This is a genomic window from Paenibacillus sp. BC26, from assembly GCF_900116125.1.
In the GTDB taxonomy this organism is placed as follows: domain Bacteria; phylum Bacillota; class Bacilli; order Paenibacillales; family Paenibacillaceae; genus Paenibacillus_Z; species Paenibacillus_Z lignilyticus.
Genome location: NZ_FPAD01000001.1, coordinates 3,287,083 through 3,344,753, shown reverse-complemented (window position 1 = coordinate 3,344,753; position 57,671 = coordinate 3,287,083). Strand labels below are relative to the sequence as shown.

Below are 57,671 nucleotides of genomic sequence, written 5' to 3'. Positions count from 1 at the left end.
CGAGGCTGAACCTTTCCTTACGATTCAGAAGGCAGCCGATGTTCTTCTGCCCGGCGAAACCGTAATCATTCATGAGGGCGTGTATGAGGAATCCGTACGTCCGAAGTACAATGGCACGGCTGATCACCCTATTACTTATAAAACTGTAGATGGCGAGAACGTGGTTATCTCCGGCGCGAACCTGATTACCGAGCCATGGCAGACGGCGTCAAACCCGGGCGCAGTGCAATATAACGCAAATGACGCCAACCTCTGGAAAGTAGACGTTAGCTTGCCGATGGGCAATTATCGCAATCAAATTTTTGTGGACGGCGAAGCCATGCTGCCTTCACGATATCCGAACGTTGCGAAGGAAGACGCATACTATCGTCCGAACTGGCTGACTTATGTATTCGACGGCGAGAATGGCAGCACCGGCGGATGGTCTACCCCGACGGGCAAGCTGCGTGACCCCGAGATGAACCAACCCGCCGGTACATGGGACGGTGCGGCCATCGTGGGTATGGACAACCGCGGATGGAACTTATCCGGCGCGGAAGTCGTCTCATCCACGCCCGGCTGGCTTAATCTTGCAAACATGAATTTCTACGAGCTGGGACCAACTGGCTACGCATCAGGAAACGATTTCCATTACTATATTCAAAACGCGATGGCCGCTCTGGACGCGCCATATGAGTGGTACTATAACCAGAATAGCGAAACCTTGTATTTACAGCTCCCGAACGGCATGAATCCTAACGATCTGGATGTTCGTTACAAAGCACGTGAATGGGGCTTGGATCTGTCCAGCCGTAAGTACATCCATATCGAAGGCATCGACCTGAACGGCTGCAGCCTGACCATGCGTAACGGCGTGAGCAATGTAGTCGATAACATGACGGCCAAGTATGTCACTGAATTCTTGTCCCCGGACAATGAGCGGGGCGGCATCATCGTGGGCGGAAAGAACAACACCCTGATCAACAGCGAGATCGCCTATTCTGCCGGTGCATTGGTCACCGTCGAGGGCGAGGGCAACAAAATCGTCAATAGCAAGCTGCATGACGCTACTACCGGTCCTACCTTGTTTACCTTCTCGATCACCATTTCGGGAATCAACCACTTGATCAGCCACAACCAGATCTATAACGCCAGCGGCACTCTGATCGGCGGCAGCTTCTATGCCAGCGAAATCTCTTACAACGATATTCATGACGGTAACTGGCACAGCACCGACGCAGGGCTGATGTATTTCGCTTATAACGATTTTGGCAACAGCCAAATTCACCACAACAAAATCCATGATTCCCACAGCGAATTTTCCAATGGCGTGTACTTTGATCTGGGCTGCAAAAACGCCCTGGTATACGGCAATGTATTCTGGAATTTGCCATGGGCGGCTGTTTTCATTAACTCCAGCTCCGAGTTTATATCCGTGGTCAACAATACGGTATACAAAGGAGCAGCCAGCCACTCGAACCCTGAAATTTACACGAACTCGCCAGGCGACGCGTACATGGACGTCTTTATGAACAACATCGTGGATTCCCGCGGCGTGGGTACGGACAACGTCAATGTCGGCGCGGTTGTGCTGGACAACTACAGCAGACCAAATGACGACCTCGATGGAACCGCAACCTTTAACAACCCATCGGCGTTAGACTTTACCCTGAAATCCGGTTCAGGTGCGGTCGGTATGGGCGCCTATCAGCCGGGAGATACCTGGACTGCCGGTCTGAAGGGCACTCCGGTAACGGCCGAAGAAGTTAGCAGCGGCCCGCAATTCCTGCCTTATGCGAACCGTAACCTGCTGTTCAACAGCGGTTTTGAGTGGCCGCGCGTGGACTTCCCGAGCATGGGCTCGATGCCTTATTGGGAAAAGACAGGCACAGGAAGCGCATCTATCGTCAAAGCCGGCTCATCTGCCGATAATGCTCATGCCCGCGATCAGAACTCCGTGGAGCTGACCGGTCAGAATATCGGACTCGAGCAGGAAATTACCGGTCTTGAGCCTGGAGTGGAATACGTGCTGCGCGGCTTTGCACGGATGGGCAACGGCAGCAGCGCCGAAGGGCAAAAGGTGGAAATTGGCGTGAACGTCGGTGCAACTACCCTTAATGATGAATTGGACCGGCCCGCATGGCGATCGGTATCGATCAAATTTACTGCAGATGAGACTGGAGCAGCCACGGTATATGCCAAAAAAACAACATCCGGATCACGAGCGCTGGTAGACGACTTCTCGGTTGTGCGTGCCGACGTTACGCCGGATGAGGGACCCGTCAGCGACGATCTGTACCCGATGCTCAATTCCCCTGTGGCATTGCTGGACGATATGCTGTATGAGGATTCCGAGTGGACGGCAGCCAACCAATCGTCGTTTGTAAAGGACGAAACGTCCGGACTTACCTTGGCAGCTCAGTCCGGTCAATCTGCCATCGCGTTCTACACTCAGGAAAAGTACAGCAACAAAGACTTCTATTTGAAACTGGACGAGAATGAAGATCTTGACGCGCTCGACCTGAACATCATACTCCGGGCAACCGCGGCTAACCGTACTGCCAATAGGTATGAGATCGATATTCAAGGCACGACAGCCACACTGACCCGTTATTACAACGGCTCGGGTCTCCAATTGGGACAGTGGACGGTAGACATTAACGACCAGCTCTTGAAGGCCGGCGCAGTATGGGATGACGTCAACGAAAGCGGCTACGGCGGCGTGACCGTGACGCTCAAGAGCGGAAACGAAACGCTGTTCTCCGTTCGGGATGAAAATAACTTAAACGTCTCCGCCCCCGGCTATTTCGGCTTGGCGACTGAATCCTCCATTAAACTCGGACGCGTGACCGAATACGTGGATATGGGCTCGGTCATCGCAGATAAGGACAACTGGCAATCCGGAGGGACTTCCATCGACTGGGCGAATAACGATACCGAGTTGACCCCCGTCGGGGCAGGAACTGCAGGTTACACAGGCAGAAAATTCGGCGACGCAGAGTTCGTGGTGGGCTTTGAGTCCGGCATGAACACCGGGGCGTTCCCCAACTTTACCCTGCGGGCTCCAACCGACGTAGATCTTCTAAACAACCCTTGGAGCGGCACGAAATACAGCGTTATCTTCAAGGAAGGTTCCTTTGAGATTCAGCACTGGCCGGAACTGTGGAAGCCCGGCTCAAGCATTCTGTCGGATGACGGCAGATCGGCCCTGGCGGACAACAAAGGCTTTGTACCGGCGTATACAAACACGCTCGTCAAAATTAGTATCGTGAACACCGACTATGGCGTGTGGATCCGCGTTAAGGCGGGCGACACGATCGTCGCAAGTTGGATTGACGAGAACAATTATCTTCCGAACGAAGGGTATCTGGGCATCTGCGGCTACACCGAGCCAATGACGATCTCAGCACCAAGCGTGACTGCTTTTGTTCCTGTCATAGGTAATCCGGACGATAAGCCAGGCAACGTTTCGGTGGATATATCCGCTCTGCAACAGCTAATTGCTGAAGGAGAAGCGCTTGTTGAAGCCGAGTATACAGAGGCAAGCTGGGCAGCCCTAGAAACAGCTTTGGACAATGCAAAGGCTGTTGTGACAAACAATGCCGCGACCCAAGCGCAGATTGATGCAGCGGCGACGGCACTTCAAGCGGCGATTACCGATCTGGTGGAGGCGGAAACCCCAGCAGATATAGCGGTTACCGCTATCATTGTAACGGGTGCATCGTTGATCGACGCTCTGGGAGAAACGGCGCAAATGACCGCAGCCGTAACGCCTGACAACGCGACCGATAAATCCGTCTCCTGGACGGTCGTCGGCACGGATGGCAACGCAACGAACAAAGCGACGATCGACGGGAACGGCCTGCTGACGGCGGTTGCTGAGGGAGTAGTCAAAGTCGTAGCTACGGCGAACGACGGATCGGGCGTGTATGGAGAGTTATCGGTGACAATAGACGTTCCGGTGTCAACGATTGCGTTGACAGGTCCGGATTCAGTTTACCAAGGAGACAACTTCATTCTCCAATATGGCTTGGAGAACGCCGAAGACATTACTGCGCAGGACATTACGATTTCTTATGACAAAGACAAGTTCGACTTTGTCGAAGCGACGTCGATCCAAGGCGATACTAGTATTCTGGAAACTTCCAATAACGCTGAAGTAGGTGAGGTAAGGCTAATCGTCGCCAGCCTTGGCCATCCGATTAGCGGTCCGATCGGCGTGTTGGATATCAAGTTCAGGTCCAAAACGACAGGGACAGGATTAATCGAAGTGACAACCGCCAAGCTGAGCAACGGAGATGGCGACGTTGCGATCGCCTCTGAAGTGAGCCTGACGGTTACAAGCGTGGTTGGAAAAGCGGCGCTAGAACATGGAATCGAAGGCGCGCAAACCCTGCACGACAGCGCGGTGGAAGGACCTGAGGACAATCAGTACCCGTATGGAACGAAGGCTTGGCTGCAGGTGGCGATCGATGTCGCATCGACCGTTTTGATCGATGAGGATGCTTCGGCACAAGAGATTTCGGATGCGATTACGGCCTTGACTTCCAAAGTCGCGTTGTTCCAATCTCTCCGCATTACGCCGACGACCGGCGATATTAACCGGTTGCCGGGAATCGACATCGGCGACCTCGGGTTTATTGCGGGACATTATGGGCTAACCTCGGCGGACGCGAACTGGGATTCACGCGGCGACCTTAACGGCGACGGCGAGATCGGGATATACGAATTGGCATTCATTAGCAAAAGGTTGATTCAACATTAAAGAATTGCATCTTAGCGCGGGAAGATACGCCAGTCGTATCTTCCCGTTGACTCTTTGGAGCAGGAGGGAACGCGCTTGAAATTCAGATGGACGACCTTTATGCTAATCGTTTCGATCGTAACAGGCTTATTTTCAATTTCGTCATCCGCGCTAGCCGCCGCGCCGACGGCCTTCGCGATCGCTGCCGGTGACACTGCGGTATCGGAGAATGAGACAGTCACCTTCACGATAAGCGGTCAAAATATTCCCGAGATGTTCGCGTACGAGGTACAACTGACCTATGATTCCGGCAAGCTGGAATATAAGAGTTCTGCACCTGCGTTGACGGGAAATCTCGCTGTTAAAGCAAGCGGCGATCAGGTGAAAATCGGCTTTTCAAAGCAAGGCTCTGCGGCACCTTCGCAGGGCAGCTTTGACCTGTTAACGATAACCTTCAAAGCAAAATCGACTGCAGGCAGCGCCGGTGTAACGCTGCAATCCGTCAAAGTACTCAACAATCAGCTCGCGGCGACCGATTATTCCGTCGATAAAAGCGCTGCGGTTACCATTTCGTCTTCTCAGTCGACACCAACACCAATACCAACACCGACGCCGACGCCAACGCCAAAGACGGCTATCTTGAACGTAAACGCGGTCCTGGACGATCATCAAATCGCCCAAGTTGTCGTAAACGAAGACGATTTGGCTGCGGCTTTTAATGAAGCCAAAAACAACAAAGTGACGATTAAAGTGGCAGGAACCGATTCCGCCAAGGAAGTTCACGTCAGTCTTCCGGCCGCGGTTCTCAAAAACGCAGGACATGCCAATGTCGAAGTGGATACCGGATTAGCTATACTCGAGATTTCGCCGGACAAACTTAGTGAAATATCTTCGACTGCCGGTAAAGTAGAGTTATCTGTCATTAAAGTCGATACTTCAACGTTGTCGAATGAAGCGAAGAGCCTGATTGGCGATAATTCGGTATACGATTTCAACTTGAGCGTAGATGGAGTCAAGATCGAAACCTTCAAAAAACAGGCGGTAACCGTTAAGTTGAAATACGCCTTGAAGCCGGGCGAAAATCCAGATCATGTGGTCATCTACTATATCGATGATAAAGGGAAGCTATCGGTCGTAGAGAACGGAAAATACGATCCGGCAACCGGACAGGTTGTGTTCAAACCCAAGCATTTCAGTAAGTACACAACGGCCGATCGCAATGTTAGCTTCAATGATATTGCGAACCTAACGTGGGCGGTGGATAGCATCCGCGCCTTATTGTCCAGAGACATCTTGACGGGAAGCGGCGACGGCAGCTTCAATCCGGGAGATCAAGTTACGCGCGCAGAATTTATCGTCATGCTGATGCGGAGCCTGGAACTCGTCGAACCCGGCGCTGCAAGTACGTTCAAAGACGTAATCGCAGGCCAATGGTACACGGACGCCATCGGTTCCGCGCAGAAGCTCGGAATTGTTAAAGGCTATTCAAACGGTACTTTTGGCGTGAAAGAAAACATTTCCAGACAAGAAATGGCCGCCATGCTGTATAAGGCTGCGCAGCTGGCCGAGATAAGCTTGCCGAATAACGGCGCGGCAGTCTCCTTTAGCGACCAGGCGACCATTGCGCCTTATGCGGTAGATGCCGTCGAAGCGCTGACCCTAGCGGGCGTGGTCAACGGAGTAGGCGAAGATCGCTTCGCTCCTGCGAAACAGACGACAAGGGCCGAAGCGGCTGTTATCATCTGGCGGGTTTTCGAAATGCAGTAAACTTCAGTTGGAAAATCAAATCAAAACGGCCTGCTGTGGGATGACCCCGGCAGGTCGTTTTTAAGTATTGCCATATCCCATCTACCGGAAATATAATTTACTTTAATGAAAGCTTGTATGAATTCCCCAAACAACAGCGAGGTGAAACAAGTGCAACTGCTTCGAACCATCACAGACAGTGACTTCGATGGGGGTAACCCAGAGTTTATGCAGCGAGTGTCCAGGCACGCTTCCAGAGGTGTGCTGGTTAATGACCACTTACAAGTCGCGATGATGTATATGACGAAGCTGAAGCTCTATAAGCTGCCGGGCGGCGGAGTAGAAGCGGGAGAGGACGTCGCGGATGCATTTTTGCGTGAAATAAGAGAAGAAACGGGCTGCATGGCATCCATTCTTCATGAGCTGGGGTATATCGATGAACATAAGAACAGGAATCAGTTTTTCCAGCGATCGTATAGCTACATAGCGAAAGTGGTAGACCTGCCCGGTGTTACATCTCTTACTGACAATGAGATCATGCTCGGCATGCAAGTGAAGTGGGTTCATATTAAGCAAGCCATCATGTTCATGAACAGCACCGTCAGCGATTATTCAACGCGGTTCATGTTACTCCGAGATCGAATCATTCTGGAAGAGGCGACTCAGTGGTTGATGACAAATAAAAACCTCCATCGCGGTATCTGATTGAATCAGGTACTTGTGACGGAGGTTTTTTATTTAGCCGGTTTTATGAGTGCGTTACTGTGAATGTCGAGCAGCGAGAAGGCCCGTCCGATCATATCTTTATCTTTATCATAGAGATGCGTTGCTTTATCGAAGATGCCGCTCGTCTTGGCCACATGATTTAATTGTTGGACCATAAACTCCGAATTGCACAGGGCAACCACGCGATTGCTATACTTGGTTAATTCCTGTTGGAAGATAGTTGCTTGTTCTGCGATATCGGGTGAATAGACAACGGCTTCACCGTCTGACGCTTTCATCTCCCGATGATCGACCAATATATCAAGCTCATTGGGTCCATAAGCCGAACAGATGCCTAAAATGACCGAAGTCAAATAATCCACATCTTGTTTACCTGAGAATAACCCGCTAACCGAGAAGGCCAGCACTTTTTTTTCCGGATCCAGGTTGTACTTAAATCGCTCTTTAAAGGGGATTTTGAAGTCTTTGGCAAGGTATGTAGGCGTTAAGGAGAATCGTTCACCGGAGAACATATAGGACATGGTGACTTGAAGTGCGGCGGTAATCTTCTGAATATTTACCAGACTAATATTTCGTTCTCCTCGTTCTACTCCGCTTATATACGTACGGTCTAGTCCAGATCGATATGCCAGCTGTTCTTGCGACATGCCGCTTCTGGCTCGGAGTTCTTTCACTCTTTGTCCAAACTCCAGACATATATCCATTGCTGCCTATTAACCCCCTATTATTTCCCATATATACATTATGAGAATAAGGGCAATGTGACTTAAAGTCAACAGACGGGCCGCTTGAATCTCGTTATTATTTTATTGTATCTAGTGAGAAATGGTATAAAAATAATTAAAGGAGTTATGAACAGTGAGAAGTAGATTTGCTGGCAGAAGTTTTTTGAGGCTCTCTATATTTTTACTGGTCTTCATCGTTGGACTGGTTACATGGCTGTTCTGGGGAAATCAATTATACATCAAGCTAAGCCCCTTATGGTGCGTGGTGTTGCCTATTCTATATAACACCATGGAGAACCTGAAGAGACAGAGATGTGAGCGGCTAATTCGAAAAGAATACAAGGAAACGCCCATCATGTCGGTTGAGGCATGGGGAGATGCAGGTTATGGATTTTTATCGGTAACGAAAGAATCGATTTATTTTGTCCCTCAGAAGGGGTCTGTATTTTATTTGCCTCATCATGAGACCAGCAGTTACGGATACGACTTTATCTGCACGGCTGAGGCCAAAGCAACAACCCCAAGCGATGGTGCTTCACGTTCGAGAAAGCCGAAAGTTCCTGTTTTTTATGTGGATTTCACAGATCACAGGTTTTACTTTCAATCGAATAAAAACAAACAATTTTATCATGAGGTCGAACTGGTGAATCGTGCGGCAGTTCAACATTTTTAATATGCGGTGAATAAAGCGGGCACATTTGGTGCATGATAATTTTTGACGGTGTGAAGAGAGGTGTGGTTCCGTTGGACCTTATGGTGCTAGGGCTACTGGAGGAATTTATTTAATCACTTCACGATATATGGAAGCGAGGGGTTGTGTCGCAGAGCAGATCTGAACACACGCGCTCATAACGATCCGCTAAAACCGGAGAGTAATAAGCGGTGCCCAAGTTTTTCAGACGAAGTTTAGTGTGAGAATGGAAGAATTCAACGATCGATCACCGTCGGGAAGGAGCCTGCAAAGGCTCCTTTTTCCATTCTTAAGCATGCAGAACTTTTTGTAATCATCCCCGCAATATGCTAAAATAACTGTAATCGTATTACAACAGACAACCTCCTTTGCACCACTTCTGACTGAACTCAGAATGACGGCAGAGGAGTTTTTTATTTCAACCTATGGGGGACAACATGACATTCGTACTTAGCAATGATTGGGCAGAAGTGTTGAGCGGGGAGCTGGAAAAGCCCTATTTTCACGATTTAAACAGGCAATTAGCAGCGCAGTATGAGACAGAACAGGTTTACCCGGATCAAGGAGCGGTCTTTAATGCACTGCATTACACCTCGTTTCAAGGGACGCGTGTAGTCATTATCGGGCAAGACCCTTATCACGGACCTGGGCAGGCGCATGGGTTAAGCTTCTCCGTGCTGCCGGGCGTGAAGACGCCGCCATCCTTGCAAAATATATATAAAGAAATGCAGAAGGACCTTGGCCTCCCCATCCCGGATCACGGATTTCTGGAAGCTTGGGCGAAACAAGGCGTTCTGCTGCTTAACAATGTGCTGACGGTAAAAGCCGGATTGCCGGCATCCCATAAAGGCTTAGGCTGGGAACGCTTCACGGATGCGGTGATTGCAGCGTTAAACGATCGCGAGCAGCCTGTGGTATTTGTACTATGGGGAAAACATGCGCAGGAGAAAGCGGCATCCATTAATCAGGAACGCCATTTCATCATCTCCTCCGCGCATCCCAGTCCGTTTGCGGCGCGCCGCGGCTTCTTCGGCAGTCGCCCGTTCTCGCGCGCGAATCAATATTTGCGGGAGCTTGGCCGAAGTGAAATCGAATGGCGCATCCCCATGCTTGCGGAGCTGCAGGGTGCGGCCAATTAAAGGTGGAAGCGATATGAATGCATCCGCATCTGAACCTGCAAAGAAGAAGCCGGCGGTCGTGCGCTTCCTCAATCCGGCTTCCGGTTATTTAACGGGATATGCCTATACGCTCAATCCGTATGTGGGCTGCTCGTTTGGCTGCTCCTATTGTTATGTTAGACGGATGCCAATCGCGATGTTTCGCAGTGAACCATGGGGAGAATGGGTGGAGCCGAAACGGTTTGAGGCGGATGCTTTCCGCAAGGAATGGCGCAAGGCGCTCGCCAAAGGCGAGGTGACGGTATTTATGTCGTCAGCTACCGATCCCTATCAGCCGGCCGAATACAAGGAAGGTGTAACGAGGAAGCTGCTCGAAATCATGGCCGAAGAGCAGCCGCAGTTTCTGCTCGTTCAAACTCGAAGTCCGCTGGTGCTAAGGGATATCGAGTTGTTTGAACGCCTCGGCGATCGAGTCAGAATCAGCGTGACGCTCGAGACGGATCTGGAGACGATTCGGAAGAAGCTGACTCCGGACGCGCCGCCTCTGGCTGCGAGGCTGCGGGCGATCCGTGAGCTTCGGGAAGCGGGCATCCCGGTGCAGGCAGCCGTATCTCCGCTGCTTCCATGCAGCGACCGGTTTGCCGGAATCATCGCAGCTAACGTGGAGAGAGTCGTTGTCGATGATTTCTTCCGCGGGGATGGCAGCGGAGGCAAACGGACGGCGCAGTTAAAGATGGCTGATCGCTATCAGGAGTTGGGTCACGAAGCGCTATATACGCCGCAGACAGCGGATATTTTCCTGCAGCAGCTAAGCGAATTGATGCCGCAGGGGAAGGTCTATTTTGGCCAACAAGGATTTCTGCCCTAAACCATGAGAAACCCCTCAAAGCATCACTGCTTTGAGGGGTTTCTCGTTTCATTTGGTTCAATGCGAATTATTGGCCAACTGCCATATCAGGCGCCGGGGAGCTGGAAGACGTGCCGTTACCGCCAATGATGCCGGTAGAACCGCCAACCGATGCTCCGACCTCGCCTAGAACCGGTTTGAAGCCGGAAGCGATATAGGTGACGGCTTTGACATTCGTAATCACCTGTGCGTAAAATTTGTCTTTATCCGGATAGATCGGCTCGACATGGATAATCGCTTGATCGCCTTCGAACGAAATCGACGAAATACGCAGGCCGTAACCCGGATTTGGCGCTTGAGCGGATACCGTCACCTCGGAGATATCACTGTTAACAGCCTTCGAGGAAAGCTGCAAATCGTAGAGCGGGAATGGGACCGGTTCTTCAATCGGCGGAACAGGCGGCGTATTCTTCACGAATTGAATGGCGCCATGCAACCAGCCTGCCGCATCGCTGCGCGTCACAGCTGTTTTAGGCGAGAACTTTTGCTCTTTGTCCAGTTGGGCGATTTTGAGAATCAGAAGCTTCTGAATGCTGTCCATATAGGTTTGCTCGACATCGGCTTCATCCTTCATGACGACATACAGATCAATGAAGGCGAAGTCGCCTTGACGGAGGATCCCCTTCATCAGATGGTGCGCAAATTGCTCTCGCGTCATTAAAGCGGAGGGATCGGTGTCTCTTGGGATATCAAGTCCGTTCAAGGAAGCGATGATAAACGTATTGGCATACCAAGCATCATCCTTCATTTTCGGGAAACTATCCGTTACTTTCGGTTCCTTAATAAACCGGATGTTGTCAATATTCAGTCCGAGTCCTTTCACAATCATGGTAATGCCTGCCGCATAAGTGAGCTTGCCCTTCGGCTGGAACACATCGTTCTTACCGCTTCCGGATAGAATGCCCATCTTCTGAAGTTCCGCGATCTTCGCTTCATTAGGGTCGTTCTTAATATCCGAGAATGCCCAAACCGATTGTGAGGCCGACAGAAATAACAGCAGCATCATCGTAAACAGTGCAAACCGTTTCAACATAAGTGGATTCACCTCTTAAAGGATGGATTGTCTTAATTATGTAGACGCACCTTCTTTCACTAAAGTTGCAACGGAAGGTGCAAATCATGCGGAATTATGGCCGAATCGTAACCCGGGTATTAATTGGGACAAGCGCGGATAAAGCAAGCACGTCATTATTATACATGCGAATACAGCCATGAGAGACTTCTCTTCCTATGGAGCCGGGGTCATTGGTGCCGTGAATGCCATAATGCGGCTTCGATAATCCCATCCACAACACGCCGAAAGGACCTCCCGGATTCTCCTGCTTATTGATAATTGTAAATTCTCCGGTCGGAGTCCGAGTGAGCATTTTGCCAATGCCAACAGGGAAACCTCGTACGACGATATTATCGTCAAGCAGGTAGAGATGTCGATCCGATAAATCCACGATAATTCTGTAATTTGGCATGCTTGAATCCCTCCTCTTCGTCTCAGCATATGAGACCCAATAAGCGGAGGAGTCTAATCCGTAAATTGTTTATTTTCGGCTAAGCGCTATAATGGTACTATTCTGCTTTGGAGGACCTGATGTGATTGTTACTTTGTGGAAAACGTTTCGCGGCTACATCGCCAGCAAGCTTCGCAATCAATTGATTATGCTGTTTTCAGCCATTGCGGCATGTATCGTTATTCTTCTGTCTTACTTGTCCTACCTGCAATCGGCGGGTATGAATCGGGATCATTTTATTGAGAGCAATCGTAAAATTCTTAAGCTGGTCAATCAGAATCTGGACGGTTATTTGGACCGTATCGATGAGCTCTCGATCTCGCTTCGCAAAGATTCGCAGTTCATGGATGCGATTATTTCGAAAGAATACGGCGGTCAGTTGTATATCCAGAATCAGTTGAAGAACTTATACTACTCCAGTGATGATATTGAAGCGCTGTCGATCTATACGCCGAAGACCGGCTTGCAGTATACCATGTCTAAAGCCTTCATCAACCTTCGCCAGGAAGCGACGGTAGCGCCTGAGGGGGAACGTTGGTATAGGGAAGCGGCGCAAAGTCATAAATTTCGAAGCATTGAGTCAGGCTACGGCCTCAATGAAACGGACCACGGCAACTTTCTGATCTTTCATCGCATCTTGATCAATATTGCGGACAAGAAGCCGCTTGCGGCGATATCCATCACCCATAACTTGAAAGAAATCAAACGGATCCTGCAGGACATCACCGGCGAGTCCGGTGAATATATCGGGATTTTCAATGAAGCCAATGAACTGTTCTATGCGGAGGGGCCTAATCTTACGGTCGATTCAACTGCGCAGCTATTGCGTTCCATTCCGGTAGATGCCGTAGATACCGAGCAGCGAAGCTGGACGATCCATGATACGCGCTACTTGGCGATTTATAATGTGTCCCCTCATAACGGCTGGAAGCTGGTTACATTGACGCCGTATAGCGTGCTCAATAAGGAAGCCGCGAATGCGCGCCGGATTAATCTCATTGCAGGCTCGGCGGCTGTTGTGCTGCTGATCTCGGTTATTGTCATAGCGGCTAACGCCATAACGAGAAGGCTTATGCAGCTCTCCCGTCAAATTGTGATGCTCGGAGATGGGATTTTCGAGGTGCAAGGGGAAATTAAGGGGAGCGACGAGATTGCTCATCTGTCGCGCAAGTACAATCAAATGATTGTCAAAATCAATGATCTCATTGGCGAACGGTACGAAATGCAGTTAAATGAGCGCAATGCGCGGCTGATTGCCCTGGAGGCGCAAATTAATCCTCATTTTCTATACAATTCGCTTCAAGCGATTTCTACCGAGGCGATCATCAGCGGGATGGATCGCATTCAGGATATGGTGGATGCGCTTGCATCGTCGCTGCGCTATTCCATTAAGGAAGCAGAAACGGTACGGGTCAAAGAGGAGCTTGCCCACATCGGCAACTATATGCTGCTACAGCAAGCTCGCTTCGGAACGAGGCTGAGGCTCCATGTTGAGGTTGAAGAAGCGGTGAAAGAAGCATGGATTCCGAAGATGATCGTCCAAATCTTAGTGGAAAACACGATTAAACACGGACTCGAGCAGATGACAGGTGATATGGATGTAAACGTGAGAGCGACAAGCCGGGAAGGTCTGTTAGTGTTAACCGTGTCTGACAATGGCCCGGGCATATCCGCCGAACGATTAACCGAAATTCGTGCTTTTCTGGACAGCCATCTGCTCGAATATCGAGAAGGTATCGGACTTAACAATGTGAATGCGAGAATCAAGCTGTTGTTTGGTCCGGAGTACGGACTGAATATTGACAGCCAGCACGGCACTGGAACGGAAGTCATCGTAACACTGCCCTTAAAGGAGGAGAGACCCTATGTACAAGGCTATCATCATTGACGACGAGCAGCCGGCCCGCCTTGCGATTCGGGCTCTTGGGGAATGGGACAACCATAAGATCGAAATTGTCGCGGAAGCGGGCAACGGGCAGGAAGGGATTCGACTGCTGGCGGAACATAAACCGGATATCGTATTTGTCGATATGAAAATGCCGCTGATGGGCGGAGAAGAGTTTCTGCAGCAAGCCCGCACTGCACATCCGGATGCGTGCTACATTGTCATCAGCGGATTCGATGATTTTGCATATGCCCGCAGCGCCATGCAGGCCGGTTCCATCGACTACTTGCTGAAGCCGATTCGCAAAGCGGAGCTCAATGATGTGATTGAACGTGCCGTCACCTTGATTAACAAACGGCGCGAGCAGCTGCTCGTGGACAGCAGCTCGCGGATCTACCGAAACTTGTCGGCACCTCTTGTCAAAGAGAAGATCTATTCATCGATCATCGACGGTAACGGCCGGTTCCATCATATTCAGGAGCTGGAAGCGGTTCTGGGTACCGATGCAGGTGAGGCGCTTTGCCGAGTTGTCGTCTTCAAGCTGCTGAATGCAGCGGAAGTTATTGAACGCAAATTCTACGGCGATTCCCATACGTTCTATTTTGCCTTAACGAACGCCGTGGATGAGCTTCTCGGGCGTTTCGGGAAGTCGTTCAGCTTCAAAAACAATCGAGACGCAATGGAGATCGTTGCCGTTGTGAATTTATCGGACGCAGGAGCTAACCAGAGTATTGGGATCCGGGGGATGATCGACAAGCTGACAGCATTGTTTACGATCAAGCTTGTCGCTTCAGAAGGACAGCTGGTCGGCATCGATGCGCTCGGAGAATCGTACGCTGCGGCATTACGATCGCTGATGGCGCTCAATATGATCGATCTGCGGCCGACCTTGAAAGATGCGGAAGGGGAGCGCCCGTCGCTCCTGGAGCGAGCGAGTTTATTCGAACAAACGATTGAATCGGGCAGCGAGCGGCAAGCGATGCAGGAGCTGCGCAAATGGCTGGAGGAGATTGAGTCTTCAGGTGTCGTCACGATGAGCGGCATGCTGGCGATGGAAGATGAATTGCGAATGTTCGCGGAAATGCTACTTGCGCAGCTTAAGGCTGACGATCCGTCTGAATCTGCATCGGCAATGGAACAGTTTGATCGTACGCTCCGTGGCAGAGTGTTTGAATTTACAGCCTTTAAGGCCGCAGTGCTGGCGTATTTTCATCCGCTCTTTACGGCACTTGCGGAATTACGGCGATCTGAGAGCGGATCATTGTCCGTGCAGGAGCGCATTAAAAGCTATATTGAGCTGCATTATTATGAGGAATTGCCCGTTTCGTTCTTTGCCGAACGGTTTCATATGAGCAAGGAGCATCTCACCCGAATTTATAAGCAGAAATACGGGATTGGCATTCATGAATACCAGCTGCACATTCGGATGGCGAAGGCGAAGGAATGGCTGAGCGACAAATCGCTCAAAATCCAAACGGTCAGCGAGAAGGTCGGCTTTCGCGATCAGAATTATTTTAGCAAAGCGTTCAAAAAATATACGGGTCTGACCCCTCAAGAGTTCAGGGTGAAGATGGAATGAGAAGAGCGAGTGGACATCAATTGTCCACTCGTCATTTTTTTACCCATAAGGCGCTTGTTTTTTACATTGTTCGCAAAGGCAATTCAGACGAAAATAAGGAAGCACCAAGGAAAACATACTAGTTTGTAAGCGTTAAACAACCAGGGGAGGCTTACGATAATGGCAGCAAAAAGATGGGTAACACTGGCGGCGACCGCAGCGCTCGTGCCAGCATTATTAACGGCATGCGGAAGCAATGCGAACAGTAACAATACAAGCAACAACACAAGCGCGAATGAAAACAGCGGCAACAGCACGGAGCCGGTCGAGATCAACATTCTCCAGTATGCGCCGGAGATGACGGAAGCGATCAATAAACTGGCTGCCGATTACAAGAAAGAACATCCGAACGTAACGATTACCGCTACGATTCATCAGGATGACTATCCGACATTGTTGAAATCCCGCATTAACTCAGGCGACATTCCTGATATCTTCATGACGGGTGCTTATAACGAGAACAAAACCTATCAAGATTATGTATACGACCTGACCAACGAGCCGTTCATGAAGAACATCGTTCCTACGGCACTTCCGGGCGTTACGCTCGATAACAAAGTGCTCGGTTTCCCGCTCGTCCTACAAGCGCATTCTTTCGTTTATAACAAGAAGCTATTCGCGGAGGCGGGCATTACCGAATTGCCGAAAACATTCGCGGAGCTTGAAGATGCGGCTAAGAAATTGCAAGCCAAAGGCATTATCCCGTTCTCTAACGGCTACAAAGAGTGGTGGGTATTGGAGCAAACGTTCACGCAAGTGCTCGCATCCATGGGCGGCGATTACGCGAAGACGTTTGACGAATTGAATGCGGGCGACAAGAAGCTGTTTGACATTCCGGCAGCCTCGAATATTTTCAAACTGATCGATCTGACTACGAAATACGGCAATCCGAAGCCGCTTGAAACCGATTTGAACTCGCAGGTTGCCCTGTTCGCAGAAGGCAAAGCCGCGATGATGCATCAAGGTACTTGGGTTGAGGATTCCGTTCGTAAGCTGAACCCGAGCATCGATATGGGCTTTATGCCAGGACCGGTCGGCGATGACGGCTCCAAAGCGGGACTTATGGTAGACTCCAACATCGTTTGGCGCGTGAACAAGGATTCCGAGAACTTGAAAGAAGTGCTGAAATTCCTCGATTGGATGACAACATCCGAAGCGGGTAAAGCGTTCATTCCGGTAGGTACAAAACAGATCTCGACAGTAGCTGCCGCACCGTTCCCGGATGCTCAGCTGTCCAAAGAAACGCAAACGATCCTCAAAGATGGCGTAACTTACCCTTGGGTAAAAGGTTACTGGCCGGATGGCTTCGAACAGAAAGCCGGCGAAATTCTGCAGAAGTACATTGCAGGCGGAGCGAATGTAGACGACGCGAAAGAAGAAATGAACAAAACGTACCGTACATTGGCGGAAGCTGCGGAATAACATTCGTTTGACAGCAGGCAAACAGCTAGTAGGCAGTCCGGCCGGAAGCGATCCTTCCGGCTAAGGCTGTCATTACAGCATTCGGGTGGAGTGAGATGATGAATACACGAAATAAATGGGGAAACAGAATCGAGTTTGGCGTTTTCGTAATACCGGCCATGGTATGCATTTTAATATCGGCAATCATCCCTTTTATGATGTCTATGTACTATTCGTTAACCAAATGGAATGGCGTAGGAAAACATATTAAGTTTATAGGGCTTAAGAACTTCAAGGAACTTCTAACTTCGGACACAAACGCGCTGAAGGCGCTCGTCTTCACGCTAGAATACACATTGCTGGCGGTTGTGCTGACGAATGTCATTGCAATCCTGCTTGCGATTGTCCTGACGAAAGCGCTCAAATTACGCGGCTTATATCGGACAGCGTTCTTCGTGCCTTACATCATCAGCTTGATTATTATCGGCTTTATCTGGCGGTTTATGTTCACGAAAGGCTTCGACGTGTTGTACTCGGCAACAGGCTGGGAAGTGTTTCAGTGGAGCTGGCTGGGGAACGCGCATTTGGCGTTCTGGTCGATCTTGTTTGTGGGTATTTGGCAGTCGGTCGGCTTTTACATGATGATCTATATTACAGGTTTGCAATCCGTACCCGGCGATTTGCTGGAAGCGGCGTCCATTGACGGGTGTGTCGGTATCAGTCGTTTTTTCAAAATCACGCTGCCGCTGCTTATGCCTTCGATCACCGTCGCGTTGTTCCTGTCCTTGGCTAACTCGTTGAAAGTATTTGATATCATCTATACGTTAACCTTTGGCGGACCGGGCGGAGCTACGAACAGCATCACGATTGATATTTACAACGAAGCTTTCGTCAATAATCGGTTTGGTTACGCAACTGCGAAATCGCTTGTGTTCGTCGTGCTTATCCTGCTAATTACGATCATTCAAGTCCGCTTTACGAAAAGCAGGGAGGTGGAGGCATGACACACCGCAGTCAAAAGAGAGTTACCTTTATTCTGGAGATTGGTATTGCGATCTTGGCTCTATTGTTCTTGTATCCGCTCTTTCTCGTCGTGTTCAACTCGTTTAAGACCTATGAGCAGGTTCTGACGAATATTTTGGCGCTGCCGAAGACGTTGATGGTCGACAATTATCAGGCCGTATGGGGCCTTATGGGGTATCCGAAGCTGTTCGTTAATACCTTCTTGCTTACCTTGTTAAGCGTTACCGGCATCGTAATCTTTGGCTCAACGGCCGGCTATAAGCTGTCACGGACCAAATCAAGATTGAGCACGGTTCTGTTCTTCCTGGCGATCTCGCCAATGATGATTCCGTTCCAATCCTTCATGATTACGTTGACGAAGCTGGCCAAGACGTTCCATCTTATCAATTCGCTTGGCGGATTGGGCGTTATCTACTGGGGGCTTGGCGCTCCGCTAGCCGTATTCATGTTCCACGGGTTCGTGAAGTCGCTGCCGATCGAGCTGGAAGAAAGCGGCGCTATCGATGGTGCATCGCGGTACGGGGTATTCGTTCGCATTGTCTTCCCGGTTATGGTGCCGGTTATCAGCACGGTCATCATCTTGAATGTCATGTGGATTTGGAATGACTTCCTGCTGCCGCTGCTTATGCTCAATGGCCAGCAGTCAACGCTGCAATTGGCATCCTATAAGTTCTTTGGTCAGTATAAGAGTGAGTGGCAATACGCCTTGACGGCGGTCGTGTACACCTCGATTCCACCGATTGCGGTCTTCTTGTTCCTGCAGAAGTACATCATCAAAGGGATGGTTGCCGGAGCGGTTAAAGGTTAAGTGAATTTGAAAATGGATAAAGCCCGTCTCTACCGGAAATACGGTGGAAGCGGGCTTTTTGTATGGAGAGAGCTGAACAAAAAACTGCTTCAAAAGGCATTGGATGCACGTTTGAAGCAGCTCGATAGTTGCTGAATTAAGCTAATTCGATAACCAATTTGGATGCTCCGGACAATGGGATGATCCGAGCGCCTTCCGAACCGGCATCCGTTTGTCCACCTTGAACGGAAGCTACTGCATGTTCGCCGTGGAGGATGATACTCCAGCCTTCGGACTTGCCTTCCGTATCGATCGTGATCGTGGAACCTTTGCGGCTTGCTGTAGCCGTAAAGGCAGTTTCACCGGTAACGGTCGTCACTACAGAAGCAGCAGTTGCGCCATCTTGAAGCGCGTACAACGAAAGGGTAACGCCTGTCGCATAATCGTAATCCGGACGGCTGTCTTCCGCGCCTACCGCGATCAGCGAGTTCTCGCGGACAAACAGCGGCATGCTGAAGTAATCGAATGATTCCTTGCGCCAAACGCCGCCTTCGACTTGCTCACCGCTCAAGTAGTGCGTCCAGGTCCCTTTCGGTAAGTAGTACGTGGATTCACCGTCAGCGTTGAAGATCGGAGCAACAAGAATGGAATCGCCAAGCATATATTGACGGTCAATGTAATCGCAGGTTGGATCGTCGCCAAATTCAAGCACCATCGCGCGCATGACCGGCAGTCCGATCTTCACGGATTGGACGGACTGGCCAAACAAATACGGCATTAAGCGCAGCTTAAGCTTCGTATAGTGGCGCAGCACATCGACTGCCTCTTCGTCATACAGCCAAGGCACACGGTACGATGTGCTCCCGTGCAGACGGCTGTGGCTGGAGAGAAGGCCGAATGCGACCCAACGTTTGTACAGATCCGGCGGAGAGCTTTGTTCGAAGCCGCCGATATCATGGCTCCAGAAGCTGAAGCCGGACAAACCGAGCGACAGACCGCCGCGCAAGCTCTCCGCCATCGATTCGTACGTCGCTTCGCAGTCGCCGCCCCAGTGTACGGGGAACTGCTGGCCGCCGGCCGTTGCGGAACGGGCGAACAATGCGGCTTCACCTTTGCCGCGTTTCTCTTCCAGCAGTTCGAAGACGACTTTGTTATACAGCTGCGTATAGTAGTTATGCATTTGCTGTGGATCGGATCCGTCGAAGTAGACGACATCCGTTGGGATCCGTTCGCCGAAATCGGTTTTGAAGCTGTCCACACCCATGTCGAGCAGAACGGCCAGTTTGCTCTTGAACCAGTCGCAAGCGGCCGGGTTTGTGAAGTCTACAATGCCCATGCCGTATTGCCACATATCGGTTTGCCATACGCTGCCATCCGGTCGTTTCAACAGGTAACCGAGCTCTGCAGCTTCATCGAACAATGGAGAACGCTGAGCGATGTAGCTGTTGATCCAGACACAGATATGAAGTCCTTTCGCTTTCAGCCGCTCCAGCATACCCTTCGGATCCGGGAAAACACGTTCGTCCCACTCGAAGTTACACCACTCGTATTCTTTCATCCAGAAGCAGTCGAAGTGGAATACAGCAAGCGGAAGATCGCGCTCAGCCATGCCGTCTACGAAGCTTGTAACCGTGGCTTCATCATAGTTGGTCGTGAACGATGTAGTGAGCCATAAGCCGAATGACCAAGCAGGCGGAAGAGCAGGCTTGCCGGTCAGCGATGTATAATTGGACAGCACATCCTTCAGCGTATCGCCGCCGATTACATAATATTCGAGCGATTCTCCGGCCACGCTGAATTGAGCCTTGGATACTTTCTCCGAAGCAACTTCATAGGAAACGAGCTCGGGATGGTTAACGAAAACACCATAGCCGCGGTTTGTCACATAGAAAGGAATGTTTTTGTAGGATTGCTCGGTAGCCGTGCCGCCATCTTGATTCCAGATGTCAACGACTTGACCATTCTTCACGAATGGGGTGAACCGTTCGCCTAATCCGTACACCGTTTCGCCGATGCCAAGGTCAAGCTGCTCGCGGAAATGATGGTTGCCGTTGCTTGCTTTCACATAGCCGGTCGAACGGAAGCCGCTGCCGGTGAGCTTTTTCCCTTTGTAGGTATAGGTAATGGAAAGCGGATGCGCTTTCGTAATGGTTACTGCGGAATCGCCGCTCTTGAGTGTGACGGCCTCTGCTGTATCTTCAATCTCAACAGGTGCTTGGCTCGCTTCGAGCAGTGGGAACGAAGATGGGCCGAGGCGGCGGGCACCCCTGTGATGATAAAATTTCGTACGGATGATATCTTTCATCGGCGAAGAGAACTCCATCGTCATTAGTGGCGCATTTAGCGTATTGCCGCGATGCTCCAAATGACTGTGTGTTGCGTATACGGTAATGCTATTGCTTGAAACCTCAACGTTATGCACTTCGTAAGGGGTAAGGACTTGGTAGCCTTCGCGCGTCATCCAATAACCGTCGCTGAATTTCATGTTTGCGGACCATCCTCTCAATCGTTCTTGAATTGTTATAACCTACTAACAGTATACTGATTGAAAAATATATTATCTTGCATTATTATGCTTAATATTAGCACGATACTGATATTTGAGGTGGGTTCAATGGATATCCATCATTTGCGCGAGAATCGGCGGCATGGCAGCCCGGGACTTCCGGTAGGAATCTACCGGATGGAGCAAGCGGCAGGAGAGCCGATCCTCGATAATCATTGGCATGAAGAAGCGGAATTTCTGCTTGTGGAGAGCGGGGAAGCCGTATTTCAAATCGGGTTATCGACGTATACCGTTGGGGCAGGGGAAGTATTGTTCATCCCGGGCGGCGAGCTCCATGGCGGATATTCGCCTACCGGGGGGGCTTGTTCCTATTCGGCATTAGTGTTCGATCCGGATTGGTTAATGAGTCCAGGGGACAGCTTGACGATTCAATATTTAGAGCCGATCAAACGCGGTCGGCTTGTGCCTGAGCCGCATGCTGTCGCCGAATCAGAGCTGGCTGCGGCGCTGCGCCGAGGGCTGACGCCACTCCTTGAATTGGAGACATCGGAAGAGCCGGCAAAGGCATTTCGACTGAAGGCAGGACTGTATCAGCTGTTCGCGGAATATGTGTCCCGCGAAGCATTCGTTCACAGAGTGCCAAGGTCATCCCTCGACATGCATACCCAGGAGCGGCTTAAGACGGTGCTGACTTATATTGATGTTCATTATGCGCGCAAGCTGACCATTAGAGAACTGGCGGCTGAGGCTGGCATGAGCGAGGGACATTTTACACGCGTATTCAAGTCATTCATGCGCAAAACCCCGGTCGAGTACATCAATCTCCTGCGCATTCGGATTGCAGCAGCTCTGCTTGCAGACAGCAACACCTCCGTTGGAGAAGCAGCGCTGGAATCGGGCTTCGACAACTTTAGTTATTTTTGCAAAATGTTTCGCACGGTATACCAGTGCACGCCATCGGATTATCGGCATCAAAAAAAGCCTTGATTATCAAGGCTTTTTGCTTTCTTCGCGAACGTTTATCCTCGTATGTCCAGATTGCCGCCTAAGTTTGGCTGCACGCTTCGTTCCATCATTTGAATCATTTGCTGTGATTGTTCCGAAGATTGATCTTTGGCTATTCTTAGAACACTGATTCCGACAGCTTGGGATAAATTGATTTGGGATAAGGACATTGATAAAGCTGCGATATCCATAGGGCTCCTCCTTACTGCATGATCGTCTGACATTCTTGTTATCGGGTGATCTGTCCGTAATCGTTAATTGGATCACCGGCATGGAGAGCATATAACGACATCGGTGAGCGTAGTTTAGTGATGAAAGCTAAAGAAAGGAGTACTTGTCTAGATGACTACGCTATCCCTAATTAAGGCCTTGGCGTTACTAGTCGGTTTGATGAACAACACTCCCACTGGCGTTTCCGAATATACCATTATTGAATGCCCCCACGAGCATTGCTATGATGCAACCAATGACTTGGGAGATCATTGTTTGTTCACCGAATCTAATTTCCGTAAAGAAACACCATTATATGAAGGCGACAAGGTATATGCTATCTTTCTTCTAAATGAAGAACATAGATTGGTTCGAGTTGTCAAAGCGGAGTAGTGAACCACCCTGTCCAAATTACCTTCGAAGTCGCTCGGCCACCGTGCCGTCGACTTTTTTTGCATTTCAGGCAAAATGCGAGCTTCTTTTATGTATTTGGCGTATATATGCAATTGACGTATATACACTTTTTTCGTACGATGTAAAATATAGGAACAAAGTAGTAGGTAGGTGATCATTTGAACATATCAATTGAGAAATGCACCGATCTGGCGCATGAAGTGGGAGGGACAATAGGAGATTGCATCCTGGAATTAGTAAGTGAAATCCAAGACTTGAGGGAACAGGTTGCCAATAAACGTTATTGTTATCCTAAACTAATCGGGAGTTCCGAGGTAGCGGAATTACTCGGGATAGATCGAAGAAACTTACATCATAAGCGAAAAACCAAAGGTTTCCCGGAGCCGATCATGGAACTAAAGAGTGGACCTTTATGGAATGAAGAAACAATCAGAGCATATAGAGATGAATCTGACGATCTTCGCAGGAAAGTCGACAGCTAAATAAAGGGAGCATCAGGGTCATGAAATATCTGCTATTTCTTATCGGTTCAATTTTTGAGTACTCGGGGATGTTCATTTTACTTTTCACACTATTTCGATTCAGCATTTATCGAAGATTACTAGTTAACGTGCTTCTCGTAGCTACATTGATGAGTCAAGTCTCGTATTTCACTCGACTAGACTCAGCTGTAGGTGATCTTTCTACTTACATACAGTTTGGATTGTTCGTCATCGTCTTATGGGTTTTGTTTAATGTTCCCATCTTTCATTCCGCCATTATGAATTTAGCGGGGATGCTGGCGGTCGGTTTACAAGGAATACTTATTGTTTTGGTAAGCGTTATCAGTAATGTTTCCTTCGGGACAGTAGCTGGCAATGACGTTTCGGCAGCAGGGATACAAGTTATTACTTGTCTTGCTCATTTAGCCCTAGCAAAACTGGTGTACGACAAAAATTGGGGTTTTGATTTTGTTCCTACATCACGCCGATCTAATGTTGAAATTAAAGGGACAAATGCAATTCTACTGGCCATAATATCATTTTGCATTGTTGCAGCTATGATTACCGCGATCATTTTCCGTAACAACTACGATGATTACGTTCTTTTTGCGAGTATTATTTTTCTGTTTACCGTACCTGTCTTCCTGTATTTTACTTTGAGAAAGGATACTGAAGATGCTTCGAAAAGTAGCGGTTACACTAAACGCACGCATGACAGCCAATAATGTTGCTAACGCTCCTTCTGTTGATGTGATTGTTTATGCGTTAAGCATTATTTGGAACACAACTTCAATTACTGTTTTTTCCTTGATACTTGGCTGGTTGACCGGGGAGTTACTAAGAACTTTTCTTTTCATCATCATATTTGCGACGATAAGATTTCTGACCGGCGGTTATCATCTTAAATCGGGGACGTTTTGTATTATTGTCTCCACAGCAGCAATGTCATCGTTACCACACATACACTTGGACAATCATATGCTTTGGGTGTATGGAGGTACTGTCTTTTCCCTCATCATGGTTCTTCTATTTGCTCCTGCGAACTACGACAAATATGCTAGGATTTCTCCAAAGCACTACCCCATCCTTAAAGTCATTTCTGCATGCATAGTAGCATCAAATTTCTTGTTCGTTTCTGATTTACTGGCAGTTGCTTTTACTGTACAAGCAGTCCTACTTCCGTTTAAAGAGAGGGGGTGAACACACAGATGAAGAATTTACTATATCGCGGATTGGCAGCTGTATTGGTTGGAGTAGCAGGGGTATTCGTGCTCATGGGATCCTACGTATTTATTAACAAACCTGAGATCCCTGCAGAGCTGAGAAAGTAAACTGAAGGGATGTTGAAGGAATGCGTCGCCCATTTCATGTAGTAAATCGTCGAAAAAAAGATTTCGATATTGTGGAGATTGATTTAGACGACGTACTCTTTGTAGGTTCATACAATGGCGAAAAGTATCTCCAGACACCCCAAGGCGCATTCTATTACATTAAAAGTCCGGAGGAACAAGAGCGATTTTTCGAGATGCAAGGTTTTATCAAGCTCGATCGCTGTTTCATGGCACAAGAAAGTAAAATCGAGTTCTACGACGAAGAGATGCATCATGTTTTCTTCGAGCCGGAACCGATCTCTAGAAACGCTTTACGCGCACCGGTCTCACGAGCACATTATCATGCTGTAAAGCAGATTAGGCGCGGAAAAAGCTTGGAATCTACTTCTAATGAATGGACTGCGATACATAGAAGAGACCTAGCAACTGAATAATTATCTAACTGTATCTCATTTATGAGATACAGTTTTTTTTGGACAAGCTTGGCTCAACAAGCTATATAACCCGACAAAAGTCCCTATTATTATTGCTTTCAAGTCATTGAACATGTGAATAGCTCGTCAATTATTCCAACAAATAGACAACATAGAGTGACATTTTCATCACCTAATAAATGGTAATATATGAGTAGCTTCTCAAACCATTCGAATGGAGCGCTATAGATGACCCAAGACAATCAGCAGCAACTTCATGATTTTGTTAAACTTATCCAGAGTTTTTCCGAATTGACCACCACGATTAGCTTGGAATGGTCGAATTTGAACAATGCTAATTGGGTTGCCGTTAATTTGCGTGAGTATCCGTTCCAGTATTCGATCGATGTCATGAAAGTGAAAATCAACCATTGGGCAGAAACGCTCTCCAATCAAGCCGAATCACGAGCAGTCGTAGTGGATAACTGGCTGCATCCAGCCCAGGTAGAATCAAGCTACTAGGCAAAGCAGAACAAGGCTAAACGTTATCATTACATAATCAAATCATAACCGCCCCTTATTAAGGGCGGTTTTCTTATGTTAAAGATCAAAAAAATGGAAAGTAACTATATTAATTCTAAAATTTGGACGTTGTTATCGTCACCCCCCATGCTCGTCCTCGTATACTAATAGATAAGCTGATTCTTTTCCAAGGAGGGAAATGAAGAAGAGATGAAGTTTAATAGTAGTCCTCTGCACCGCTGCATGAGTCACATGAATCCGGAGTGGAGGGAGAACTAGTCATTTTGAGGAGGCGAATGAGGCAATGGGAACCATCATGGTCAAATTGACTGAAACGCCGGAAGCATTCAATAATCCGATCATGGGCTTTAGACCATCACGTGGCATTAACGATTCTTCTTTCCCGAATCGGGAATATGCAGATATTTATAAACACTACATCAAGTACACCGATCTGGAAATGAATGCAACGGACTCCGTTCAGAAGATCAAAGATTGGAGCAACAAGGCTTGGGTCGGCATTGAAAAGAAGAATATTAAGGTTGTTCCGCGAGTCGTCATTGTTTACCCTAATGTCGGGGAGTATTGGCCGAATGGGGTCCCTCATGGCGATCCCGTTAATCAGTGGTTGACAGATACACTGAAATCCCGGCTCGTGGCGTTTATCGCCAAGCTTGGTCAAGCTTGGGACAATGATCCACGAGTTGCTTTTGTAGAGCTCGGTTTGTACGGCAAATGGGCTGAACACCATATTTATCCCAATAAGTTTCCTGACGGGACCCATATTATCCCGCTCAGTTTCCAAAAGGCGCTAGGTGATGCGTCTAACGCAGCATTCCATAACAAAAAAATGCTTGTCCGCTATACAGATACGTTCACGGCTTATAATTTCGGGATTTATTGGGATTCCTTCGCATTACCGGATGATGCCGTCACCGGAAATGGGGAGATTTCGCGGAATAATTGGCGGACGCAGATTAACAGCGGAGAAGTCGCGTATAACTGGGGAAACCAGTCTAATCTGGGCGGAAGTCCGAACGGAACGCTGAGCAGTGTTTCGAACACCAACTATGTCATTGACTGGATTATGAAGACGCATACTTCGAGCTTAGGGTGGATTTCGGATTATACGGCTAGTAATCCCGCCGTAGAAGTCGGGGCAACCGCCATGCAGAAGGTGCTTGGCTATCGTTTCGTGTTGAATCAAGCAACGTTTACCGGTAATGTGTCGCCTGGAGGGACGCTGAGCGTGTCGTTCCAGGTTACGAATAAAGGCTCGTCGCCATTCTATTACAGCTGGCCGGTAGAGGCGAATTTGCTTAAGAGTGACGGCACTGTAGCATGGAAAGGCGTATTCCAAGCCGATATTCGGTCTTGGCTGCCCGGTTCAGACTGGAATAGCGCGACTCGCGCATACAATCAAGCGCCGACTGTCAACACCGTGAACGGTGCATTTAAACTTCCGACAACGTTACCGAATGGAACCTATACACTGGCGTTGTCCATTCTGGATCCGGCCGGCTGGCAGCCCGGCGCGCGATTTGCCAATACCAACTATTACACCGGCGGCAGAACGCCGATCGGTAAGGTAGGCATCGGCATGGAACCTACCAATCAAACGCTCGGTTCGTTTGCTAGCTTGAAATCAGATACGACGCTTGGATACAGCCTGCAAAGCAGTGCATACAACGGATCAATCGGAAGCACAGACATACAAGCGCCGACCGCTCCTGCGAGCCTAACTTCGACAGCTAAGACGACAAGCAGCATCAGCCTCAGCTGGTCGGCATCGACGGATAATGTTGGCGTTGCTGGTTACGATGTCTATCGGAACAGCAGTTTTGTCGGTAGCACAACAAGCACATCTTACACCGATACCGGACTTAAAGCATCGACGAGCTATAGCTATATGGTAAGTGCGAAAGATGCGATAGGTAATGTTTCGGGTAACAGCAACGCTATTAGCGTAACGACGAATGCTGCCAGTACCGGCACGACTATTACGATTGAAGCAGAATCTTCTGCCAATACGCTTGCGGGCGGCGCAGTCGTAGTGGCGTGCGGCTCCTGTTCAGGAGGCTCAAAAGTCGGTTATGTCGGCAACAACCGCGGTACGCTTCAGTTCAACCGAATTAACGCGGCAACCGCCGGAACCTACACGTTGATCATATCTTATGTAAACGGCGATGCGGCAGCAAGAGCGGCTCGAATAAGTGTAAATAGTGCAATTGCAAACTTAAGCTTTCCATCCACAGGCAGTTGGTCTACAGTCGGCACTTATCAAGCTACCGTTCAGTTGAAAGCAGGGGACAATACGATCAAGTTTTCAAATGCCAGCGGATGGGCACCGGACTTCGACCGGATCCAGCTTATTCGAAGATAAGCTGGTTTCACAGCAATGTTTATATGAAGAATGATCAACCGAAATATAACTTACAAAACCTCTAGGACCGGTTTAACCGAGTCTTCGAGGTTTTTTTGTTTTATTAGTCCAATTAACCTCTCTATTTGCAAATTTCGACATAACCAGTCATTCCCATAATGATGAATTTATGAGAATATATTAAATGGAAAATAATAGAATGGTTCTATTTTGCTAGTAGTAGACTTTAAGACACTGTGGGAGGTTTAGGAATGCAGGGTGACAGACGTTTTAGAATAAAAACGCTTTCTGCGAGTTTAGTATTGTCCATACTGTCTACGGTTGCATTCGGCGGATTAACTTCTGCTAGTGGCGCTGAGGCAGGTGATGCCTTGACAATGCACGGTAATTTGGCAACGGTGACTGCGGCATCCGATCAAGAGGTTTCGAATTATTTATCTTCCAACAAAGCGAAGCTTGGTCTTAAAGGCGTCAATCAGCAATTTATGCTGAAAAGCAAAACATCGGATGAACAAGGTCAGTCGCATTTGTTGTATCAAGTGAAGTATAACGGGATACCGGTGTACGGCCAGTATACGCGTGTACACTTAAGTAAAACGAAGCAGATCTCATCCGTCCAGAACGAAATTGAGCCATCCTCTCTGACAGCAATGCCCAAAGCTACGACGCCTAAATTGACCGGTTCTGAAGCGATCCAAGCGCTACAGACTGATTTGGAAGCACAGCTCGGACGTGCCATTGTCAGAGACGACGACATGGCGGATCCCGCCGCATCGCTTATTATTTACCCTTACAAAGGAACGAATCGTCTTGCCTATGAGACAACCTTCCATTTCCTATACCCCGAGCCCGGCAATTGGGTAGGGTATGTCGATGCCATTTCCGGGCAAGTTCTCGATAAATATAATAAAATCGCACATGCGGAAACGTCTGCTGAGCAAAGCGGTACAGGGGAGTACGAAACACGTACTCTAAATGTCCTTTATGAAGATGAATCGCAGAAGTACTATATGGTGGATATGACAAAACCGATGTTTGACAATGCGACCTTCACTGGTTTCATCGGAACATATAACGCGGCGTCTGCTGACGAAGTTTCTTCGCCAATATCGTCTTCCGCTGCATTTACCGATGCGGATGCCGTTGACGCGCACTTCTATAGCGGTGTCGTCTATGATTATTACTTAGACAAATACGGACGAAACAGTATTGACGATAAGGGCATGTCTATGTATTCAGCTGTTCATTATACTCCCGATGGTTTACCGTACGACAATGCTTTCTGGAACGGCCAGGGGATGGTGTATGGGGATGGAAGCGGCGTAAGCAATGGCGGTTTCGACTGTTTCTCATGCAGCCTTGATGTTGTCGGGCACGAGATCACGCATGGCGTGACGGAACGAACGGCAGGTCTGGAATACCGCCATCAATCCGGAGCGCTTAATGAAGCGATCTCGGATATAGTGGGAGCCTTAATTGAGATGGACTTTAGAGGACAAACCAATTGGGAGCTTGGTGAGGACACCGGATATCCCATTCGGGATATGGAAGATCCGAAAAAATATGATCAACCGGAAATTATGAACGAATTTCAGTACACAACGAATACAGAACAAGGTGATTATGGCGGCGTTCATATAAACAGCGGTATTGTTAATCATGCTGCGTTCTTAATCGCAACGGGGATTGATGCTCTAGGCGGCTTGGATGGCAAACAAGTTCTAGGGGAACTGACCTACAACGTTTTACTCCACCGATTGACGCCGGTTTCTAATTTCGAAGATGCGCGGGATGCATTTGTGGCGGCAGCGACGGAGTTGTACGGGGCGAATCCTGCTGTTGTGCAGGTGGTGAAGGATGCATGGACAAGCGTTGGATTGCCATACGGTCAACATTTCGACGTGACCTCCATTTCCTCTAATATCGAGGGAGCAAGCCCCGCTAATATCGATGAAAATTCATCGGAAATCTATATAGACGTACCAGTAGGCACGGATTTAAGCACTTTTAGCCCGACAATCACGGTTTCGCAGGGGGCGACGCTAGAGCCACTAGACGAGGATTACAGCGACGGGTTCGGATTATACGACGTTAAAGCGCAAGGGACTTCAGTTGAGTGGGCAGTCTTTATTAGCGAGAACGAATTGGCGTCGTTGAACTATACAGGAAACGGCTTCATGGAAGCGAATGAAGATGATGGCAGTGTGGGTTCAATGACAGGCAGCAGTGAAGGCCTGGAGATCTCGTTAAGTCACGACGTATTTAATGGAGAAGTCGGCGATGATTTCATTGCATCGGGCAAAGCGGTAGTAACCAATATTCCTTCTGGCCTGAAACCGCATGTTATGGTGGTCGATGAGCAAACGGTCGTTTTCTGGTTAGAAGGGAATGCGGCTTCTCATACCAATCGCGACGATATCGGCTATTTATCGCTGCATTTTATGGACCTTGCATTTTACAATAGTTACCTCTATATGGTCATTAACAACCATAAAGATGACTTTATCGTTGACTTTAAGCATTCCTTGCACTTTGCAGATTCAACGGATTCGACCGTTACCCTGACTTGGCCGGCGGCGAGCCAAGCGACTGCCATTCAAATCCTGCAGTCGGAGGATGGAGGCGTGACGTGGGATAATGCCAATACTTCAGCAGACATTGGCGTAAATGATGCTTCAGCAACCGTAACGGGATTGCTGCCAAACAAACAGTATGGGTACAAGCTTGTCATCTCCGGCGGTGAGGATGAGGGAGAATCTGTACAAGCAGCCGGTTATACGTTAAGCGAGAACCAAGCGCCAATAGTAGCAAACCGTATACAAGAAAAGAACGTGTTCATTGACGGTCCGGATGTCACGGTACCTTTAGCCGGCGTATTCACGGATGAAGACAGCGACGTACTTTCATATACCGCCGTTTCAAGTGAGGAAGATACCGCAACGGTCGGTGTGAGCGGCGACAGTCTGGTACTGCACGCTGTAGGTGCTGGCATTGCGACGGTCACAGTCACGGCTAATGATGGTCATGGCCATCAAGTCGACGACCATTTCAGTGTTGTGGTAGATGTAGCCAATCACGCACCAACTATTGCTGCAGTTATCGCGGATCAGACCGCGACAGTTGGCGCATCGGACGTTACGGTACAGCTGGCAGGCGTATTCGCAGATCAGGATGGCGATACGCTAAGTTATACGGCGGTTTCGGATACGGCAGCCGTCGCAACGGTGAGCGTAAGCGGCAGCGCCGTCACGCTGCATCCGGTTTCAGCCGGAACAGCGACGATTACGGTTACGGCCGATGATGGACATCATCATACCGTTACGGATGTTTTCCAAATCACCGTATCCAGTGCTAACAATGGAGGTTCAGGCGGTGGTGGTCTGTTTTTTGCAACTGAACCGGAAGTGACGATAAACGATGATGGGATCGCGATAGGCAAGAGTGCGATAGACGGCCATATTGAAACGAATGCGGATGGCACTCAAAGAACCGTTTATTCTATCAATGCGGCTGCATGGAACAAAGCAGTTGGACTATTGGCGAAAAGCGAAGATAAGAAGATCCATATCGACCTTGGTCAAACGAAAGGGAAGGTTGATGTTGAGCTGCCGGTAAATTCGGTTGCCGATGCACAAGAGCAATCGGCGGATACGGTCATCTCGATTTCCACGGATACGGTAAGCTATGACCTGCCGCTCAGCGTGCTGAAGCTGGATGAATTGTTAAAGAGTTTCGGGGCTGCCGAAAGCCAGGCGAACGTTATCATTACGATGCAGCCTGTGTCGGACGACATGGCAGAGCAGCTTCAACTAGCTGCCGAGCAGGGCGGGGGTTCCCTGGTTGGAACGCCGGTTGAATTCGAGGTGACAGTCTCCTTCGGTGAGAAGGAAGTTGAGATTCATAACTTCGGAAACCAATATGTATCCAGATCGATTACGCTCTTATCCGCCAATTCGAAGGGCAGCTTAACCGCGGTGTTGTTTGATCCGCAGACAGGCGCGATGACCTTTATACCGGCCACGTTCGAGGTCGAGAATGGTAAAACGATCGTGACGATCAAACGGAACGGCAACAGTATTTACGCCATTATACAAAACAAGAAGTCATTCGCAGATGTTCCTGCCGGCCACTGGGCGAAAGAGGATATCGAATTACTCGCGTCCAAGTTGGTCATCAAAGGGGCTTCGGATACTTCGTTCAAACCAAATGGCAGCATTACTCGAGCTGAGTTTACCAGCTTGCTCGTGCGTTCTCTCGGGTTAACACCGGATAAAGGAGCCGCTGCTGTATTTAGCGATGTGCACGCTAACGCCTGGTTCTCCGGAGAAGTTGGAGCTGCCGTCAAAGCGGGGATCGTGAAAGGGAATAACGATGCAACCTTCCAGCCGCAAGCGACGATTACTAGAGAACAAATGGCGGTTATGGTTGCGAATGCGTTGCATTTCGTAGGCAAAGACAAACAGCTGTCGCAGGAGAAACAAGCTGAGATTCTATCGAGCTTCGATGACGGCGTGACTGTCGCGGTTTATGCTCAAACAGCTGTAGCGGAACTAGTCGACGCAGGAATCGTGAATGGTATCACGGCCGAACTGTATGCACCGGACGTCATCGTCAACCGTGCCCAAGCGGCTGTTATCTTGAAGAGATTATTGCAATATATGGATTTCTTGGAGTAATGAACTTACAAAAGCCGCGTGATGGATGCTCATCACGCGGCTTTTTACTTTAGCTATAACAACAAAAAAACCAGCGTTTCCGCGAATTTCGGCGTTTAAATTATGGTGATCTGGACAGGGTTCGAACCTGTGACCCCTACCCTGTCAAGATAGGAGAATAAAATTCCTCCAGTATCCGAATGTGGTAAATCAATAACAATGGTTTGTAAAAACTTTTTTTATATCTTTGTTTGTGACCTCTAATGACCCTTAATAAGTTCTGGTATGTGACCAAAATTGTGACCGGATATTTGGATTATGTATTGTAAGCGAGACCTAGTAACAATAATTGATGAAGATTGGAAATCCTATTCAAATAACTGGGTTTTTATGGTACGCTATTTTGTATGTATTATGGGGGACAAAGGTGCTAGAAGAACTACCCCAATGTGAGGTTATATCTTGTTCTCTATCTTTCTAACAAATGATCGGAGGGTTTTATGACAAAAGATTTTTTAATGCGTAGTCTTGCTGAGAACGGGTACAACGTGTCCTTCGGTGCAAGAAAACATTTTGCTACTTACGATATTGTCGAAAAAATTCCTGGTTTTATTGCTCTTATTAGTTTGCTTATTGGAGTTTGGCAAGTTTACCTGCCAAAGTACCAGTATAGTACCGAGGTCTCGCTTGGTTTAATATTCCTTAGCATAATTGCATTATCAATTACACTTTACAATTCCGAAAAAGATAAATATAAGGATGTTGGAAGTCAACTTGTTAATTTACATAATCGTTTAAAAAACCTTTATTATAATGTTCAAGGGTCGAACGGCACTGATTTCACTTCAGAAGAAGCTGAGATGGAACAGATAATGAATTCATATTATAGTTTGAGTATCTCAAAGCAAATTCTCATGAGTGATTGGTATGCACACTATAAGTTCTTTTTCCAAGTACAACATGAATGGATTAACGAGCAAAAGAGCTTTACGTGGCGAGATAAGATACCTCTATCTTTTAGATTTGCAATAATTTTAGTAGTAATCCTATTAATTGTTTGTGTCGTGTGGGGGGCATAGTATGCTGGCAAATGCATTTGAAGATTTTATCGAAAAATTGGATATAGACAATATTGAGGATATACATAAAAAATTCAAAAGAATCACCAAGCGACTTAATGAGGCATACTGGGGAATTGAAAATGATGAAGAACATGGGTATATCGTTGGTTCATTAGGCCGTCAAACTGCAATAAAAGGTGTTAGTGATTTAGACATGTTATTCGTACTACCTGACCACATAAAACAACAATATGACCAACATGAGGGAAATGGACAATCAAAGTTATTGCAAAATGTCAAGAAGGAAATAAAAGAGACTTATCCACGTACTACTGTTAGAGGTGATGGACAGGTAGTCGTTATTAATCTAGACAGTATTAATTATCAAATTGAAGTTTGTCCTGTGTTTGTTCGGTCAGATGGAGCATTCAATTACCCAGATTCTAATAACGGTGGTTCGTGGAAAAAGACAGATCCACTTCCAGAAATGGACCGAAGTCTGATTACAGCAGATGAAACAAACGGCCATTATCGAAATTTATGTAACATTATTAGGGCTTGGAAGAATAGTGTTGGATTTAAGTTTGGTGGTCTTTTAATCGATACACTCATTTACAATTTCATTGAAGAGAATACCAAATACAAAAATACAAATTTTACTGAGTATTTGCAATTATTAAAGGATCTGTTTAACTATCTTAAAACTCGTAATAAAGAGCAAAAGTATTGGTTTGCCCTAGGAAGTAACCAAAAGGTCTATAATAAAAAGGGGACCTTTGTCACCAAAGCGGAAAGTGCATATGATAAATTAAAGGATTTAACCGAAGAAAGTGATGATCTATATTTAGTACTACAAGAGGTGCTTGGTTCGGACTTTCCAGTTCCTGAACAACTTCAACAAACAGCCTTACAGAAAAGTGCAACATTTAGTCTTTCCGCTAATATTCGTATGACGGAAGAGTTTGTTGAGAAAAAGTTTCCAGTTGATATTCGATATTACTTAAAAATAGATTGTGAAGTTAATCAAAATGGTTTTAGAGAGTATTTATTAAGAGCACTAATAAGAGCTCGGTTACCTCTTTTGTCGAATAAAAAATTACGTTTTTTTATCGAAAAAAATGAGTTAGAGGATATCTCGATGGCAAGCGAGGAGCCAATTTCTTACGATATCTATTGGAAGGTGCTTAATAAAGGACCTGAGGCAATTAAAAGGGACTGTATTCGTGGTCAAATTGTTGCTGATCTTGGAAGGCATCAAAGATTAGAGGAAACTTCATTTAGAGGCGAACATATTGTTGAATGCTATATTGTTCTAAACGGAACAGTTGTAGCAAAGGATCGTATTCTTGTGCCCATCTCAACAAATGTAGCTTAAAGCAATAAGCAGATGAACAGAGTCTTTGATAAGTATAACAAGATATGTGATGTGAACAAGCGGACAGGCTGCCTATAGGCAGCCTGTTTTCTATTTATATATTAAAGTTCTGTAGTGACTGCTTTCACTTTTGCTGCTATTTTGATCGAAGCAGCTTGGAGTTCGATAGGTTTATAACTTAAATTCTCACTAATTAATATTACTCTGTCACCAGCTTTAACCATTCTCCTTACAACAAAATGATCATTATCAATTATTGCAATGATTATATCGCCATCATTAAATTCATTGGGGTCAGTTAGATGTAAGTGTGAACCAGTCGGAATTTTTGGACTCATAGAATCATCAGGCATCTTTATTCCCAAAAGTGGATTGATAAGAAAGCTAACAGCTTCATTGTTTACATCTTTAGTAATATAGGATTCCCCTTGTAAATTTGGAACTTCAAGAAATTGGCTCGACATTTTTATAAAATCTAAGTCTGATAATTCATCAAGCTTTGCCTCAGCTAAAGATACTAACTGCTGAGGCATTTGTGTTTTCATGATTGACTTAGTCATTTCTTTCATCATAGTTGTTATTTTATATATGAAATCTTTAATGAATTGAGGAGCTTTTTCTATATATCCCTCAAAAATAAATGATTCAACATCACTATCGTTTAACCCACATGCGCGAGCCAAAGCCTTGTTTACATCCTCAGACGCAGGTGGCTGTGTTTCTTTTTGCAGCTTACTTATATAAGAAGGTGTAATCTTTACACCGAAATCACCGCACTTATCTGATATTTCTTTAAGCGTAAGGCCGCTATTGTTCACCATCTGGCTGAGCATCTTATAGTAATTCATTATTTATCAACCCCTTTCTATTTAGATTATTTTCTAATGAATAGTTTGTCAATTAAAATGAATTTCCTATTCAATCAACATTATTGACAAAAAAATCAATTGATAGTACTATGATTACGTTGACTAAAAATTCATTTTTATTGATTTTTAATTCCTGAAAGGAGTGGTTATTTGAAGAAGATTGATTTACTACTGGAGCTTGAGAGTGTATTAAGAAAAAATATTAAGAACAGAGCTATTACTATTAATTTGGAAACTAAGCTGGTATCACACATAAAAGAGCTTCGGCGTAGCTTGCAAAGCGAAGCCGATACCAGTAAGGAACGATAGTGACGCACTGGCTTGGCCTTTATATGGAGGGGCAAGATGTGCGAGGCTGGCTTGCCGGTCAGGCCTCTGTGAGCCTGACCGCAATGCCGGACTTGCACATCTTGCAGAGGCTCCATGTAAAGGCTGAGGCGGGTAGCACGTATCGCCCAGCAACTATATAACATGCTGGGTGCAATTTACATCATGAGGGGGCGCAAAGCCTTGATATTAAAGGCAGTTGATACTTTAGAGTTTGGTTTATTAATTGAAGATTATTATCTTTCAATGAGTCCTCATTTAGAGCAGTTTAAGTACTTAAAAGATAAAGCGCAAAAGGAGGGAAAGGAACAATCCATCAAAATTGGAGAAATTGAATTGACAGTTCACGCTACTGGTCAAAAGTTTTATGCCTATAGACTTTCTTGTAATGATTTTTTGATATCTTTCATGGAAAAAGAAATGAGTTTTAATTCACCTGTAATGGTTCGTTTATTATCATCATTTTTGTGGTCTTATGGAGTTGTCGAAGCACAAGCTATTTTTATGAAGTGGTTTAGTACTTTTTCTGTAAATGTTTTAGCAACTAGCTTGTCTAGAATTGATCCTTCTTTCGATACAGATGAAATGATTTTTACTCAAAAAGATGTTAAAGGTGTGGTAACAAGAGCCAAAGGTAAGACTGAGCATTTTGTGAATGAAGAATATACATATGGTAGAAAGTTTAGCGGTTTTACCATTGGTCGTGGAAAGCCGATGCTTGCGAGGATTTATAACAAAACATTAGAGGTGAAGAAATCCGGAAAGACATGGTTTCATCAAATTTGGCGAGATAATAATTGGGACGAAACCAAAGATGTATGGAGAGTAGAATATCAAATTCGTAGAGAAGCTTTAAAAGAGTTAGGGATTGCTACGTTCGAATCATTTATAGAGAAGCAAAATGAACTATGGGCTTATCTGACAAAAGAATGGTTAACTTTGAGAAATCCAAGTAAGGATAACATTTCTCGTTGGAAATTAAAGAGGAAATGGAAATTAATACAAGAGGCGAAAAACGATTATGTTGCAGAACCTTTAATTCGAGAGACGATTAAACAAGGTAACCTAATGCGCTTACTAGATCAAGCTGCAGGACTCTTAATGTCGGTTGCTGCAATTAGTAATCATGAATCAACAGGCGAGACAACAAAGGTATTACAGTCTTGGTGTGATTCAAAACTCGCACATAAAAAGAAATCATTTGAATCTGAAAAAACATATAGACAAAGTAAGTTCTTAAACTTGAACTAAAAGGAGAAAATCAGAATGGCAGAAGACAATTATCCGCAAGTCCTTGATGTAGTACATATTCAAACTATTTTAGGTATCGGGAGAAGACAGGCATATGAACTAGCGAATTCGGGGCAATTTCATGTTGTGCGTGCTGGCAAAAGAATTAAAGTGGCAAGAGAAGTATTTATCTCTTGGCTGAAAGGATCAAATACTACTATCTTAAACTCTACTATATAACTCATAAGGAGATACATTAATATGAACAAAGTTACGATTAGAACGAGAAATGAAGTGTTAATTGGAGTAATTGTAGAACCAGATATGAGTTCAATATTTGGTTCAATTAACAATGGTATCTGGATAAGGAGAGAAAAGAAAATTTCATTCATAGCTCATTCTGAAATTATAGAGATTAAACCAACTACAATATTCGATAAAGAAATAGATAATCGCTAAGGAGAACATTATGGCAGGTTCGGTTAGGAAAGATGGAACAACATGGTATTATATTCTAGAACGCACGGAGAATGGGAAAAGAAAACAAAGTAAGAAGAGAGGTTTCTCTACAAAGAAAGAAGCTCAGAGAGCTCTTGTGGAGGCCCAGAGCGCTCTGAATAGTGGTACCTACGTTAATCCGTCAAAGCTTACGGTAGCGGAGTACTTATTGGAATGGATGAATGATAAGCAACATACTATTGGACGGGAAACTGCGAGTAATAATTTAATCTATATTAGAAACCACATAACTCCAATGATCGGAAATATTGCTTTATCTAAATTATCTGCACTGGATATTCAACGGGTTACCACAAGGATGTTTGAAAAAGGACTAGCCTCATCAACCATCAAACGAACTTTTAACATTATTAATACGGCATTAAACAAAGCTGAAAAAATGCAATTGATAACGAGAAACGTAGCTTCATTTGTGGACAAGCCTAAAGTGAAAAAGAAGGAATTAGAGGTTTGGGATATACATGAAATACAACAATTTCTGGAGACAGCAACAACAAGCAGGTATTACATTGCATTTCATTTAGCTATTATGACAGGGATGCGTCAAGGAGAAATTCTCGGTCTTCGATGGCAGGATGTGGATTTCGAACATTGTAAAATATATATTCGTCAAACTTTAAGTCACGATGGTAAAGATTTCAAGGCTGGAGCCAAGACCGTTTCTGGAATCCGTTCAGTTTCGGTTGATCCAACTACAATTGAATATTTGAAAAAACATAACCGAATTATGGAGAATGAAAAGCGCTTAGCTAAGGGAGTATTTTTTGACAAGGGACTAGTGATTCATACGAGTACAGGCAATCAACTTATACCGAGAAATCTGATGAGGGAATTCAAGCAACTGCTGATAATGGCTGATATGAGGAAAATAACATTTCACGACTTACGACATACTCATGCTTCGCTATTATTAAGGCAAAATGTGCATCCCAAAATTGTCTCTGAACGTTTAGGGCATTCATCAATAAAATTAACATTAGATATTTACTCGCATTTATTGCCGAACATGCAAAAGGAGGCAGCGGATAATTTAGCGCAATTAGTGTTCAATTAGAATGTGAAGTGACCAGCTTGTGACCACAATAATATAACAGCGCTAAAAGAAAGTTTAGAAACTATATTTGTAATCAAAAAAAACCCTTGAATATCAAGGGTTTTTGCGTTTAAATTATGGTGATCTGGACAGGGTTCGAACCTGTGACCCCTACCCTGTCAAGATAGTGCTCTCCCAGCTGAGCTACCAGATCATATAGTGTTGCTTCATTAGTGACAAGAATTAATATATCAAACGGCAAATAAGATGTCAACAAGTATTCGAAAAAAATAGTCTAATTTACTGTAAACCCGCATAAGGTGTACTCAAGCTTAATCTTTGGAGAGGCGGGTTGTCTAGTGGCGGAAGCTGCCCATTTGGCGGTGTGGTTGGTAGGCTTGTTCGGTATCGTCATTACGGTTTGCGTGTGCGTGGCAAAGATGGTGATCCATGATACAGTCGCTTATGATGAAGCGTTCGTGTGGAGAAGAAAGCTGCCGCCGGAGCTGAAATCCAAACGTTAAGTTTGCTTTGGTGACAGCACGGGTATACTATTCCCAAAATGGTAAAGTCAGCCATAGGGAGTGGTATAGTTGAGGAAAGCAATTGGAGCTGCTCTATGTTTATTGATTTGTTCCGGGTGCTTACAGCAACATGCTTCAGACACGGTCCCGACCGTAAAGGTCGTCAACCAGGAAAACGTGCTGGATACGGTTTATCCCACAACACGATCCGTGTTTGGTGAAGTATATGATTCACCTAACAAACCAAAGGATATGACACCGGCTTTACCGGGTGCGGCGAATTCGCGCCAGCAGAAGCCCCCGCTACGTGAAGAGAACAATCCTTAAATCCGGCTGTGCCTGCTTGGGCACACCGGATTTTTGTTTTCACTGTTTCTCGCAGCTGCATAATATTAGGGTATATGAGCCATCCTACTTGAGCGCAATGCAAGCGCAGAGGAGGAAGAATATAACCATGAATAGTCCCGATAACGAGAGTGTACAAACGAGCGGTGCTGCTGCTGAGAGGTTCGTTGCGGCGCAGAAGAATGGCGACGGAGATTTAATGGCATTTAAGACTTCCTCGGGTCGCGTGCTTAATTACGAGCAGGCGCTGGCAGAGGCGAATAACGGCACAATTGCCGGAGTCAACGTATTTAAAGGAAAAGACGGCGAGCATTACATTCGAGGCGATGCAGATGGAGATCCGACGAACAATCTGGATCAACTGCCTAACTTCTAGCAGTCATGCCAGTCTGAGATAGCGCAAGGAAAGCCCGCTGCAGCGCAGCGGGCTTATTATCGTTCTGACCTTCTTAGAAGGTGTATCGCTTATGCTGCTGGGCAAACCGCATGACGCCTTCTTTATTGAGGTCTTTCGGCTTACTGTCATCATAGTGCATGAGCCATATGCGCTCTTGAATATATGCAGGCAGCGATTGGAGTTCTTGGAGTGTTGTATGAACGACCCCCGGAGGCTTCAGCTGACAGTCATGAAAGATCGTTTGAACCCCTTGCTGGACCAGTTGCTCCAACAATTCAGGATTAAACCTCATATCCGCCGAGTAGAAGAAGTTCTCATTAATGAGGAAAGAGTAGCTAAGCTTATTCGGAATATGCTCGGTATGTATCGCTTGGACGACGAAACCGGGCAGAAGTTCTGTATTGACTCCGGTTTGAAGCGGGATGACTTCAAAATAATCCTCAAGCGCTGCGCACTCATCCTGCAGCAGTCCGCCTTTGAGAGAGCTTTCCCATAAAGAGTTGACCAAGGATTCGTGAATGAACAGCTTCGGCTTGCGGTTATATACAAACTTCATTTGAAAGGCGAACTCTTCTAAGCCGCCGATGTGATCGGCATGAATATGGCTGATGAGTACAGCATCGATCTCGTTAACGGACTTTCCAAGCTGATGCATAGAGAGCAGCGCTGTTGTGCCGCAATCAAGCAATAGGGTGTGGCGATCTGTATAAAATAGTGCATTCGTATTGAAGTAGGTCTTGGCAAATGCACTACCCGTTCCGAGCATTTGAATATCCAATCGGGACATCCTCCCTAAGCTGTACGTTACTATTCAATTTATCATTTCTGCCAACAAATGAAAAGGAAAACCTTGCTAATCCGTAATCGGAAACGAGCGCTCTTCTGCCATGCACACAGGTGCCTATTCATTCATACGATAGCTATGAACGGAATGCGAAAATAGGCAGGTGCGGATCGATATGGCTCCTAAAGGTAAAGTTGTCAAGAAGAAGAAAAGCCCTTCTGATCGGAAGCAGGCAGTGCTGAAGCTTGTGCTGTCGGACACATGTGCTGTATGTAAAACCCCTTGTGCGAGAGGGATGCGTTATTATGAGAGCATGAAGCAGCCGGGAGCCGTAGGGAAGGGCGTACCGTGTATTTTGACGCGTACCTACGTGTAAAATCGTCTCTGATTTCCCGTTAGTATTTCCCAGGCAAGCGCAGGTTTCTACATTATATGACAGGTTTTGGTAAGGAAAAATTTTTGCGAACTGGCGCAACTTTGGACGACTTGGTGAGTATAACCATACATCCAGATTAGGGACGGAGGTTTGCTACCATGAAGTTCAGAAAACTTCTCTTGTTGACGTTGGTATTGTCACTGTGGGGCGGTACAATGCTCTTTGCGGATTCCGCTTCTCAACGGGTGCGGGTTATCGTGAACGGAAACGAGCTGGACGACGCGGGGATTTTTACTGACGGCAAAACATACTTATCAGTTCGCCAAGTAGCCAATACGCTGCAATCCATTGTGTATTGGGATGAGGCGTCGAAGAAGGTCACTTTGTATAAGCCGAATGTACACATGTTCTTATTCAAGGATAATACGATCTTCGGTAACGTTCTTAAAGGGAATAAGTTTGCGTTCAAAGTGTTTGCCCAGATTGATAACCTTCAGACCGACATTTCTGCCGTAAAGGTATCGATTGAAGATCCGAAGAATAATGTCACGTTGATTCAATCCGAGAATATCACGATTCAGAAGGATAACTTCTGGTATCGTACGGATGACATCAACTATTCCTTCGACGATGCAGGCAAATACACGATTAGATTTTACATGAAAGTGGCCGGCAGCGATGATTGGAAATTAGTTTCCGAGAAAACGATTACGGCGAAAGCGCAATAGGATTCACCTTAAGCGCCGCATTCCCACAGGATGCGGCGCTTTCGTTTGACCCTGAGATTGTTCCATGTTACGATACGAAGGAAATGAATCATTAATGGAAATGAGGGTATACAATGAGCGATCACGTGCACGACGAGAATTGCAACCACGATCATGATCACGAAGAACACGTATTCCTTGTCACGGACGAGGAAGGCATTGAACGTGAAATGGTCATGGTATTTACGTTTGAATCCGAAGAGCAAGTTTATTCCGTATTGCTGGACCGCAACGATCCGGAAGCTGACGGCGTTATTTTCCGTATTGAAGAAGAGGACGGCGAAGCATTCCTGGTTGGTATCGAAGATGATGCAGAGTGGGAACGCGTAACGAAGATCTATGAAGAAATCGCGAAGAGCGAGAACGAAGCATAAGATCGCATATAGCCCAAATAGAGAAAACTCCGATGCCGCCTAGGCTTCGGAGTTTTTTTGTTATTTCCGCGGATTATAGTAAATGGTTCTGCCGTTAAACATCGTGAGCTCAGCCTTCAGGTGCTTGGCAAAATATTTGCAAAGCTCGTTGGCTTTGGATTTGTCGCCGTGTGTTGCGGTATCCGGGAGCACAACCTGCACATGCGAGATGCTCTGATCACCGGATTCCTGGGTGCCGACTCCGAATAAGATGTAGTTGTACTGCGGCGAAGTGCCTTTCAAGTAGAACCAACGATTCTCTTCTCCCGGCTTCGTTTCAACCGTATAGGGAAAAGCGGATTCGGTGTAGTCCCACCCAAGCTGACGGCCGGTTAACGAGGTCTGTTCCCGGTAACGGCCAAGCCTTTCCTTCACCTCATCGAGGCTGAGACGTTCAACTGCTGAACCTTGCACGAATTTAATGTAAGCGCTTTGACCCAAATTGCCCACCCCCTTCCACATCATAGCATTATGAAAAAGGATTGACAATAACCGCCAATAACGAGGCTTCAGAGAAACGAAAAGTCCCCAGTCTGCTCCTCGATAGAAGGGCATTGAGCTGGAGACTTGCCGTTATTCTTACATATAAGAAGAAGGAACTAGCGGACTAAGAGATCGCTTCTTCTTCGAAAATAACTTTAACGAATTGAATGCTGCGATCCTCGGGACCTTTCACCGGCAGGCCGACTTCCACATGATCGGTGATGTAATCGATATTCGTCTGGGAGATGACTTCACCCGGCAGAAGTATGGGAATACCCGGCGGATACACATAAATAAATTCGGCTATGATCCGGCCTGCAGATTCTTTGAACGGGACAACTTCCGTCTGGCCGTAGAAGGCTTCACGCGGCGTAAGAGAGAGATGCGGGATTTCCGGAATCTTCACAACCAGCTCATTGGCTTCGTTTCCTTGATGCTGCTCGGCCAGGTCGCGCAGCGCCGAAAGCAGCGTGCCAACGGAGTCGGAAGTATCGCCCGGTGTAACTAGCGCGAGAATATTGTACATATCGCTGAGCTCAACTTCAATGTTGTAATGCTCGCGCAGCCAGTTCTCGGTCTCGTATCCGGTAATGCCGAGGTGGCGGACATGAATAGCCAGCTTCGTCGGATCGTAGTCATAGGTCGCTTCGTCACCCAGAATCTCTTCGCCGATGCAATAGAGGCCGGGCATCTTGTTAATCTCAGTGCGCGCGAATTGCGCAAGGGAGATTGCCTTCTCAGCGATATCATGGCCGTTAATAGCCAGGTTGCGACGCGATGTATCTAGTGATGACAACAAAATATATGAAGTCGACGTTGTCGTCAGCATACTGATAATCGTTTGGACGCGCTGTGGATTAATGCGGCCGCTCTTAACATTCAGAACCGAGCTTTGCGTCATGGAGCCGCCCAGTTTGTGAACGCTTGTTGCTGCCATATCGGCGCCTGCCTGCATCGCGGACATCGGCAGCTTCTCATGGAAATGAATGAGCACGCCATGCGCTTCGTCAACAAGCACGGGAATGTCGTAGCTATGTACAAGCTCGACGATTTCCTTCAAATCCGCACAGATTCCATAGTAAGTCGGATTAATTACGAGTACAGCCTTTGCATCATGGTGACGGTCCAGCGCACGTTTCACGGAACGCGTCGTAATGCCGTGATCGATCCCGAGATTGGCATCGCGGGCAGGCGAGATAAAGACAGGACGCGCGCCTGCAAAAATAATGGCCGACATAATGGATTTGTGAACGTTACGCGGTACGATGATTTTGTCGCCCGGGTTGCAGACCGTCAAGATCATCGTCATAATCGCGCCGCTTGTTCCTTGTACCGAAAAAAAGGTATAATCAGCTCCGAAAGCATCAGCTGCCAGTTTTTGGGCTTCTTGAATGACGCCGGTCGGTTGGTGCAGGTCATCCAGCGGAGCAATATTTATAAGGTCGATCGACAACGCGTTGTCTCCAATAAATTCGCGAAACTCAGCGTCGCTCCCTACTCCTTTTTTGTGTCCGGGAATGTGAAATTGTACAGGATTGTTGGCCGCGTGCGTACGCAATGCGCTAAACAGCGGAGTCCGGGTATGATCCATAGCATTCATCCCAGCCTTTCGTGTGGATTGTGGATTGTAACAAACAAAGTTGAGTATAGCAAAACTAGGGGGGATTGCAAGCAACATTTTTGTTGAGACTAGAGTCTACATAGCCAACACGATTTATGTGTAGAAAAGGGGAGCGAACATGAGTATCGTTAAAGGCTGGGCAGGGAAAAAGGTTTTGTCGTCACCGTTTGTCGTCCAGCTGCTCATTATTATGTATTTGGTTGAATTCGTGAAGGGTGCTTTACTCGTCTCGATTCTCCCTGTTTATATGAGGGAAGTGCTACATTTATCTGCTTATGCGGTAGGATGGGCTCTTGCTCTGCAATATATCGGCGATAACGCGTTTCGCAGTCCGCTTGGCTGGGTCATCGACCGTATCGGCTACCGCTATGTCATGCTATTCGGCGTGTTGTTCACCAGTGCGTCGGTGCTGATCGTTTCTTATCTTCATGGGATGGGCTGGATTGTAGTGGCCTGTCTGCTGCTCGGGATCGGGACTTCTCCGCTATGGCCATGCGTCATTAATGGAGCAACCACTGTGGCCGGTAATGAGTCGAGCGGCACGATTATGAGCGTTGTTTATATGGCTTGGCTGACTGGGGTCGGCTGTGGCCCGATCGTAATTAATTTCTTCATTACGCACACGTATGCACCTGCCTTTCGAATTCTGATCGGGATGATGATTGTCGTCATCATCGTTGCGCTGCTGCTTCCGGGGAAGAAACGGTCGATGGAGCTTGAAAATCGAGAAGAAGCACCGGTCGCTGCAGCTTCCGAAGCCGCACATGAGCATTTATCGATGCGGGAGCGGGTGCGCAGATATTTTGCCAGAGTGAGCAGTTCCTTGCATGCCAGCAAACTGTTGTATCCGGCGATGTTTACACAAAACTTCGCGCTGGGGCTTCTTACGCCTGTTCTGACGCAATATGCTCGTACGGTCTTGCACCTTACACCGCAGCAATACAGCATGTATCTCGTTGCAGGCGGCGCGGTAACGGTTATCGGTCTGATTCCGGTCGGCAAATGGGTGGATCGTTTCGGCACGAAGTGGTTTCTTCACGTCGGATTTATTACGGCAGCCATTTCGTTGTCCGTGCTTGGTTACACCCGCTCTCTGCCGCTGGTGCTGGTCATTGTGGCGTTTGTCGGACTGGGCTACGCCTGTATTATTCCGGCTTGGAACGCGTTGATTGCACAAGCGATTCCCAAATCGGAACGCGGCGCGGTATGGGGTTTCTTCCTAACAATTGAAGGCCTTGGTATGGTGTTTGGCAGCATTATGTCCGGCAAGCTATGGGATATGCTCGGTCCTCATTCTCCTTTTCTGGTCAGCGGCGCCGTTCTGCTTCTCTTGTTTGTTCTTCATTTGTTCATAACAAGACATAAAGCAGATGTGGTACGATGATGGGGTGGAGGGAACAAAATGACACAAAACAAAGACAAACGACTTGGCATAGTGATGGTTATGCTAATTACGACATTTATCGGGTTTGGGATTATTATTCCGGTTTTGCCGGAGCTTATTAAGAAAGCAAGTCCGGGATCGGTAGAATTTCACACCGGCATGATGCTTTCCGTGTATTCAGCGGTATCCTTTCTGCTCTCGCCGCTGTGGGGCGGGCTGTCCGACCGTATCGGACGTCGTCCGGTCATTCTCACAGGCGTGCTCGGCTTTGCGGCCAGTTTCCTATTATTCGGCATCGCCGATGGAAGTCTGCCGATTATGTATGCGTCGCGTTTGCTCGGAGGGTTATTCTCCGGAGCCGTCACATCGGTCATTGTCGCTTACGTTGCCGATGTAACGCCTCCTGAGCAGCGGACTCGTGGAATGGGCCTTGTCGGCATGTCGATCGGCCTTGGTTTTACGATCGGACCCGGCTTCGGCGGTTTGCTTAGCCTAGTCTCTCAGAATACGCCTTTCTTCGCAGCAGCGGCGCTTGCGCTCGTCACGTTCCTGATTGCGGTCACGAAGCTGCCGGAGTCGCTGACGCCGGATATGAGACAAGCGTCGACCGAAGTGAAACCTTCGCGCTGGAGTGCTTTTACCGGCTCGGTGAAATACTTATATGTGCTCGCTCTGATCGTATCGTTATCGCTGGCAGGACTTGAAGCGACGCTCCAGCTGTTCGGTATGAAGCGATTCGATGTAACTCCTCTTCAAGTAGGCGTGATGTTCCTTGTTTGCGGACTCGTCGGTGCACTGGTCCAAGGCGGCATTGTCCGCAGACGGATTCGCAAAGGACAAGAGCCGATGTATATCACGGCAGGACTCATCATTTCGGCTGCTGGTTTTCTGCTCATGGTTACATCACATTCGCTGCTTAGCTCGACGATTTACTTGGCGATCTTCGGAATCGGCAATGCGCTGATCCGGCCGTGCGTAACATCGCTGATCACGCAGAAGACCACCGTTGGACAAGGCATCGCATCCGGTCTAAGCTCGTCCATGGACAGCTTGGGACGTATTATCGGCCCTTTGTTTGGCGCGTTTCTCTTTACGGTAGACTTGACGCTTCCCTATGTAGCCGGCGGTCTGTTGTCGCTAGCGGCACTTACGCTGCTGCTGCGATTCCGGTTACTGAACAGCTCGGCTGTAGAACAAACCAAATCGGTATCACAACGATAAAAAACAGAAAGCACCTGCATCAGGGCGCCGTAGCGGCATAACTGAGGCAGGTGCTTTTTTGCCGTGTAACAAGTTATTTGGATATTCCGAGACCCCGCATGATGAACGCTATCGTTTCCTCGCGTTCGCGGGCATCATCCCATACGGCGTCCTTGCGTTCTCCATAGAACGTTCGTACGGCAACATAGCCCATGATGGTTGAAATACTAAGCCGTACGACAGTCATTGAAGGCAGATCGACCATTTGTCCCTTCGCTTGAAATTGCGTCACGAGCTTCTGAAGTCGGGTGAGCACCTTTGCGAGCACATCCCGTTGAAAATGTTCTTGCAGCTCCGGATGAAACGGAATCTCCTGCATCAATATCCGCAAAATGTTGCGATGCTTCGTCATAAACTCGATCCGATTCTCGATCATCGCACGAATGACACCTTCGTAGCTCTCGTAATCGGCATCAAGCACGTTATTGAAACCGCGCAGCACAAAGGGAGCAATAAGCTTCGTCATCGCAGGCGCAACAATTGAGAGCAGCAAATCCTTCTTCGTCTTGTAATGGCGGAATATCGTGCCTTCCGCGACTCCGGCACGCTGCGCAATTTCGCTGGTGGAGGAGCCTGCGAAACCTTTCTCGGCAAATACTTCAATGGCGGATTGCAGGATTTTCGCCTGCTTCTCGGTCATTTTCTCCACGCCGTTATCGTTTCGTAGCAGCTCTTGTATCCATTGTTCCATCGTTTCATTCCCATTCATCACGGACAACTCCTTCATGCCAGTACCACCACGTTCGCTTCGATAATCTTGATGATATCACAGAAGTGCGATCCGATTAAATGGCACGATGTTTCTTAAGTGCAAGGACATTGAGCAAGGCGAAGACCGTCGAGAATCCTAACAGCACATAGACATCCAGCTGAATATCGCTCCAGCCCTCGCCGCGAATCATAATGCCGCGCATGGCGTCGGCGCCGTAATAGAGCGGCATGATGTTACTTAGTTTCTGCAGCCAAGGGGCCATGGAATCCAAGTTAAACAAGCCCGAGAAGAAGACTTGAGGTACGACTACAAGCGGAATGAACTGGATGATTTGAAACTCATTGCTTGCAAAAGAAGAGAGGAGCGTTCCGAGCGTCAGCGCGGTTAACGATAACAGCAGGTTCATCATGAGCACGAGCCAGATGGACCCATCCATATAGAGGCCAAGTACGTTTATGGCAAACCAAGCAATTAAAGCCGCTTGAAGCAGCGTAAACAAACCAAATCCGGATAAATAGCCGAATACGACTTCAGAGCGCCGAATCGGTGTAGCCAGCAGCCGTTCCAATGTGCCGCTCGTTCGTTCTCTCAGGAAGGAAACGCCGGCCAGCATGAAGACGAAGAAGAAGGAGAAGAAACCGATCAATACAGGTCCAAAGGAATCGAAGGAGGCCATATCCGCACTGCCATGCAAATACGTAATCGACGGCTGAACAGCAGGCATATCAGAAGCACCCATCATGCGCTGCAGCAGGAGCAGTACCATTTTGCTTGAAGCAGGGTCGCTTCCTTCCAACGTAATGGAAGGTTTTCCGCCGCCGCCAAGGGAAAGCACCGCGTCCAAATCACCGTCTTGAAGCGCCTGTTCAGCGTCAGAGGCATTATCGTAATTGATTACGTCGGCATCGGCTTTCTCAAGCCTATCTACGAGTGCGGCCGGGATTTGGACACCGCCGATCTGAGGCTCTACCGTATTACCGTTAAAGACAAGCTTCATTAATGTAAGAATAAGCAGCGGGGCTAGGAACAGGAGTGCCAGCGTCCGTTTGTCGCGGACAAATTGGCGGATGATTCGAATGGCGAGCGCTCTGATTCTCATTCGCGAACACCTCCGCCGTAGGCGATAAAAGCTTCCTCAATCGTCGCGCTTCCGCTGCTGGTCTTGATCTCTTCCGGAGTGCCGAGTGCAGTCAGCTTGCCATCTCGGATGAGGCCCAGGCGATCACATTTGTCGGCTTCATCCATGACATGCGTCGTCAGGACAATCGTCGTACCTCGTTTACGCATTTCGCCGAGCTCCTTCCAGATGGATTGCCGCAAGACGGGGTCGATGCCGACCGTGGGCTCATCGAGCACAAGCAGCTCCGGCTCATGCAGCAAAGAGAGAGCAAGCGATAATCGCCGCTTCATGCCACCGGAATAAGCAGCCACCGTCTTGTTCAGATCATCTTGGAGATTGACGATCGCCATCGCTGCTTCGATTCGCTGCATCATATGCTGGCCTTTCAGTCCATACAAGGAAGCGAAGAACGTCAGATTCTCCTTGGCCGTAAGCTCGTTATACAGCGCATCGGACTGCGCCATATAACCGAAACGCTGAAGCATCGACAGCTTCGGCATCTGCTCACCCAGCATGTAGACAGAGCCGCCATCGGCTTTGTCTATACCGGTGATGAGCTTGATCAGCGTTGTTTTGCCGGAGCCGGAAGGGCCGAGCAGGCCAAACAATTCGCCGCGTTCCACTTGCAAAGAAATGTTGTCCAGAACGGTCTTGCTGCCGAAGCGGCGTGTAACGGAGCGCACGTCGACAACCGGAGCGGGTGAAGCGGAGGTTGATAAATTAGTCATTTAGGCTCACATCCTCGTCAGAAAATGAGTGATTACTCACAATTATTTTACCGTTTCGAACCTCACGCTGTAAAGTGAGTAATCACTCATTTTGTCCCAAGACTTACTTTCGCCTCCGTCTTAGGTCGGGGATAAATACTGGTCTACAGACGTTTACATCCCCTATCGGAAAAAGGTATTCTTTAACAAGGAGTTCTGAGGAGAACCATATGAAAGGGGAAAAGGTAGAAATGCAGTTTATTACCAAATGGGCTTTTAACAATAAGGCCGCAATGAAACTCGTAGTGCTAATGGCACTCGTGATGGGGGTAATCAGCTACTACAGGCTTCCGATGGAGTTCTTGCCTGAAGCTGATAATCCGATGGTTACCATTGCAGCAATCGGACCTGGCTACGATGCCAAATCGATGGAGACCGGCGTAACAGCCAAACTGGAGGAAGCGGTGCAGTTCGTGAAAGGCAAGAGCCTCATGACATCGTCTTCCGGTAATGGATTTTCCAAAATCGACTTAGCTTTCGATTCGAAGACAAACATGAAGGAAGCAAAAGCGGAGGTTGAGGCAGCGATTCGCTCGGTTCAATTGCCTGAACGTGTGATGCCTCCGTATGTTGTACAATTCAACACTTCCATGATCCCAATCTCTTGGGTATCCATTAACTTAGACGGTGTAGCCGCGCAAGACCGCGAGAAAATGGAGAAAGATCTGATCAATGCCTTTAAGAAGGTAGATGGCGCAGGCGATGTATCGCTCGGCGGCAAATCGAACCCGAACATTTCCGTCATCCCGGATTCGGCTAAACTGGCTGAGAAAGGCGTTCCGTTCGCTTCTCTGATGGGCGTGCTTCAAGGCCGCGGCGTTGCTGCTTCCATCGGCGAGAAAACAATCGACGGCGCATCCGGCAACATCAATGTCGAAGCGGCGATTAATGATCTGGATACGCTTCGCAAGCTTCCGGTCGCTGAAGGCGTAACGCTTGGCGATGTCGCTAAAGTGGAAGCGCAAACCGAGCAAGAGAGCATCAGCAGCCTTGATGGCACAAATGTCCTCATGCTCACGATTTCCAAAACGGCGGATGCCAATGCGGTTAAAGTCGGCGATGGCGTCCAAGAAGAAGTGGAACGCTTAAACAAAGAGATGAAGGGCGTTGAAATCAAAGTACTTTCGAGCACATCGGAGCAAGTGGTGCATTCCGTAAACTCGATGCTTCGTGAAGTCTTGATGGGCGCACTCTTCGCAACAATCGTAATTCTGCTGTTCATGCGTAATTTGAGAGCTACGCTTGTAACGATCGTATCGATCCCGCTCTCGCTCGGCATTACGCTTTACCTGCTTCAAGTTTCCGGCGTAACGCTTAACATTATTACGCTCGGCGGCGTGGCCGTCGCGGTTGGACGTCTCGTGGATGACAGTATCGTCGTCATCGAGAATATTTATCGCCGCTTGCAGAAAGAAACGTTCTCGGTTGGCTTGGTTATGGACGCAACGAAAGAAGTCGCAACAGCGATTACGTCTTCCACGCTTGTAACGGTTGCCGTATTCCTGCCAATGGGTCTGCTGCGCGGTTCGCTTCAAGCGTTCCTGCTGCCATTCGCATTGACCGTAACCTACTCGCTTCTTGCATCCTTGCTTGTTGCGCTGACCGTAGTGCCGATTCTCAGCGCGGTGCTGCTGCGCAACACGAAGATGAAAGAGCACGAAGGCTCCAAACGTTTCGCCAATTTCCTAAACTGGAACTTGCAGCATAAATGGGTTCCGCTAGTCATTGCCGTACTGTTGCTTGTCGGTTCCGTCGGTGCTTACATGTCGATGCCTAAAGGGGCCATTGATTCGTCCAACGCAGCGAACTTATCCGTAACCTTGGAGTATTCAAGCGAAACCCCGACGGATAAAGTAATCGCAGAAGGACGCAAGCTGGAAGCATTCCTGAACGATCGCAACGATATTGACTGGGTTCTCATGCAGAACGGCAACAGTGCAGACGGGGCGCAATACGGCGAGGTAACTTCCCCTACGTTGGTCACTTATTTGGTTGATATGAAGGAAGGCGCAGATGCTGAGAAGCTGATCAACGACGTGAAAGGTCAGCGTGCCTCTTATCCGGGAGCCGATCTGAATGCCGGTGCTATGGACTTTGCCGGCGGCGGAAGCTCCACTCAGGTTGTGGTTGACGTATCCGGCGATGATCTCGATGCGATCTCCAAAGGTGCAGAGCAAGTGATGGCTGCCGTTAAACCGGTAAAAGACGTTATTAAAGTGAAGTCGAATCAAGAACAAATGAAACCTGTGTATACGTTCCAATTGGATCCTTTGAAATCGAAAGGCCAAGAGGTTGCCCAGCAGCTTCAAGGCATGATGAATCCAATCCCGCTTGGCACAGTGAACATCGATAATCGTACAACAAACGTTATTCTTCAGCCGCTAGCGGATCCGAAATCCGAGAATGACCTGAGTGAGCTGATCGTGATGACAGCGCAAGGCCCTGCCAAGGTTTCTTCCGTGGCGAAGCTTGTGAAGAGCGAGCAGGCCAGCGTGTTCTACCATAAAGATGGCAAAGCTTATGTTCGTGTAACGGCTGACGTCGATCCGAGTCAATTGTCGATCGTCGGCAAAGAAATCACGAAGCAAGTGAATGCTCTTAAAGCGCCTGAAGGCGTAACGCTCACGGTTGGCGGCGCTTCTGCGGATCAATCGGCAGACTTCGCTGATCTGGGTATCATTATGCTGGTTGCGATCGGTATCGTGTACTTGATCATGGTAGTCACATTCAAAACCTTGCGTGCACCGCTTGCTATTCTATGCTCGCTTCCGCTTGCGGCAATCGGCGCAGTAGTAGCTTTGCTCGTATCGAACGTATCGCCTGACTTCACGGCGGTGTTCGGAGCGCTCATGCTCGTCGGTATCGTAGTCACGAACGCGATCGTTCTGATAGACCGCGTGAAACAGAACGAACAACGGATGGGAATCCGCGAAGCATTGGTAGAAGCAGCAGTTACGCGTGCTCGTCCAATTCTGATGACGGCTATCGCGACGATCTCGGCTATGCTGCCGCTCGTATTCGGTTCGTCGGAGAGCGGAAGCATCGTATCGCAAAGCTTGGCTATCGTAGTTATCGGTGGTTTGGCTGCAGCAACCTTGCTTACACTGCTTATCATCCCATGTATCTATGAGCTGTTCTTCTTCCGCAAAGCGAAACGCCAACGCTTGGCTGCTAAGATGACGAAAGCTGCTTAATAAGCGAATAACCGGAAAAGCCTTACGTCTTGCTTAGACGTAAGGCTTTTTCCGTTTCGGTTAATAGCTTCCCGCAGGAATTGCCGTCCACTGGCTCAACCACTCTTCATAAGATGCTTCGTTTTCAGGCTGCGCCGGACTTCTGGCAATGAACCCTTGCGCTTTGCCGCTCTCGGTTGCGACCGCAGTTGCTTCATAGCGGATATCCATTGACCAGCGCACGGCATCCGACTTGTTCGGCAGTGCCCGATGAGGGAGGAGCTGGGTGAAACAAAGCGCGTCGCCCGGCTCCATTTCCACGGAGAGCGCAACAAGCTTCGCGGCATCCTCGCGTTTAAGCCCCAGAAAGTTCGTCTCCTCGTCGATAACGCCATCCAGCAGCGTTTGGTCGAAGAATCCCGGCGCAACCTGCAGACAGCTGTTATACTCGGTTACGCGCTGCAATGGCATCCAAATCGAAACAACATGGGTATTCTCGGCATCGCGGTAATATTGAGCGTCCTGATGCCACGGCGTATCCGTCCACTTCTGATCGGGCAGCTTCGGTCTGGCATTAAAAATGCCATGGACGGATACCTCTTCCGTTTCAAGCAGCTGCTCAGCAATATCGAGCAGTGCGGGATTTTTCACGAAATCGTACATGTCTCTGCCCACAAGGTCGCGACGAGGGCTGCGTCCGTACTTTGGTTTGCCCGCATCCTGCCACAGCTGAACGAGACGATGCTGAAAGTCCAGCTCTTGTTTCTTATCGGTAATCAGCTTCTGTTCATACCAGGACTCCACCAAATCATCGACCCATTTGCTAATGATCCGTTCTGCCAACACCAGAGCCTGCTCCGGAACTACATGCTTCAGATGAACATAATGATGACGTTTATAAAATTGAAGCTGTTCCTCACTTAGACGAACCTGCATAGCCGCTTCTCCCCTTAGTGCTTGATACATCTATTGTACGATCATGGAACGAGAGGAGACTATGGCGATATCACGTTACAAGTTGACCATTTGTCGTTAGAATATAGAGTGTGAAGCAGCGAATATACATTCAGTTGATCATTTTACGATGAAGAGGTCGAACATCCATGGTCATTCCATTTCACTATCATACGCTGCGCAGCGTTATTGCAGTGGCTGATTGCCATTTAAGGGAAGTCGAAGCCGGCTGGTCCTATCAGCTCCATGAGCACAGCGGGTATGAGTTACTGCATTGCTATAAGGGACAGCTTTCTGAGTGGATTCACGGGGAGTCTGTGGTGATGGCTGCAGGGGATTGGCTGCTGATCGGTCCAGGGGTTAAACACAGTACCATTAATGAAACGAACAGCGGGTTCGTGTATTTCTCTGTCCATTTCGGCATAGAAGACCCGGAGCTGACCAATGCACTGAAAGATATGAACTATGTTCATCTGACTCAGCGATTCGGACAATTGGAGGAAGAGTTCGCTGATCTTCTCGGCCTTATCAAGCGAAATGATCCATCCGAAACCGACGTTGAACTTGCTGCGCTTCCCGTGAATGTGGATGGCTTCGGCGTACTCGCAAAGTACAGCATTCAACTTTCAGTTCAGCGCTTGGTGCTGCAGGCTCTGCAACTGACAACAATGCAGACGGGCAGCGGCGTTCAATCGAATCGCAAACGGCTACATGCCTCCGAGGTAGAGCTGGCCCATGTGATTCAACAGAAGCTGCTAGAGGCAATAGGCACCGGCTTGGAAATTAATCAGATTGCGAAGCAGCTGTTCATAAGCAGAAGTCATTGTAATGAGGTATTCAAGAAGGTGTACGGCATTGCGCCGAAACGCTTCTTGGGATTGATGAAACAGCGCAGAGCAGAGGAACTGCTGGTGCAATCCAGGCATGCCGTGGAAACGATCGGCGAAATGCTTGGTTTTGCTTCATTAAGCGCATTCAGCAGGCAATTCAAGCGATGGACCTCGTTATCGCCGCAGGAATACCGACTGGGACGTAGGAAAAGTGAGAAGGGCTGACTCCGGCCTGGTCGCGATGAACAGGATGGAATCAGCCCTATAGTTGAAGTAAAACGGATTTAGAAGGACATTTTATAAAGCGGCAGTACCGTCGTGAAGGTTTCCTTCACTTTATTGATGAACGCCTCGCCGTCCCGCAGCAGAGGGTCGTTGCGGTCGATAATGATGCCGCAGAGCGCCTCGGAGGCTTTCACCGTGCGAAGACGCTGGAGCAGCTGTACAAGGCCGTCAGCTCCAAGCTCACCCTGCGTATCGCCGCCCGGCACCATATGATTGCCGGACCAGACATAATGGGCGGGGATATGCTTGGCAATGTCGTCCAATTGGTTCAGCGCGTGCTCGGCAAATACCGACTTGTTATCCGACTCGTAAATAATGGCAAATTGCACGAATAGATGCGAGCCGAACAGTCCGATCTGGAAATGCGGGAACATCTTGTAACCGCGCTTGCCCGGCGCGAACGCAATCCATGTATCATTCGGCGGGTTGATTGTTCTGCGGGCATGTTTGGCAACGTGAGGGAACATCGGCTCGCCGCACAGCTCCGTTAAGAAAGGCGACAGCCGCTCGCCGAGCTCGTGGAGTTTCGGCCGGATCCGTTCAATTAATAACGACATGCGGGCTTCTAGGCCCGGAACCTCGAATACATCAAAATCAGTGGCGGTAAAGCCTGGGAATACATCGGTCTCTGAAGTTGCTTGCAGCACCATTTCATTCATCATCCTTTTCAATTATTGCCGTTTCTTCATGATAATCGCAGCCGCCTATGTTTGCAATCTCGCTCCGATTCCGTTAGTCTACTCTAGTATGCATAAGCGAAAGGTTAGGAGAGGTATAGGCATGTGGCAGCAATTGTGGTTTTTAACCAACATGGTATTTGTAACGCTCGCAATCGTATTTTTATTTGTTCATCGTTCAGTTACGTTAGCTAAGGAGCAATCGGATCAAATGAAGCTTGCCAAAGCCAAGAGAGTCCGAATGATCGTTGCTATATTTACCAGTATAGCATTTGTAGTAATGGCAACTTTCTTCTTAATAAACATGCGAGTAAATGGTTAAACGACGATTCTGCAGATGTGTCTAAAGCTTGTCTCTTCCCAATCTCCCGCAACTTTTCCAGTCTGGGTTACGTTTAACGTGACAAGAGCGGCTGGCAAAACAGCAGCAGCACGCACGTCGACACACGCTGTCTGCAACTAAGAGAGAACAAAGGAGACGCAGCATGAAATCGTTGAAATGGATACTGATCTTATCGTTCCTGATATTCCCCTTCTCCAACTTGACTAGCGAAGTGGCATCGGCTCAAGGTGCTTCAGATACGCTTATCTTGCAAATCGGCAGTAACGTAATGAAGCATAATGGGAAGTCATACAAATCGTCACAACCGGTAACCGCGGTGAAAGATACAACTTTTATTCCGTTTAGCTCCATCGCATCCCGTTACGGATACGCCATTTCGTATGATGCGAAGAAGAAGGAATCGATTGCAACCGGTTCTTCGAATGTCCTTCGTTTTAAGATTGGAAGCATGTATGCATATCGCGGCGGCACGCCTGTTAAGTTAACGGGGAAGCCGTATATTCTGAATGGTTCCCTCATGGTACCGCTTCGTTCATGGGGCATACTCACGGACAGTGCGATTGCAGTAGCAGGAAAGCAAATTACATTATCTTGGAACACCGTTGTCGTTCCGAAGAAGCCAAAAGCGTTCTTCGAAGTACAGCCGACTGAAATTTATGCAGGACAAACAACGGTAGCGTATATCGATCGTTCGATTAACTATACGGACGCGCCATTCGTCGATGATCGGTATGAAGGCCGTATGGATGTATTCCCGGAAGCGGGGATCTATACTATTACGAGACAGGTTCAAGATGTTAACGGTTTATGGAGCGATCCTTTCGCTGTAACCGTCGATGTCAGACCGCCGAATGAGGCGCCAGTTGCCGACTTTACCACAGAGCGATCCAGCTATCGGATCGGTGAGAATATTACCTATATCGATCAAAGTACCGATGACGAGAACAATATTGTTCGTCGTACATGGACAGGCAATGACAAGGCCTTCTTCGAAGCAGGCGATAAGCAGGTTACGCTTGAGGTAGAGGATCGCCATGGCATGGTTCATTCGGTCACGAAGACGGTCACGGTGACGTCGGAAGTGCTCTACACACGGGATGAATATAATAAATTGTTCACCAAAATTGGCGATAAATTCAGTATAGACAGCAATTCCGTGTTGAATATTCCGGCACTGACGTATGCCTTCCAATCGGAATCGGCTCAGATGGTGCGCAGTAACAGCCCGGAGACGCTGCTTCAAGAGGGCATTGCTTACGAGGCTCA

Annotated in this window: 52 protein-coding genes and 1 tRNA gene (2 of these 53 only partly in view); 38 read left to right on the top strand and 15 right to left on the bottom strand. The window is 47.8% G+C overall.

All coding sequences use genetic code 11. The features are described from left to right. The 3 genes from BM412_RS15120 to BM412_RS15110 form a co-directional block, all read left to right on the top strand. Positions 1-4,744: the 3' portion of a LamG-like jellyroll fold domain-containing protein gene (locus BM412_RS15120; RefSeq protein ID WP_177245842.1), read on the top strand. 2,399 nt of this gene lie to the left of the window's left edge; the window shows 4,744 of its 7,143 coding nt (coding positions 2,400-7,143); its start codon lies off the left edge, out of view; its stop codon occupies positions 4,742-4,744. A gap of 75 nt (positions 4,745-4,819) precedes the next feature. After that, a complete protein-coding gene (locus BM412_RS15115) occupies positions 4,820-6,490 on the top strand; it encodes an S-layer homology domain-containing protein (RefSeq protein WP_091219413.1) in 1,671 nt (556 codons plus the stop codon). A gap of 141 nt (positions 6,491-6,631) precedes the next feature. Next, a complete protein-coding gene (locus BM412_RS15110) occupies positions 6,632-7,174 on the top strand; it encodes an NUDIX hydrolase (protein ID WP_256256316.1) in 543 nt (180 codons plus the stop codon). 29 nt (positions 7,175-7,203) lie between these two features. On the opposite strand, the gene BM412_RS15105 is transcribed toward BM412_RS15110, so the two are convergent. Beyond that, the gene (locus BM412_RS15105) at positions 7,204-7,899 is read right to left on the bottom strand and encodes a helix-turn-helix domain-containing protein (RefSeq protein ID WP_091219407.1); all 696 of its coding nucleotides are present in this window, start codon (positions 7,897-7,899) and stop codon (positions 7,204-7,206) included. Between the two features lie 154 nt (positions 7,900-8,053). Here BM412_RS15105 and BM412_RS15100 point away from each other — a divergent pair, with 154 nt between their 5' ends. From BM412_RS15100 to BM412_RS15090, 3 genes are all read left to right on the top strand, one after another. After that, the gene (locus tag BM412_RS15100; RefSeq protein ID WP_091219404.1) at positions 8,054-8,593 is read left to right on the top strand and encodes a hypothetical protein; all 540 of its coding nucleotides are present in this window, start codon (positions 8,054-8,056) and stop codon (positions 8,591-8,593) included. 455 nt (positions 8,594-9,048) lie between these two features. Beyond that, positions 9,049-9,750, top strand: a complete 702-nt coding sequence (locus tag BM412_RS15095; protein WP_091220540.1) for a uracil-DNA glycosylase — start codon at positions 9,049-9,051, stop codon at positions 9,748-9,750. A 13-nt stretch (positions 9,751-9,763) separates the two neighbouring features. After that, on the top strand, positions 9,764-10,597 hold the full coding sequence (locus tag BM412_RS15090) for an SPL family radical SAM protein (protein ID WP_091219401.1): 834 nt from the start codon (positions 9,764-9,766) through the stop codon (positions 10,595-10,597). A gap of 67 nt (positions 10,598-10,664) precedes the next feature. Here the strand turns inward: BM412_RS15090 and BM412_RS15085 are convergent, their stop codons facing one another. Both BM412_RS15085 and BM412_RS15080 read right to left on the bottom strand, forming a co-directional pair. Next, positions 10,665-11,669: an S-layer homology domain-containing protein gene (locus tag BM412_RS15085; RefSeq protein WP_091219398.1), complete on the bottom strand. Its 1,005-nt coding sequence runs from the start codon at positions 11,667-11,669 to the stop codon at positions 10,665-10,667. 94 nt (positions 11,670-11,763) lie between these two features. After that, positions 11,764-12,102, bottom strand: coding sequence for a L,D-transpeptidase (locus BM412_RS15080; RefSeq protein ID WP_091219395.1), 339 nt, complete (start codon positions 12,100-12,102; stop codon positions 11,764-11,766). 121 nt (positions 12,103-12,223) lie between these two features. Between BM412_RS15080 and BM412_RS15075 the strand changes: the two genes are divergently transcribed. From BM412_RS15075 to BM412_RS15055, 5 genes are all read left to right on the top strand, one after another. After that, positions 12,224-14,029, top strand: coding sequence for a cache domain-containing sensor histidine kinase (locus BM412_RS15075; RefSeq protein ID WP_177245841.1), 1,806 nt, complete (start codon positions 12,224-12,226; stop codon positions 14,027-14,029). Further along, on the top strand, positions 14,007-15,605 hold the full coding sequence (locus BM412_RS15070) for a response regulator transcription factor (RefSeq protein ID WP_091219389.1): 1,599 nt from the start codon (positions 14,007-14,009) through the stop codon (positions 15,603-15,605). Before BM412_RS15075 ends, BM412_RS15070 begins: the two co-directional genes overlap by 23 nt. A gap of 159 nt (positions 15,606-15,764) precedes the next feature. Further along, on the top strand, positions 15,765-17,066 hold the full coding sequence (locus BM412_RS15065; RefSeq protein WP_091219386.1) for an ABC transporter substrate-binding protein: 1,302 nt from the start codon (positions 15,765-15,767) through the stop codon (positions 17,064-17,066). A gap of 95 nt (positions 17,067-17,161) precedes the next feature. After that, on the top strand, positions 17,162-18,049 hold the full coding sequence (locus tag BM412_RS15060; protein ID WP_091219383.1) for a carbohydrate ABC transporter permease: 888 nt from the start codon (positions 17,162-17,164) through the stop codon (positions 18,047-18,049). Then, entirely contained in the window at positions 18,046-18,876 is an 831-nt protein-coding gene (locus BM412_RS15055) for a carbohydrate ABC transporter permease (RefSeq protein WP_091219381.1), read from the top strand. The genes BM412_RS15060 and BM412_RS15055 overlap by 4 nt, the downstream gene beginning before the upstream one ends. Positions 18,877-19,012: 136 nt before the next feature. On the opposite strand, the gene yicI is transcribed toward BM412_RS15055, so the two are convergent. Beyond that, entirely contained in the window at positions 19,013-21,340 is a 2,328-nt protein-coding gene (gene yicI, locus BM412_RS15050) for an alpha-xylosidase (RefSeq protein WP_091219378.1), read from the bottom strand. A 129-nt stretch (positions 21,341-21,469) separates the two neighbouring features. On the opposite strand from yicI, the gene BM412_RS15045 reads away from it, so the two are divergent. Next, a complete protein-coding gene (locus tag BM412_RS15045; protein WP_177245840.1) occupies positions 21,470-22,348 on the top strand; it encodes an AraC family transcriptional regulator in 879 nt (292 codons plus the stop codon). 32 nt (positions 22,349-22,380) lie between these two features. Here the strand turns inward: BM412_RS15045 and BM412_RS15040 are convergent, their stop codons facing one another. Next, the gene (locus BM412_RS15040; protein WP_091219374.1) at positions 22,381-22,557 is read right to left on the bottom strand and encodes a YjfB family protein; all 177 of its coding nucleotides are present in this window, start codon (positions 22,555-22,557) and stop codon (positions 22,381-22,383) included. A gap of 151 nt (positions 22,558-22,708) precedes the next feature. Between BM412_RS15040 and BM412_RS15035 the strand changes: the two genes are divergently transcribed. From BM412_RS15035 to BM412_RS14990, 10 genes are all read left to right on the top strand, one after another. Beyond that, on the top strand, positions 22,709-22,969 hold the full coding sequence (locus BM412_RS15035; RefSeq protein ID WP_091219372.1) for a hypothetical protein: 261 nt from the start codon (positions 22,709-22,711) through the stop codon (positions 22,967-22,969). 523 nt (positions 22,970-23,492) lie between these two features. After that, the gene (locus tag BM412_RS15025) at positions 23,493-24,197 is read left to right on the top strand and encodes a hypothetical protein (RefSeq protein ID WP_091219367.1); all 705 of its coding nucleotides are present in this window, start codon (positions 23,493-23,495) and stop codon (positions 24,195-24,197) included. Beyond that, on the top strand, positions 24,184-24,672 hold the full coding sequence (locus tag BM412_RS15020) for an accessory gene regulator B family protein (protein WP_177245839.1): 489 nt from the start codon (positions 24,184-24,186) through the stop codon (positions 24,670-24,672). The genes BM412_RS15025 and BM412_RS15020 overlap by 14 nt, the downstream gene beginning before the upstream one ends. A gap of 8 nt (positions 24,673-24,680) precedes the next feature. After that, positions 24,681-24,803 carry a cyclic lactone autoinducer peptide gene (locus tag BM412_RS31870; protein ID WP_143111631.1) on the top strand — a complete coding sequence of 41 codons (123 nt, stop codon included), beginning with the start codon at positions 24,681-24,683 and terminating at the stop codon, positions 24,801-24,803. A gap of 20 nt (positions 24,804-24,823) precedes the next feature. Next, complete coding sequence (locus tag BM412_RS15015) at positions 24,824-25,237, top strand: hypothetical protein (protein ID WP_091219362.1); 414 nt, start codon at positions 24,824-24,826, stop codon at positions 25,235-25,237. 228 nt (positions 25,238-25,465) lie between these two features. Continuing rightward, complete coding sequence (locus BM412_RS15010; RefSeq protein ID WP_091219360.1) at positions 25,466-25,738, top strand: hypothetical protein; 273 nt, start codon at positions 25,466-25,468, stop codon at positions 25,736-25,738. A 304-nt stretch (positions 25,739-26,042) separates the two neighbouring features. Next, positions 26,043-28,121 (top strand): DUF4832 domain-containing protein, encoded by a 2,079-nt coding sequence (locus tag BM412_RS15005; protein WP_091219358.1) that lies wholly within the window; start codon positions 26,043-26,045, stop codon positions 28,119-28,121. Between the two features lie 302 nt (positions 28,122-28,423). Continuing rightward, entirely contained in the window at positions 28,424-32,797 is a 4,374-nt protein-coding gene (locus tag BM412_RS15000; RefSeq protein WP_177245838.1) for a M4 family metallopeptidase, read from the top strand. 479 nt (positions 32,798-33,276) lie between these two features. Further along, complete coding sequence (locus tag BM412_RS14995; RefSeq protein WP_091219354.1) at positions 33,277-33,855, top strand: SLATT domain-containing protein; 579 nt, start codon at positions 33,277-33,279, stop codon at positions 33,853-33,855. Position 33,856: 1 nt separating this feature from the next. Continuing rightward, the gene (locus BM412_RS14990; protein WP_091219352.1) at positions 33,857-35,212 is read left to right on the top strand and encodes a nucleotide-binding domain-containing protein; all 1,356 of its coding nucleotides are present in this window, start codon (positions 33,857-33,859) and stop codon (positions 35,210-35,212) included. Between the two features lie 101 nt (positions 35,213-35,313). Here the strand turns inward: BM412_RS14990 and BM412_RS14985 are convergent, their stop codons facing one another. Continuing rightward, positions 35,314-36,060 carry a S24 family peptidase gene (locus BM412_RS14985; protein WP_091219350.1) on the bottom strand — a complete coding sequence of 249 codons (747 nt, stop codon included), beginning with the start codon at positions 36,058-36,060 and terminating at the stop codon, positions 35,314-35,316. Positions 36,061-36,231: 171 nt separating this feature from the next. Between BM412_RS14985 and BM412_RS32140 the strand changes: the two genes are divergently transcribed. From BM412_RS32140 to BM412_RS14965, 5 genes are all read left to right on the top strand, one after another. Next, the gene (locus BM412_RS32140) at positions 36,232-36,390 is read left to right on the top strand and encodes a hypothetical protein (RefSeq protein WP_177245837.1); all 159 of its coding nucleotides are present in this window, start codon (positions 36,232-36,234) and stop codon (positions 36,388-36,390) included. A 162-nt stretch (positions 36,391-36,552) separates the two neighbouring features. After that, the gene (locus tag BM412_RS14980; RefSeq protein ID WP_256256314.1) at positions 36,553-37,659 is read left to right on the top strand and encodes a replication initiation factor; all 1,107 of its coding nucleotides are present in this window, start codon (positions 36,553-36,555) and stop codon (positions 37,657-37,659) included. A 15-nt stretch (positions 37,660-37,674) separates the two neighbouring features. After that, positions 37,675-37,878: a helix-turn-helix domain-containing protein gene (locus BM412_RS14975; protein WP_091219347.1), complete on the top strand. Its 204-nt coding sequence runs from the start codon at positions 37,675-37,677 to the stop codon at positions 37,876-37,878. 21 nt (positions 37,879-37,899) lie between these two features. Then, on the top strand, positions 37,900-38,097 hold the full coding sequence (locus tag BM412_RS14970; RefSeq protein WP_091219345.1) for a hypothetical protein: 198 nt from the start codon (positions 37,900-37,902) through the stop codon (positions 38,095-38,097). A 10-nt stretch (positions 38,098-38,107) separates the two neighbouring features. After that, a complete protein-coding gene (locus BM412_RS14965; protein WP_091219343.1) occupies positions 38,108-39,211 on the top strand; it encodes a site-specific integrase in 1,104 nt (367 codons plus the stop codon). A gap of 117 nt (positions 39,212-39,328) precedes the next feature. Here BM412_RS14965 and BM412_RS14960 read toward each other — a convergent pair. Further along, positions 39,329-39,404, bottom strand: a tRNA-Val gene (locus BM412_RS14960). A 145-nt stretch (positions 39,405-39,549) separates the two neighbouring features. Between BM412_RS14960 and BM412_RS14955 the strand changes: the two genes are divergently transcribed. Together BM412_RS14955 and BM412_RS14950 are read left to right on the top strand one after the other, a co-directional pair. Then, positions 39,550-39,714, top strand: coding sequence for a hypothetical protein (locus BM412_RS14955; protein ID WP_256256313.1), 165 nt, complete (start codon positions 39,550-39,552; stop codon positions 39,712-39,714). A gap of 454 nt (positions 39,715-40,168) precedes the next feature. Then, a complete protein-coding gene (locus BM412_RS14950; RefSeq protein WP_091219340.1) occupies positions 40,169-40,435 on the top strand; it encodes a DUF3892 domain-containing protein in 267 nt (88 codons plus the stop codon). Positions 40,436-40,508: 73 nt separating this feature from the next. Here BM412_RS14950 and BM412_RS14945 read toward each other — a convergent pair whose 3' ends face one another. Continuing rightward, the gene (locus BM412_RS14945) at positions 40,509-41,243 is read right to left on the bottom strand and encodes an MBL fold metallo-hydrolase (RefSeq protein WP_091219338.1); all 735 of its coding nucleotides are present in this window, start codon (positions 41,241-41,243) and stop codon (positions 40,509-40,511) included. 172 nt (positions 41,244-41,415) lie between these two features. Here BM412_RS14945 and BM412_RS14940 point away from each other — a divergent pair, with 172 nt between their 5' ends. The 3 genes from BM412_RS14940 to BM412_RS14930 all read left to right on the top strand — a co-directional run bounded on the left by BM412_RS14940 (position 41,416) and on the right by BM412_RS14930 (position 42,757). Next, positions 41,416-41,616, top strand: a complete 201-nt coding sequence (locus tag BM412_RS14940; protein ID WP_091219335.1) for a hypothetical protein — start codon at positions 41,416-41,418, stop codon at positions 41,614-41,616. Positions 41,617-41,774: 158 nt separating this feature from the next. Further along, positions 41,775-42,344, top strand: a complete 570-nt coding sequence (locus BM412_RS14935) for a stalk domain-containing protein (RefSeq protein ID WP_091219333.1) — start codon at positions 41,775-41,777, stop codon at positions 42,342-42,344. Positions 42,345-42,457: 113 nt separating this feature from the next. Next, entirely contained in the window at positions 42,458-42,757 is a 300-nt protein-coding gene (locus BM412_RS14930) for a DUF1292 domain-containing protein (RefSeq protein ID WP_090976987.1), read from the top strand. Between the two features lie 60 nt (positions 42,758-42,817). Here BM412_RS14930 and BM412_RS14925 read toward each other — a convergent pair whose 3' ends face one another. Continuing rightward, the gene (locus tag BM412_RS14925) at positions 42,818-43,237 is read right to left on the bottom strand and encodes a DUF1885 family protein (protein WP_091219330.1); all 420 of its coding nucleotides are present in this window, start codon (positions 43,235-43,237) and stop codon (positions 42,818-42,820) included. A 166-nt stretch (positions 43,238-43,403) separates the two neighbouring features. Beyond that, on the bottom strand, positions 43,404-44,870 hold the full coding sequence (locus BM412_RS14920) for an aminotransferase class I/II-fold pyridoxal phosphate-dependent enzyme (RefSeq protein WP_091219328.1): 1,467 nt from the start codon (positions 44,868-44,870) through the stop codon (positions 43,404-43,406). A 148-nt stretch (positions 44,871-45,018) separates the two neighbouring features. On the opposite strand from BM412_RS14920, the gene BM412_RS14915 reads away from it, so the two are divergent. Together BM412_RS14915 and BM412_RS14910 are read left to right on the top strand one after the other, a co-directional pair. After that, a complete protein-coding gene (locus BM412_RS14915; protein WP_091219325.1) occupies positions 45,019-46,284 on the top strand; it encodes an MFS transporter in 1,266 nt (421 codons plus the stop codon). A gap of 18 nt (positions 46,285-46,302) precedes the next feature. Next, positions 46,303-47,505, top strand: a complete 1,203-nt coding sequence (locus tag BM412_RS14910) for an MFS transporter (RefSeq protein ID WP_091219323.1) — start codon at positions 46,303-46,305, stop codon at positions 47,503-47,505. Positions 47,506-47,578: 73 nt separating this feature from the next. Here BM412_RS14910 and BM412_RS14905 read toward each other — a convergent pair whose 3' ends face one another. From BM412_RS14905 to BM412_RS14895, 3 genes are read right to left on the bottom strand one after another with little or no spacing between them, the layout of a single operon-like run. Further along, positions 47,579-48,271: a TetR/AcrR family transcriptional regulator gene (locus tag BM412_RS14905; protein WP_256256311.1), complete on the bottom strand. Its 693-nt coding sequence runs from the start codon at positions 48,269-48,271 to the stop codon at positions 47,579-47,581. Positions 48,272-48,329: 58 nt separating this feature from the next. Next, positions 48,330-49,355 (bottom strand): ABC transporter permease, encoded by a 1,026-nt coding sequence (locus BM412_RS14900; protein ID WP_091219318.1) that lies wholly within the window; start codon positions 49,353-49,355, stop codon positions 48,330-48,332. Then, the gene (locus BM412_RS14895; protein WP_091219315.1) at positions 49,352-50,104 is read right to left on the bottom strand and encodes an ABC transporter ATP-binding protein; all 753 of its coding nucleotides are present in this window, start codon (positions 50,102-50,104) and stop codon (positions 49,352-49,354) included. The genes BM412_RS14900 and BM412_RS14895 overlap by 4 nt, the downstream gene beginning before the upstream one ends. Positions 50,105-50,313: 209 nt before the next feature. On the opposite strand from BM412_RS14895, the gene BM412_RS14890 reads away from it, so the two are divergent. Continuing rightward, entirely contained in the window at positions 50,314-53,337 is a 3,024-nt protein-coding gene (locus BM412_RS14890) for an efflux RND transporter permease subunit (RefSeq protein WP_371264792.1), read from the top strand. A 60-nt stretch (positions 53,338-53,397) separates the two neighbouring features. On the opposite strand, the gene BM412_RS14885 is transcribed toward BM412_RS14890, so the two are convergent. Beyond that, positions 53,398-54,252: a phytanoyl-CoA dioxygenase family protein gene (locus BM412_RS14885; protein ID WP_177245836.1), complete on the bottom strand. Its 855-nt coding sequence runs from the start codon at positions 54,250-54,252 to the stop codon at positions 53,398-53,400. A 167-nt stretch (positions 54,253-54,419) separates the two neighbouring features. Here BM412_RS14885 and BM412_RS14880 point away from each other — a divergent pair, with 167 nt between their 5' ends. After that, positions 54,420-55,325, top strand: a complete 906-nt coding sequence (locus tag BM412_RS14880; protein ID WP_091219310.1) for an AraC family transcriptional regulator — start codon at positions 54,420-54,422, stop codon at positions 55,323-55,325. 59 nt (positions 55,326-55,384) lie between these two features. On the opposite strand, the gene BM412_RS14875 is transcribed toward BM412_RS14880, so the two are convergent. Further along, complete coding sequence (locus BM412_RS14875) at positions 55,385-56,044, bottom strand: YktB family protein (RefSeq protein ID WP_371264791.1); 660 nt, start codon at positions 56,042-56,044, stop codon at positions 55,385-55,387. 121 nt (positions 56,045-56,165) lie between these two features. Here BM412_RS14875 and BM412_RS14870 point away from each other — a divergent pair, with 121 nt between their 5' ends. Both BM412_RS14870 and BM412_RS14865 read left to right on the top strand, forming a co-directional pair. Then, positions 56,166-56,384, top strand: a complete 219-nt coding sequence (locus BM412_RS14870) for a hypothetical protein (protein ID WP_091219305.1) — start codon at positions 56,166-56,168, stop codon at positions 56,382-56,384. Between the two features lie 163 nt (positions 56,385-56,547). Then, positions 56,548-57,671, top strand: the 5' portion of a protein-coding gene (locus tag BM412_RS14865; protein WP_091219303.1) for a stalk domain-containing protein. The gene runs 850 nt beyond the window's last position; the window shows 1,124 of its 1,974 coding nt (coding positions 1-1,124); the start codon lies at positions 56,548-56,550; its stop codon lies off the right edge, out of view.

Bases quoted from the DNA above. Each gene is read 5' to 3' on its own strand.
- BM412_RS14870 (WP_091219305.1), top strand. From the start codon at position 56,166: ATGTGGCAGCAATTGTGGTTTTTAACCAACATGGTATTTGTAACGCTC.
- BM412_RS15095 (WP_091220540.1), top strand. From the start codon at position 9,049: ATGACATTCGTACTTAGCAATGATTGGGCAGAAGTGTTGAGCGGGGAG.
- BM412_RS14920 (WP_091219328.1), bottom strand. From the start codon at position 44,870: ATGGATCATACCCGGACTCCGCTGTTTAGCGCATTGCGTACGCACGCG.
- BM412_RS15005 (WP_091219358.1), top strand. From the start codon at position 26,043: ATGGGAACCATCATGGTCAAATTGACTGAAACGCCGGAAGCATTCAAT.
- BM412_RS15025 (WP_091219367.1), top strand. From the start codon at position 23,493: ATGAAATATCTGCTATTTCTTATCGGTTCAATTTTTGAGTACTCGGGG.
- BM412_RS14880 (WP_091219310.1), top strand. From the start codon at position 54,420: ATGGTCATTCCATTTCACTATCATACGCTGCGCAGCGTTATTGCAGTG.
- BM412_RS15010 (WP_091219360.1), top strand. From the start codon at position 25,466: ATGACCCAAGACAATCAGCAGCAACTTCATGATTTTGTTAAACTTATC.
- BM412_RS15085 (WP_091219398.1), bottom strand. From the start codon at position 11,669: ATGTTGAAACGGTTTGCACTGTTTACGATGATGCTGCTGTTATTTCTG.
- BM412_RS14905 (WP_256256311.1), bottom strand. From the start codon at position 48,271: ATGAAGGAGTTGTCCGTGATGAATGGGAATGAAACGATGGAACAATGG.
- BM412_RS15060 (WP_091219383.1), top strand. From the start codon at position 17,162: ATGATGAATACACGAAATAAATGGGGAAACAGAATCGAGTTTGGCGTT.
- BM412_RS15035 (WP_091219372.1), top strand. From the start codon at position 22,709: ATGACTACGCTATCCCTAATTAAGGCCTTGGCGTTACTAGTCGGTTTG.
- BM412_RS14935 (WP_091219333.1), top strand. From the start codon at position 41,775: ATGAAGTTCAGAAAACTTCTCTTGTTGACGTTGGTATTGTCACTGTGG.
- BM412_RS15105 (WP_091219407.1), bottom strand. From the start codon at position 7,899: ATGGATATATGTCTGGAGTTTGGACAAAGAGTGAAAGAACTCCGAGCC.
- BM412_RS14965 (WP_091219343.1), top strand. From the start codon at position 38,108: ATGGCAGGTTCGGTTAGGAAAGATGGAACAACATGGTATTATATTCTA.
- yicI (WP_091219378.1), bottom strand. From the start codon at position 21,340: ATGAAATTCAGCGACGGTTATTGGATGACGCGCGAAGGCTACCAAGTC.
- BM412_RS14975 (WP_091219347.1), top strand. From the start codon at position 37,675: ATGGCAGAAGACAATTATCCGCAAGTCCTTGATGTAGTACATATTCAA.
- BM412_RS14875 (WP_371264791.1), bottom strand. From the start codon at position 56,044: ATGAATGAAATGGTGCTGCAAGCAACTTCAGAGACCGATGTATTCCCA.
- BM412_RS14980 (WP_256256314.1), top strand. From the start codon at position 36,553: ATGCTGGGTGCAATTTACATCATGAGGGGGCGCAAAGCCTTGATATTA.
- BM412_RS14990 (WP_091219352.1), top strand. From the start codon at position 33,857: ATGCTGGCAAATGCATTTGAAGATTTTATCGAAAAATTGGATATAGAC.
- BM412_RS15020 (WP_177245839.1), top strand. From the start codon at position 24,184: ATGACAGCCAATAATGTTGCTAACGCTCCTTCTGTTGATGTGATTGTT.
- BM412_RS14970 (WP_091219345.1), top strand. From the start codon at position 37,900: ATGAACAAAGTTACGATTAGAACGAGAAATGAAGTGTTAATTGGAGTA.
- BM412_RS15045 (WP_177245840.1), top strand. From the start codon at position 21,470: ATGGATATCCATCATTTGCGCGAGAATCGGCGGCATGGCAGCCCGGGA.
- BM412_RS14900 (WP_091219318.1), bottom strand. From the start codon at position 49,355: ATGAGAATCAGAGCGCTCGCCATTCGAATCATCCGCCAATTTGTCCGC.
- BM412_RS15070 (WP_091219389.1), top strand. From the start codon at position 14,007: ATGTACAAGGCTATCATCATTGACGACGAGCAGCCGGCCCGCCTTGCG.
- BM412_RS14930 (WP_090976987.1), top strand. From the start codon at position 42,458: ATGAGCGATCACGTGCACGACGAGAATTGCAACCACGATCATGATCAC.
- BM412_RS14945 (WP_091219338.1), bottom strand. From the start codon at position 41,243: ATGTCCCGATTGGATATTCAAATGCTCGGAACGGGTAGTGCATTTGCC.
- BM412_RS15055 (WP_091219381.1), top strand. From the start codon at position 18,046: ATGACACACCGCAGTCAAAAGAGAGTTACCTTTATTCTGGAGATTGGT.
- BM412_RS15040 (WP_091219374.1), bottom strand. From the start codon at position 22,557: ATGGATATCGCAGCTTTATCAATGTCCTTATCCCAAATCAATTTATCC.
- BM412_RS14940 (WP_091219335.1), top strand. From the start codon at position 41,416: ATGGCTCCTAAAGGTAAAGTTGTCAAGAAGAAGAAAAGCCCTTCTGAT.
- BM412_RS31870 (WP_143111631.1), top strand. From the start codon at position 24,681: ATGAAGAATTTACTATATCGCGGATTGGCAGCTGTATTGGTTGGAGTA.
- BM412_RS14885 (WP_177245836.1), bottom strand. From the start codon at position 54,252: ATGCAGGTTCGTCTAAGTGAGGAACAGCTTCAATTTTATAAACGTCAT.
- BM412_RS15015 (WP_091219362.1), top strand. From the start codon at position 24,824: ATGCGTCGCCCATTTCATGTAGTAAATCGTCGAAAAAAAGATTTCGAT.
- BM412_RS14985 (WP_091219350.1), bottom strand. From the start codon at position 36,060: ATGAATTACTATAAGATGCTCAGCCAGATGGTGAACAATAGCGGCCTT.
- BM412_RS14910 (WP_091219323.1), top strand. From the start codon at position 46,303: ATGACACAAAACAAAGACAAACGACTTGGCATAGTGATGGTTATGCTA.
- BM412_RS14890 (WP_371264792.1), top strand. From the start codon at position 50,314: ATGAAAGGGGAAAAGGTAGAAATGCAGTTTATTACCAAATGGGCTTTT.
- BM412_RS14895 (WP_091219315.1), bottom strand. From the start codon at position 50,104: ATGACTAATTTATCAACCTCCGCTTCACCCGCTCCGGTTGTCGACGTG.
- BM412_RS14995 (WP_091219354.1), top strand. From the start codon at position 33,277: ATGACAAAAGATTTTTTAATGCGTAGTCTTGCTGAGAACGGGTACAAC.
- BM412_RS14915 (WP_091219325.1), top strand. From the start codon at position 45,019: ATGAGTATCGTTAAAGGCTGGGCAGGGAAAAAGGTTTTGTCGTCACCG.
- BM412_RS15065 (WP_091219386.1), top strand. From the start codon at position 15,765: ATGGCAGCAAAAAGATGGGTAACACTGGCGGCGACCGCAGCGCTCGTG.
- BM412_RS15090 (WP_091219401.1), top strand. From the start codon at position 9,764: ATGAATGCATCCGCATCTGAACCTGCAAAGAAGAAGCCGGCGGTCGTG.
- BM412_RS14950 (WP_091219340.1), top strand. From the start codon at position 40,169: ATGAATAGTCCCGATAACGAGAGTGTACAAACGAGCGGTGCTGCTGCT.
- BM412_RS15080 (WP_091219395.1), bottom strand. From the start codon at position 12,102: ATGCCAAATTACAGAATTATCGTGGATTTATCGGATCGACATCTCTAC.